General features: G+C 60.9%; 50 protein-coding genes and 1 pseudogene (1 of these 51 only partly in view). 31 read left to right on the top strand and 20 right to left on the bottom strand.

Annotated elements, in window-relative coordinates; genetic code table 11:
• The first annotated feature begins 260 nt into the window (after nt 1-260).
• The 4 genes from CKW21_RS28365 (at nt 261) to CKW21_RS28350 (ending at nt 3,259) form a co-directional block, all read left to right on the top strand.
• Nucleotides 261-1,586: an APC family permease gene (locus CKW21_RS28365; protein ID WP_095197159.1), complete on the top strand. Its 1,326-nt coding sequence runs from the start codon at nt 261-263 to the stop codon at nt 1,584-1,586.
• A 77-nt stretch (nt 1,587-1,663) separates the two neighbouring features.
• Entirely contained in the window at nt 1,664-2,098 is a 435-nt protein-coding gene (locus CKW21_RS28360; protein WP_095197158.1) for an NUDIX domain-containing protein, read from the top strand.
• A gap of 22 nt (nt 2,099-2,120) precedes the next feature.
• Nucleotides 2,121-2,759 carry a LysE family translocator gene (locus CKW21_RS28355; RefSeq protein ID WP_095197157.1) on the top strand — a complete coding sequence of 213 codons (639 nt, stop codon included), beginning with the start codon at nt 2,121-2,123 and terminating at the stop codon, nt 2,757-2,759.
• A gap of 2 nt (nt 2,760-2,761) precedes the next feature.
• Nucleotides 2,762-3,259: a GNAT family N-acetyltransferase gene (locus CKW21_RS28350; protein WP_095197156.1), complete on the top strand. Its 498-nt coding sequence runs from the start codon at nt 2,762-2,764 to the stop codon at nt 3,257-3,259.
• A 122-nt stretch (nt 3,260-3,381) separates the two neighbouring features.
• On the opposite strand, the gene metR is transcribed toward CKW21_RS28350, so the two are convergent.
• Complete coding sequence (metR, locus tag CKW21_RS28345; protein ID WP_095197155.1) at nt 3,382-4,299, bottom strand: transcriptional regulator MetR; 918 nt, start codon at nt 4,297-4,299, stop codon at nt 3,382-3,384.
• A 110-nt stretch (nt 4,300-4,409) separates the two neighbouring features.
• Between metR and metE the strand changes: the two genes are divergently transcribed.
• The 5 genes from metE to CKW21_RS28320 all read left to right on the top strand — a co-directional run bounded on the left by metE (nt 4,410) and on the right by CKW21_RS28320 (nt 10,509).
• Nucleotides 4,410-6,722, top strand: a complete 2,313-nt coding sequence (gene metE / locus CKW21_RS28340; protein WP_095197154.1) for a 5-methyltetrahydropteroyltriglutamate--homocysteine S-methyltransferase — start codon at nt 4,410-4,412, stop codon at nt 6,720-6,722.
• Between the two features lie 211 nt (nt 6,723-6,933).
• The gene (locus tag CKW21_RS28335; protein ID WP_095197153.1) at nt 6,934-7,965 is read left to right on the top strand and encodes an alpha/beta fold hydrolase; all 1,032 of its coding nucleotides are present in this window, start codon (nt 6,934-6,936) and stop codon (nt 7,963-7,965) included.
• 180 nt (nt 7,966-8,145) lie between these two features.
• A complete protein-coding gene (locus tag CKW21_RS28330; protein ID WP_095197152.1) occupies nt 8,146-8,811 on the top strand; it encodes a DsbA family oxidoreductase in 666 nt (221 codons plus the stop codon).
• 97 nt (nt 8,812-8,908) lie between these two features.
• Complete coding sequence (locus CKW21_RS28325) at nt 8,909-9,604, top strand: hypothetical protein (protein ID WP_095197151.1); 696 nt, start codon at nt 8,909-8,911, stop codon at nt 9,602-9,604.
• Nucleotides 9,601-10,509, top strand: coding sequence for a hypothetical protein (locus tag CKW21_RS28320; RefSeq protein WP_095197150.1), 909 nt, complete (start codon nt 9,601-9,603; stop codon nt 10,507-10,509). Before CKW21_RS28325 ends, CKW21_RS28320 begins: the two co-directional genes overlap by 4 nt.
• A gap of 131 nt (nt 10,510-10,640) precedes the next feature.
• Here CKW21_RS28320 and CKW21_RS28315 read toward each other — a convergent pair whose 3' ends face one another.
• From CKW21_RS28315 to CKW21_RS28280, 8 genes are all read right to left on the bottom strand, one after another.
• Entirely contained in the window at nt 10,641-10,970 is a 330-nt protein-coding gene (locus tag CKW21_RS28315; protein ID WP_170948759.1) for a GlpM family protein, read from the bottom strand.
• Between the two features lie 8 nt (nt 10,971-10,978).
• Nucleotides 10,979-12,307: a sigma-54 dependent transcriptional regulator gene (locus CKW21_RS28310; RefSeq protein ID WP_095197148.1), complete on the bottom strand. Its 1,329-nt coding sequence runs from the start codon at nt 12,305-12,307 to the stop codon at nt 10,979-10,981.
• Entirely contained in the window at nt 12,304-14,205 is a 1,902-nt protein-coding gene (locus tag CKW21_RS28305) for a sensor histidine kinase (protein ID WP_095197147.1), read from the bottom strand. The genes CKW21_RS28310 and CKW21_RS28305 overlap by 4 nt, the downstream gene beginning before the upstream one ends.
• A 217-nt stretch (nt 14,206-14,422) precedes the next feature.
• Nucleotides 14,423-15,157 (bottom strand): amino acid ABC transporter ATP-binding protein, encoded by a 735-nt coding sequence (locus CKW21_RS28300; protein ID WP_095197146.1) that lies wholly within the window; start codon nt 15,155-15,157, stop codon nt 14,423-14,425.
• Complete coding sequence (locus tag CKW21_RS28295; RefSeq protein ID WP_095197145.1) at nt 15,154-15,825, bottom strand: amino acid ABC transporter permease; 672 nt, start codon at nt 15,823-15,825, stop codon at nt 15,154-15,156. The genes CKW21_RS28300 and CKW21_RS28295 overlap by 4 nt, the downstream gene beginning before the upstream one ends.
• A complete protein-coding gene (locus CKW21_RS28290) occupies nt 15,825-16,571 on the bottom strand; it encodes an amino acid ABC transporter permease (RefSeq protein ID WP_095197144.1) in 747 nt (248 codons plus the stop codon). The genes CKW21_RS28295 and CKW21_RS28290 overlap by 1 nt, the downstream gene beginning before the upstream one ends.
• A gap of 188 nt (nt 16,572-16,759) precedes the next feature.
• Nucleotides 16,760-17,674, bottom strand: a complete 915-nt coding sequence (locus tag CKW21_RS28285) for a glutamate/aspartate ABC transporter substrate-binding protein (protein ID WP_095197163.1) — start codon at nt 17,672-17,674, stop codon at nt 16,760-16,762.
• A gap of 276 nt (nt 17,675-17,950) precedes the next feature.
• Nucleotides 17,951-19,576: a glucan biosynthesis protein D gene (locus tag CKW21_RS28280; protein WP_095197143.1), complete on the bottom strand. Its 1,626-nt coding sequence runs from the start codon at nt 19,574-19,576 to the stop codon at nt 17,951-17,953.
• Nucleotides 19,577-19,990: 414 nt separating this feature from the next.
• Between CKW21_RS28280 and CKW21_RS28275 the strand changes: the two genes are divergently transcribed.
• Complete coding sequence (locus tag CKW21_RS28275; protein ID WP_090453315.1) at nt 19,991-20,176, top strand: hypothetical protein; 186 nt, start codon at nt 19,991-19,993, stop codon at nt 20,174-20,176.
• A 169-nt stretch (nt 20,177-20,345) separates the two neighbouring features.
• Here CKW21_RS28275 and CKW21_RS28265 read toward each other — a convergent pair.
• The 8 genes and pseudogenes from CKW21_RS28265 to CKW21_RS28230 all read right to left on the bottom strand — a co-directional run.
• Nucleotides 20,346-20,525 (bottom strand): annotated as a pseudogene (locus CKW21_RS28265) (amino acid permease); the annotation flags it as partial.
• 214 nt (nt 20,526-20,739) lie between these two features.
• A complete protein-coding gene (locus CKW21_RS28260) occupies nt 20,740-22,164 on the bottom strand; it encodes a gamma-aminobutyraldehyde dehydrogenase (protein WP_095197142.1) in 1,425 nt (474 codons plus the stop codon).
• A 148-nt stretch (nt 22,165-22,312) separates the two neighbouring features.
• Nucleotides 22,313-23,122, bottom strand: a complete 810-nt coding sequence (locus CKW21_RS28255) for an ABC transporter permease (RefSeq protein WP_095197141.1) — start codon at nt 23,120-23,122, stop codon at nt 22,313-22,315.
• Nucleotides 23,112-24,059, bottom strand: coding sequence for an ABC transporter permease (locus CKW21_RS28250; RefSeq protein ID WP_095197140.1), 948 nt, complete (start codon nt 24,057-24,059; stop codon nt 23,112-23,114). Before CKW21_RS28250 ends, CKW21_RS28255 begins: the two co-directional genes overlap by 11 nt.
• A 1-nt stretch (nt 24,060) precedes the next feature.
• Nucleotides 24,061-25,098, bottom strand: coding sequence for an ABC transporter ATP-binding protein (locus tag CKW21_RS28245; protein ID WP_095197139.1), 1,038 nt, complete (start codon nt 25,096-25,098; stop codon nt 24,061-24,063).
• A 216-nt stretch (nt 25,099-25,314) separates the two neighbouring features.
• On the bottom strand, nt 25,315-26,466 hold the full coding sequence (ydcS, locus tag CKW21_RS28240; RefSeq protein WP_095197138.1) for a putative ABC transporter substrate-binding protein YdcS: 1,152 nt from the start codon (nt 26,464-26,466) through the stop codon (nt 25,315-25,317).
• Between the two features lie 82 nt (nt 26,467-26,548).
• Nucleotides 26,549-28,036: a gamma-aminobutyraldehyde dehydrogenase gene (locus tag CKW21_RS28235; protein WP_095197137.1), complete on the bottom strand. Its 1,488-nt coding sequence runs from the start codon at nt 28,034-28,036 to the stop codon at nt 26,549-26,551.
• A gap of 102 nt (nt 28,037-28,138) precedes the next feature.
• Complete coding sequence (locus CKW21_RS28230) at nt 28,139-29,053, bottom strand: LysR family transcriptional regulator (RefSeq protein WP_020799666.1); 915 nt, start codon at nt 29,051-29,053, stop codon at nt 28,139-28,141.
• A 207-nt stretch (nt 29,054-29,260) separates the two neighbouring features.
• Here CKW21_RS28230 and CKW21_RS28225 point away from each other — a divergent pair, with 207 nt between their 5' ends.
• The 15 genes from CKW21_RS28225 to CKW21_RS28155 all read left to right on the top strand — a co-directional run bounded on the left by CKW21_RS28225 (nt 29,261) and on the right by CKW21_RS28155 (nt 45,898).
• Nucleotides 29,261-29,980: a tellurite resistance TerB family protein gene (locus tag CKW21_RS28225; RefSeq protein WP_095197136.1), complete on the top strand. Its 720-nt coding sequence runs from the start codon at nt 29,261-29,263 to the stop codon at nt 29,978-29,980.
• A 296-nt stretch (nt 29,981-30,276) separates the two neighbouring features.
• Nucleotides 30,277-31,899, top strand: coding sequence for a methyl-accepting chemotaxis protein (locus CKW21_RS28220; protein WP_095197135.1), 1,623 nt, complete (start codon nt 30,277-30,279; stop codon nt 31,897-31,899).
• The gene (locus CKW21_RS28215) at nt 31,899-32,435 is read left to right on the top strand and encodes a chemotaxis protein CheW (protein ID WP_095197134.1); all 537 of its coding nucleotides are present in this window, start codon (nt 31,899-31,901) and stop codon (nt 32,433-32,435) included. Before CKW21_RS28220 ends, CKW21_RS28215 begins: the two co-directional genes overlap by 1 nt.
• Entirely contained in the window at nt 32,432-33,727 is a 1,296-nt protein-coding gene (locus CKW21_RS28210; RefSeq protein ID WP_095197133.1) for a protein-glutamate O-methyltransferase CheR, read from the top strand. The genes CKW21_RS28215 and CKW21_RS28210 overlap by 4 nt, the downstream gene beginning before the upstream one ends.
• A complete protein-coding gene (locus tag CKW21_RS28205) occupies nt 33,724-34,407 on the top strand; it encodes a chemotaxis protein CheW (RefSeq protein ID WP_095197132.1) in 684 nt (227 codons plus the stop codon). Before CKW21_RS28210 ends, CKW21_RS28205 begins: the two co-directional genes overlap by 4 nt.
• Nucleotides 34,404-36,701 (top strand): hybrid sensor histidine kinase/response regulator, encoded by a 2,298-nt coding sequence (locus tag CKW21_RS28200; RefSeq protein WP_095197131.1) that lies wholly within the window; start codon nt 34,404-34,406, stop codon nt 36,699-36,701. Before CKW21_RS28205 ends, CKW21_RS28200 begins: the two co-directional genes overlap by 4 nt.
• Nucleotides 36,698-37,708, top strand: coding sequence for a chemotaxis response regulator protein-glutamate methylesterase (locus CKW21_RS28195; RefSeq protein WP_095197130.1), 1,011 nt, complete (start codon nt 36,698-36,700; stop codon nt 37,706-37,708). The genes CKW21_RS28200 and CKW21_RS28195 overlap by 4 nt, the downstream gene beginning before the upstream one ends.
• Nucleotides 37,709-37,756: 48 nt before the next feature.
• A complete protein-coding gene (locus tag CKW21_RS28190) occupies nt 37,757-38,758 on the top strand; it encodes a PleD family two-component system response regulator (RefSeq protein ID WP_095197129.1) in 1,002 nt (333 codons plus the stop codon).
• A gap of 237 nt (nt 38,759-38,995) precedes the next feature.
• A protein-coding gene (gene prfB, locus CKW21_RS28185; RefSeq protein WP_141233041.1) for a peptide chain release factor 2 occupies nt 38,996-40,091 on the top strand; the annotation gives its coding sequence in 2 pieces (ribosomal slippage) (nt 38,996-39,067 and nt 39,069-40,091; 1,095 coding nt in all).
• A gap of 70 nt (nt 40,092-40,161) precedes the next feature.
• Entirely contained in the window at nt 40,162-41,664 is a 1,503-nt protein-coding gene (gene lysS / locus CKW21_RS28180; RefSeq protein ID WP_095197128.1) for a lysine--tRNA ligase, read from the top strand.
• A 117-nt stretch (nt 41,665-41,781) separates the two neighbouring features.
• On the top strand, nt 41,782-42,486 hold the full coding sequence (locus tag CKW21_RS28175) for a TetR/AcrR family transcriptional regulator (protein WP_256590339.1): 705 nt from the start codon (nt 41,782-41,784) through the stop codon (nt 42,484-42,486).
• A 158-nt stretch (nt 42,487-42,644) separates the two neighbouring features.
• Nucleotides 42,645-43,199: a hypothetical protein gene (locus CKW21_RS28170; protein WP_095197126.1), complete on the top strand. Its 555-nt coding sequence runs from the start codon at nt 42,645-42,647 to the stop codon at nt 43,197-43,199.
• A gap of 33 nt (nt 43,200-43,232) precedes the next feature.
• Entirely contained in the window at nt 43,233-44,510 is a 1,278-nt protein-coding gene (locus CKW21_RS28165; protein WP_095197125.1) for a flavohemoglobin expression-modulating QEGLA motif protein, read from the top strand.
• Between the two features lie 147 nt (nt 44,511-44,657).
• Nucleotides 44,658-45,572 (top strand): alpha/beta hydrolase, encoded by a 915-nt coding sequence (locus tag CKW21_RS28160; RefSeq protein WP_095197124.1) that lies wholly within the window; start codon nt 44,658-44,660, stop codon nt 45,570-45,572.
• Nucleotides 45,569-45,898 (top strand): hypothetical protein, encoded by a 330-nt coding sequence (locus tag CKW21_RS28155; protein WP_095197123.1) that lies wholly within the window; start codon nt 45,569-45,571, stop codon nt 45,896-45,898. Before CKW21_RS28160 ends, CKW21_RS28155 begins: the two co-directional genes overlap by 4 nt.
• 139 nt (nt 45,899-46,037) lie before the next feature.
• Here the strand turns inward: CKW21_RS28155 and CKW21_RS28150 are convergent, their stop codons facing one another.
• From CKW21_RS28150 to CKW21_RS28140, 3 genes are all read right to left on the bottom strand, one after another.
• Nucleotides 46,038-46,835 (bottom strand): OmpA family protein, encoded by a 798-nt coding sequence (locus CKW21_RS28150; protein WP_095197162.1) that lies wholly within the window; start codon nt 46,833-46,835, stop codon nt 46,038-46,040.
• Nucleotides 46,836-46,884: 49 nt separating this feature from the next.
• Entirely contained in the window at nt 46,885-47,298 is a 414-nt protein-coding gene (locus tag CKW21_RS28145) for a DUF4398 domain-containing protein (protein WP_095197122.1), read from the bottom strand.
• 319 nt (nt 47,299-47,617) lie between these two features.
• Entirely contained in the window at nt 47,618-47,962 is a 345-nt protein-coding gene (locus tag CKW21_RS28140) for a pilin assembly protein (RefSeq protein ID WP_095197121.1), read from the bottom strand.
• Between the two features lie 213 nt (nt 47,963-48,175).
• Between CKW21_RS28140 and ppc the strand changes: the two genes are divergently transcribed.
• The 6 genes from ppc to CKW21_RS28110 all read left to right on the top strand — a co-directional run.
• Nucleotides 48,176-50,806, top strand: a complete 2,631-nt coding sequence (gene ppc, locus CKW21_RS28135; protein ID WP_095197161.1) for a phosphoenolpyruvate carboxylase — start codon at nt 48,176-48,178, stop codon at nt 50,804-50,806.
• 288 nt (nt 50,807-51,094) lie between these two features.
• A complete protein-coding gene (gene adk, locus CKW21_RS28130; RefSeq protein WP_093214773.1) occupies nt 51,095-51,742 on the top strand; it encodes an adenylate kinase in 648 nt (215 codons plus the stop codon).
• A gap of 109 nt (nt 51,743-51,851) precedes the next feature.
• Entirely contained in the window at nt 51,852-52,526 is a 675-nt protein-coding gene (gene tsaB / locus CKW21_RS28125; protein WP_095197120.1) for a tRNA (adenosine(37)-N6)-threonylcarbamoyltransferase complex dimerization subunit type 1 TsaB, read from the top strand.
• Nucleotides 52,527-52,759: 233 nt separating this feature from the next.
• Nucleotides 52,760-53,062: a hypothetical protein gene (locus tag CKW21_RS28120; protein WP_095197119.1), complete on the top strand. Its 303-nt coding sequence runs from the start codon at nt 52,760-52,762 to the stop codon at nt 53,060-53,062.
• On the top strand, nt 53,059-53,919 hold the full coding sequence (locus CKW21_RS28115; RefSeq protein ID WP_095197118.1) for a DUF72 domain-containing protein: 861 nt from the start codon (nt 53,059-53,061) through the stop codon (nt 53,917-53,919). Before CKW21_RS28120 ends, CKW21_RS28115 begins: the two co-directional genes overlap by 4 nt.
• Nucleotides 53,920-53,954: 35 nt before the next feature.
• Nucleotides 53,955-54,150, top strand: the beginning of a protein-coding gene (locus tag CKW21_RS28110; protein WP_095197117.1) for an oxaloacetate decarboxylase. It continues 626 nt past the right edge of the window; the window shows 196 of its 822 coding nt (coding positions 1-196); the start codon lies at nt 53,955-53,957; the stop codon falls past the right edge of the window.

Raw genomic sequence — 54,150 nt, 5'->3', positions numbered from 1 at the left:
GGCTTATGGGCCAGAGTGGAAAGGTGGATGACAGCTCTGCTCCCACTCGTGCTTTGAGCACCGCGGACTTACAGCTTGTCATCCACCCCTCTCACCCCAGAGTTTATCCCTAGGCCTAGACACAAGCTGGCTTGCCAGCGATGAGGCCCTGACAGGCAATACACCTGTTTGATCTATCCAAGAACAACAAAGCAACACCCGAAAACCCTGCGCCGAACTCGGCTCTGCCATAAATCCAATAACATCCGGAGTAGTCGCTCATGGCTCGTTTGCAACGCACCCTGTCATTAGGGTCGGTGGTGCTGTTCGGCATCGCCTACATGACGCCGATCATTGTGCTCGGCACTTTTGGCATTCTCGCTCAATCCACCGCCGGCATGGTGCCCGCCGCTTATCTCGCGGCGCTGGTGGCGATGTTCTTCACCGCCATGAGCTACGGACGCATGGCCTCGGCCTTCCCGGTCGCCGGTTCCGCCTACAGCTATGTGCGCAAGGCCATCAGCCCGAAACTGGGCTTCATCGCCGGTTGGGCAGTGCTGCTCGATTACCTGTTTTTGCCCATGGCGATCTGGCTGATCGGTGCCGCTTACCTGAACTCCGCTTTCCCGGCGGTGCCGCAGTGGGTCTGGGTGCTGGCGTTCATCGGCATCACCAGCGCCATCAACATCGTCGGCCTGAAACTGGCCAACGGCATCAACGCCTTGCTGATGCTGGTGCAGTTCCTGGTGCTGGTGGCCTTCGTTGCGCTATGCGTGCATTACGTCGGTGGCGATGCGAGCACGCCGCTGTGGTCGATCAAACCGTTCTTCAACGGCGACATGCAAATGCCGTTGATCATGAGCGGCGCGGCCATCGCCTGTTATTCGTTCCTCGGCTTCGACGCGGTCAGCACCTTGACCGAAGAAACCCGCGACCCACGTCGCACCATTCCCCGGGCGATCATGCTGATCACCTTGATCGGCGGGCTGATTTTCGTCTGCGTCTCGTACTTCGTGCAGGTCGCCCATCCGTCGTTCCAGTTCGACAGCGTTGATTCGGCGGCCTATGAAATTGCCCGCAACATCGGCGGCGACCTGTTCGTCTCGATCTTCCTGATCGGCCTGATCGTCGGCCAGTTCGCCTCGGGTTTGTCGGCCCAGGCCAGCGGTTCGCGTTTGCTGTACGCCATGGGCCGTGACGGCGTGCTGCCGAAATCGTTTTTCGGCACTCTGCACGAACGTTTCGGCACGCCGATCAACAGCATCCTGCTCTGCGCCGTGGTGGCCTTGCTTGCACTGAAACTCGACGTCACCACCTCGACCTCGTTCATCAACTTCGGCGCCTTCCTGGCCTTCAGCCTGGTGAACCTGTCGGTGATCTTCCATTACTGGATCGGTGGCGAGAAAAAAGGCCTGCGCGAGCTGGTGCTGTTCCTGATTTTCCCCTTCATCGGCCTGGTGGCGGACCTGTGGTTGATGGTCAGCCTTGACCACCTGGCGATCTACCTCGGCTTGAGCTGGCTGGCGATCGGCGTGGTGTATCTGGCGGTGTTGACCGGCGGTTTCCGTCGGCAGCCACCGGAGATGGATTTCCAGGAGGCTGCGTAAGTACTGGTGCAGGAGGCCTTTGCTCACCAGCGGAGGACATGTGATCCTTGCCGCTTTTGAGTCAAAGGCCTTTGTTCATGTCGACGTTTGCTGCCCAACCCGCCGGAATTATCCACATTGCCGCCGCCCTGTTGATCGGCCCGGACGGTCGAACGTTGCTGGTGCGCAAGCGCGGCACCGAGGCCTTCATGCAACCGGGCGGCAAGATCGAAGCCCATGAACAACCGGCCAACGCTTTGGCCCGTGAACTGGAAGAAGAGCTGGGGCTGGTCATCGATCCGGCGCACGCCACCTTCCTCGGCCAGTTCTCGGCACCCGCCGCCAATGAGCCGGGTTATGTGGTGAAAGCCGAGATTTTTCTGCTGGGCATTGATTCCGACGTCACCCCGGCTGCCGAGATCGAAGAGGTGATCTGGATCGATCCGGCCACCGACGGCGACGTCACGCTGGCACCCTTGACAAGGGACCTGATCCTGCCGTTTTATCGGGCTTCGCTGATCGCGACTGCCTGATCATTCAAGCAAAGGACCCGCCATGATCCCGCTTCAAGACTTGCTGATTTTCGCCGCCGCCGCGTTGCTGATGGTACTGACGCCGGGGCCGAACATGATCTACCTGATCTCTCGTTCGATCTGCCAGGGCCGCAAGGCCGGCGTGACTTCGTTGCTGGGGGTGGTCGCCGGGTTTTTCGTGCATCTGTTCGCCGCCGCTGCCGGTTTGACTGCTGTGTTCCTGGCGGTGCCGATGGCTTATGAAGTGCTGAAGTGGGCGGGTGCGTTGTACCTGCTATGGCTGGCCTGGCAGGCGGTCAAACCCGGTGCGCGTTCGCCGTTCGAAGCGCAACAGTTGCCGCCGGATTCGTCGCGCAAATTGATCACCATGGGCTTCCTCACCAGCGCCCTGAACCCCAAGATCGCGGTGTTTTACCTGTCGGTGTTTCCTCAGTTCATCACCCCTGAACACGGTTCGGTGTTCACCCAAAGCATCCTGCTGGGCCTGACCCAGATCAGCGTCAGTTTCAGCGTCAATCTGCTGATCGCCCTGTTTGCCGCGGGCATTGCTTCGTGGTTTGTCAACAACCCGACCTGGCTGGCGATGCAGCGTTATTTCATGGGTTTTGTGCTGTCGGCGCTGGCGCTGCGGCTGATGCTTGAACAACGCCGGATGGCCTGACCGTGTGGATTCAGCGACTGGACGCCAGCCATGCCCTGGACTACCGGGCGCTGATGCTTGAGGCCTATGACCGGCATCCGCAGGCATTCACCTCCAGCGTGCGCGAGCGTGCCTCAATGCCGCTCGGTTGGTGGGAATCGCGCCTGACCGGCAAGCTCGATGTAGTGCTCGGCGCCTTCGAGGAAGGGCGGCTGGCGGGCATCGCCGGGCTGGCCTTCGAGCCTCGGGAGAAGGCCCGGCACAAGGCGACGCTGTTTGGCATGTACGTGTCCGCCAACGTGCGCCAGCGGGGGCTAGGCCACCAACTGGTGCAGGCGGTTTTGGCCGAAGCGCGAACCCATCAGGGATTGCGACTGATCAAGCTGACCGTCACCGCCGGCAACGATGCCGCCTTCAACCTGTACCGACGCAATGGATTTATCCAGTTCGGCCTGGAACCGATGGCGGTGCGGGTGGGCGAGGAATACTTCGACAAAATCCACATGTGGCGCGAGCTCTAACCATCACCGAAATCCCAATGTGGGAGCGAGCCTGCTCGCGAAGGCGGTGTGTCAGTCAATATTGATGTGTCTGACACGCCCTCTTCGCGAGCAGGCTCGCTCCCACAGGGATATGTGTGTTTTCAACGGACGGCGCTCACCCCATCCAACGTAGAAAACGACGTGTCCTTGGCCGTCAGCAAAAAGTCGCGCATGTACGGGGCGTCCAGCATGTCAGCCCGGATCGCTGCGTACAGCGTGGCAAACAATCCTTTCTCGCCCAGGCGCTTGGCCTTCACGTAGCCCCGTGAGCTGTATTCATGCAGCGCCCAATGGGGCATGCCGCATACGCCGCGTCCGCTGGCCACCAGTTGCATCATCATTACCGTCAGTTCCGAGGTGCGGACCTGGGCCGGTTCGACGTCGGCGGGTTCCAGGAAGCGGGTGAAGATGTCCAGTCGATCACGCTCAACCGGGTAGGTGATCAAGGTCTCGGTGAGCAAGTCTTCCGGAACGATGTACGCCTTGCTCGCCAATCGGTGCTGATTGGCCACGGCGAGCATCGCTTCATAGGTGAACAGCGGTACATAGGTAATGCCGACCAGATCCACCGGATCGGACGTCACCACCAGGTCCAGATCGCCCCGGGCCAAGGCCGGCAGAGGCGCGAAGGAGAACCCCGAGGCCAGGTCCAGTTCGACCTCCGGCCAGGCGTCGCGGAACTGGTCGATGGTCGGCATCAGCCACTGGAAGCAACTGTGGCATTCGATGGCCATATGCAAGCGCCCGGCCGTACCGCCGGCCAGACGACTGATGTCGCGTTCGGCGGCACGCAGCAGCGGCAGGGTGGCGTCGGCCAGTTGCAGCAGGCGCAAACCGGCACTGGTGAAACGCACCGGTTTGGTCTTGCGCACGAACAACGGCATCCCCATGCGCTCCTCCAGTTCCTTGAACTGGTGGGACAGCGCCGACTGGGTCAGGTGCAGGCGGTCGGCCGCATCCACCAGGCTATCGGCTTCGCGCAAGGCATGCAGGGTCTTCAGGTGACGGATTTCAAGCACCGCGGGGCTCCATGAGGAAAACTTGTGATCAACACGAAAAGGTTGAGTTTGTCTCATGTTGCCCTGGCTGTCGACAATAGCGCCATCTTTTACACAGGAGCACATTCGACATGGCCGTGGCACACACCCTGGGTTTTCCGCGCATTGGCGCCGACCGCGAACTGAAAAAAGCCCTTGAATCCTATTGGAAGGGCGACCTCGACCAGAGCGCACTGAAGAGCGTCGGCCGCCAATTGCGCGCCACCCACTGGCAATTGCAGAAAGACGCCGGCATCGACTTGCTGCCGGTCGGCGACTTCGCCTGGTACGACCAGGTGCTGACTCACTCCCTGGCCTTCGGCGTGATCCCCGAGCGTTTCGACAGCACCCGTGACGAGCGCGGCCTGCCGACCCTCGACACCCTGTTCGCCATGGCCCGTGGCGCCACGGCGAGCTGCTGCGGCGGCGAACATGGCCAGGCGCAATACGCCCAGGAACTGACCAAGTGGTTCGACACCAACTACCATTATCTGGTCCCGGAATTCACCGCTGACCAGCAGTTCAAGCTGAGCTGGGAACAGCTGTTCGATGAAGTTGAAGAAGCCAAGGCCCTCGGCCACAGCATCAAACCCGTCATCATCGGTCCACTGACTTACCTGTGGTTGGGCAAGGCGAAAGGCAACGATTTCGACAAGCTCGACCTGCTGGAGCGCCTGCTGCCGATCTACGGCGAAATCCTCGGTCGCCTCGCCGCCCAAGGCGTGGAATGGGTGCAGATCGATGAGCCGATCCTGACCCTCGACCTGCCGCAGGAATGGAAAAACGCCTTCGAACGCGCGTACCACATCCTGCAGTACTCGCCGCTGAAAAAACTGGTGGCCACTTACTTCAGCGGCCTGCAAGACAACCTCGGCCTGGCTGTCGGCCTGCCGGTGCAAGGTTTGCACATCGACGCCGTGCGGGCGCCGGATCAACTGTTGCACGTGTTGGACCGCTTGCCGATCTACAAGATTCTCTCGGTCGGCCTGGTCAATGGTCGCAACGTCTGGCGCTGCGAGCTGGAGCCCGTGCTTGAACAACTGCGATTTGCCCAGGAGCGTTTTGGCGACAACCTGTGGGTCAGCAGTTCCTGCTCACTGCTGCACAGCCCGGTGGACCTGGAACGCGAAGACAAACTCGATCCGGAGCTGAAAAGCTGGCTGGCGTTCGCCGTACAAAAGTGTGGCGAAATCGCTGTACTGCGCGATGCCCTCAACGATCCGCAAGCACCGAAAGTACAAGCTGCGCTCGCCGAAAGCCGCGTCATCGCTGCCAGTCGTACGCAATCGCCGCGCATTCATAAAGCTGAGGTGCAGGCACGCATCAACGCCATCGACGCAACCGACAGCCAACGCCAATCACCGTTCGCCAAACGCATCGAGCAACAGCGTGCACGGCTGAAACTGCCGGCGTTCCCGACCACCACCATCGGTTCGTTTCCGCAGACCGGTTCGATTCGTCTGGCGCGCCAGGCCTTCAAGCAGGGCAAGCTGTCGGCCAACGATTACACCGACGCCATGCACCACGAAATCCGCCATGCCGTACAAGTCCAGGAACGCCTGGGTCTGGACGTGCTGGTGCACGGTGAAGCCGAGCGCAATGACATGGTCGAGTACTTTGCCGAGCAGCTTGAGGGTTATGCCTTCACCCGTTTCGGCTGGGTGCAAAGCTACGGGTCGCGCTGTGTGAAACCGGCGATCATCTACGGCGACCTGAGCCGCCCGAAAGCCATGACGGTGGACTGGATCACCTATGCCCAGAGCCAGACCGACAAGGTCATGAAAGGTATGCTCACCGGTCCGGTGACCATGTTGATGTGGTCGTTCCCCCGCGAAGACGTATCGCGCAAGGTCCAGGCGCAGCAGTTGGCGCTGGCGTTGCGTGACGAAGTGGTGGACCTGGAAGCCGCCGGCATCAAGATCGTGCAGATCGACGAAGCCGCGTTTCGCGAAGGCCTGCCGCTGCGCCGGGCGCAATGGCAGGAATACCTGGACTGGGCGGTGGAAGCGTTCCGCTTGAGCGCCAGCGGTGTGCGCGATGAAACCCAGATTCACACCCATATGTGCTACAGCGAATTCAATGACGTGATCGAAGCCATTGCGGCGATGGACGCCGATGTGATCACCATTGAGACCTCGCGTTCGGACATGGAATTGCTGGAGGCTTTCAAGGCGTTCGATTACCCGAACGACATTGGTCCGGGCGTTTATGACATTCATTCGCCACGGGTGCCGGACACGGCCGAGATGGTCAAGTTGATGAGCAAAGCGGTGAAGCGCATCCCGGCCGAACGTCTATGGGTCAACCCCGATTGCGGCTTGAAAACCCGGGCGTGGCCGGAGACCGAGGCAGCGCTGGTGAACATGGTGGCGGCGGCTCGGCAGTTGCGCAGTCAGTTGGCCTGAGGACGCCTTCGCGAGCAGGCTCGCTCCCACAATGGATCGGTGTCGCACACAAATCCTGTGGGAGCGAGCCTGCTCGCGAAGAACGATAACGCGGTCTGGAAAATGACCGTTCAGCAACCTTCATCAAACTGTCACGCAACTGTGGCAGCGCGCTTGAACAAACTTCATCAGACTCGCGCTCTACTGGGGTTCTGCGTTTTGGTGTTTTGTCATGCGTGCTTTGTTTTTTTCAGCGGCGATTTTTCTGTCCGCATTGTTCAGCCTGTCGTCCCTGGCAGCTTCTCGTTGTGATGTGAATGTTCCGACCGAACATGTCGATCTGGCACAGGTGAGCCTGGCGTACCAGAGCATCGGCCGTGCCTCGGACCCGGCGTTGCTGCTGGTGATGGGGCTGGGCGGGCAGTTGATCCACTGGCCGGACGAGGTGGTGGTCGCCCTGTGTCAGCAAGGCTTTCGAGTGATTCGCTACGACAATCGCGATGTCGGCCTGTCGACCTGGAGGCAAGCGCCGATGGAGGCCAACCTGACTTTCGAGGTGTTGCGCTACAAGTTGGGGCTGCCGGTGTCGGCGCCGTACTCACTGACGGACATGGCCGATGATGGCCTGGGCCTGATGGATGCGTTGCACATCGAGCAATTCCACGTGCTGGGCGCGAGCATGGGCGGGATGATCGCCCAGCACATGGCAGCCATGGCGCCACAACGGGTCGAGAGTCTGACGTTGATCATGACCACTTCCGGGGCCGAGGGCTTGCCCGCGCCGAGCGCGGCGCTGGTGCAGTTGCTCGCCCGCCGTGGCGCGCCGAATCGTGAGGTGGCGCTGGAGCAACAGGCCGATCTGCTTGCCGCGTTGGGCAGCCCGACCGTGAGCGATGATCGGCAGGCGCTGCTGCATCAGGCGGCGCAGTCCTATGACCGGGCGTTCAATCCAGAAGGCGTGAAACGGCAGATCATGGCGATCCTGGCCGAGCCCAGCCGGGTGGCGTTGCTCAATCAATTGCGGGTGCCGGCGCTGGTGGTGCATGGCACGGCCGATCCGCTGTTGCCGGTGATGCATGGCGTGCATCTGGCGGCGCATCTGCGTGGCAGTCAGTTGAAGTTGATTCCGGGATTGGCCCATCGTTTTCAGGAAGCGTTCAAGGCACCGTTGCTGGCGGCGGTATTGCCGTATTTGCGTGAGCACCGGGAGGACACTTCGCATTGGGCGCAGATCGAGCCGGTGGCTGAACATAACCTCCTCTGACACTTGAGTTCCCTGTGGGAGCGAGCCTGCTCGCGAAGGCGTCGTGTCAGTCGACATCAATATTGAATGATCACCTGCTTTCGCGAGCAGGCTCGCTCCCACAAGGGATCTGCTGCGCATTCAAGTCTGCCGGGTGTATCGTTCGAACTTTCCGGTGCATGCCAGCCAGCGAGGTGAATGATGAGTTCCCCCTTGAAAATCGATTTCGTCAGCGACGTGTCTTGCCCCTGGTGCGTCGTCGGCCTGTACGGCCTGACCCGGGCCTTGGAGTTATTGCGCGATGAAGTCCGCGCCGAGATCCGTTTCCAGCCATTCGAACTGAACCCGAAGATGGGCCCCGAAGGGCAGAACATCACCGAGCACATCACCGAGAAGTACGGCTCGACACCGGAGCAGTCGCAAAAGAATCGCGAGATGATCCGCGCGCGAGGCGCCGAGGTCGGGTTTGCGTTTCGTACCGATGGTAGTAGTCGCATCTACAACACCTTCGATGCCCACCGCTTGTTGCACTGGGCGGGTCTGGAAGGGCGGCAACTGCAATTGAAGGAAGCGTTGTTCAAGGCGTATTTCACCGATGGCGGCAACCCGTCAGACCCCGCTCAACTGGCGCAGATCGCTGAAGATGTCGGACTGGATCGGCAGCGGGCCGAGTCGATTCTGGGGTCGGATGAATTTGCCGAGCAGGTCCGCCAGGAGGAACAACTGTGGCTATCGCGCGGGGTCAGTTCGGTACCGACCGTGGTTTTCAACGGCCAGTACGCGGTCACGGGCGGACAACCGGTGGAAGCTTTTGTCGGGGCGATTCGCCAGATCATGAGTGAGTCGAAGGGCGGAACTGTTAGCTGAAATGCTTGATGTCAAAAAGGCATCAATATGCCACTATTGTTTTGACCGTTGCTGCCGATACGGGCAGTGATGATTTCAAACCATAGGGACATGATCCATGACTTTCCGCGCTCTACGCACCTGGGCGGTGCTGACTCTGTTGGCCTGCCTGACCCTCACCGGCTGTGCCCACGTTCAACCTCCCGTACCACTGGACAAGCAGTTCTGGGATGCCAAGGAGCCGACCATCGGCGTGGCGATCACGGTGGTGCCACCACCGGTGCTGGCTTTGACCGGCAACCAGGGGCTGCTCGATTACGCCATCAACAAGGGCGTCAACAGCAAACTCAGCAGTAACGTCGAACAATGGCAAGTGCGCGACCTCACCACCTTGCCGGACGTGATCGTCGCCAAGTTGCAGGCCAAGGGTTACAAGGTCAAGCGCATCGACGAACCGGTCGACCTGAAGGTTTACAAGGAAGTCTCGTTCCGCGAAGGCTACATGACCCGCGACCTGACGCCGGTCAAGGCGGCCCATGGCGTCGACCGTCTGCTGTTGGTGAATGTGTACGCCACCGGGGCCACGCGCAGCTACTACGGGTTCGTACCGACCAGCGTGCCGATGGCGCAAGTGGGCGGGCAGGGCATGGTGGTCGACCTGGCCGATAACAAATTGTTGTGGTTCAAGCCTTTTGTCGTGACGCAAGCCGCTCAGGGCGAGTGGGACGAGCCGACCTACACCAACCTGTCCAATGCGTTCTATCAGGCTGTGGATAACAGCCGTCAGCAAATGATCACCCCGTTCGCCCAATGAAGCGTCCATTCGCAGTGGCCGGCGCGCTGGCCCTGCTGATGTTGGCGGGCTGCGCGCAGAAACCGGCTCCCGAGGCCGGCTTCAAAGACCAGAGCGCCTTGCCCTACGTTCAGGCCCACGGGCTCAAGGTCGACGTGCAGTTGCCGCAGGCGTTTGTCGGTGCCAGCACGGTGATTGATTCCGAGCAGGCCCTGAAGGCCGCATCGTCCAGCCACAACCTGATAGCGAGCTCGGGCAATACCGCCGGGCTTGCCGGGATCTTGCTGGCCAGTTTGATCAACACCCAGATGGGCAGCGCCACTTTGCAGCGCGATGCGGAAAAAGCCGCGCTCAAAGAGTCGCGACCGATGGCTGATCTGCTCGCCGGGGTGCCGCTGCAGGAAAGTTTGCAACAACGCTTTCAGCAGGCTTCGAAAACGGCCGGGCTCAAGCAGGGCGAGGGCCAGGTTACCGCGCGTTTGCTAATAGAGCCCAAACTGATGCTGACCCCGGATCGCGGCAGTTTTATCCTGGTCAATCAGGTGCAGGTTCAGGACATCGCCGGTTCAGCGCTGTACCGCATGCGGATCGAGGTGGCCAGCCAGCCGGTTCGTCGCTGCGGCAAGCAATGTATCGACGACGGCAGGCTTGAACTGGCGACAGTCACCGCCGTGCTCGATGAGTGCATCGATGAGTCCATGCGGGTGTTGGCCACCGATCTGATGCAACCGCCACCCCCGGCGGCGGCTCAGGAAACCTTGCGTTATGTGCTAGATGGCCAGCGGGTGGTCGAGCGCGGATATCAATTGGCCAACAACGGCACTTACTGGCGCTATCGCAACCTTTACGGAGCGGTGAAGTCGGTGCCGGTGCCGTTTGAAGATGCATTGACCCAGACGCAGTTGCAGCAGGTTTACGCGCACTAAAACGATGGAACCTGTGGGAGCGAGCCTGCTCGCGAAGAGGGCGTGTCAGTTGGCATTAATGTTGGTTGACACTCCGCTTTCGTCGGAACGCCGCCCGGAGCAGGCTCGCTCCCACAGGGGATTGGTGGTGTTCAGGCTTGCAAACGCACCCATACGCTGACCAACACCGTCGCCGCCATCAACCACGCCACCGCCGCCACCGCCAGGGACGCCTCCAGGCGCATCCGGTCGACCATCAGGTACAAGGTCGCCAGGTAGATGAAGTAGGGAATGATCGACCACATGCCAAACACGATGGTGGTTTTCAGGTCGTCAATCGAGCGCCCCTTGCCGACGATGTAATGAGCAATCAGCGCAAAGGTCGGAAACAGCGGCACCAGCCCGGCGATGTAATAGTTTCTGGTCTTGGCCAGGGCGGCGAGGATCACCACCACCGCTGCACCCAGGGTTGCCTTGAGAATCAGATCCATCAGTGGCTCAGTCCGTACTTCTTCACTTTGTCGAACAGCGTGGTCTTGGCCATGCCCAGTTCCTGGCTGGCCTGGGTCAGGTTGCCGCCACTGCGCTGCAAGGCATCGCTCAGCAGGTTGCGTTCGAAGGCTTCCACCGCTTCGGCGAAAGCCAGGCCTTGGGCGCTGCCGCCCGCACCGGTTTTTTTGAAGGCAGGCAGACCGAGGGCAAAGCGTTCGGCGACGTTGCGCAGCTCGCGCACGTTGCCCGGCCAGTCGTGGCTCATCAGGTTCGACAGGGTCTGGTTATCCAGTTCCGGCGCGATGCGGTCGAAGCGCAGGGACGACTGCTGCAAGAAGTATTCAAACAGTTGCAGGATGTCTTCGCGGCGTTCGCGCAGCGGCGGCAGTTCCAGGGTCACCACGTTGAGGCGGTAATACAGGTCGCTGCGAAACTCGCCGGCCTTGCTCGATTCGTCCAGATCGGACTTGGTCGCGGCAATCACCCGGCAATCCACCGCCACGCTCTGGTTCGAGCCGAGGCGTTCGAGGGTGCGTTCCTGCAACACCCGCAGCAGTTTGATCTGCAGAGGCAGGGGCATGCTTTCCACTTCATCGAGGAACAGCGTGCCGCCGTCGGCATGCTCGATCTTGCCGATCCGTCGTTTGCCGGCACCGGTGAACGCGTTGGCCTCATGACCGAAGATTTCGCTCTCGAACAGGTTCTCCGGCAGGCCGCCGCAGTTCAACGCCACGAATTGCCGGGTGTGGCGGCGACTGAAGTCGTGCAGGCAGCGCGCGACCAGCTCCTTGCCGGTGCCGGTTTCGCCTTCGATCAGCACGTTGGCCGAGGTGTCGGCGACGTTGGCAATCAGTTCGCGCAGGTTCTGCATGGCCGGCGAACGGCCGATGATCCGGCCTTCGAGGGAGTCCCGCTCCGCCAGTTGCCGGCGCAACGACGAGACTTCACGCGCCAGGCTGCGTTGCTCCAGCGCGCGGCGGGCCACATCCACCAGACGCTCCGGGGAGAAGGGTTTTTCCATGAAGTCGTAGGCGCCTTTCTGCATCGCGCCCACGGCCATGGATATGTCCCCGTGCCCGGTAATCAGCACCACCGGCAGGCTGCGGTCTCGGGCCTTGAGGCGGGTCAGCAGTTCCAGGCCATCGATGCCTGGCAGGCGGATGTCGCTGATGACGATGCCGGCAAAGTTATCGCCAACGCGCTCCAGGGCTTCTTCGGCACTGCCAACGCCGATGCAGGGAATGTCTTCCAGGGTCAGGGCCTGCTGGCAGCCGAGCAGCACATGGGGGTCGTCTTCGACGATCAATACACTAAGGTCGTTGTTCATATTGGCTCGGCGGGAATGGGGCTTACCAACGGTAAACTGAGGACGAATGCGGTGCCACCGCTGGCCGGGTGCTCGACACCCAGGTGACCGCCGGTAGCGGCGGCCAGGCTCGCGGAAAGGGTCAGGCCCAGGCCCAGGCCCTGTTCGCCGGGTTTGGTGGTGAAAAAAGGCTCGAACAGATGCTTGCGCGCTTCGGCATCGATGCCGTGGCCATTGTCCCGAACCCGCAATCGATACTTGCCATCGCCGGTGTCGCCTTCGAGCCACAACTCAGGCTGCGGTTGCGCCTGCATGGCATCGAGGGCGTTACCGATGAGGTTGACCAGAATCTGTTCCAGTCGGGTCTGGTCGATCTGCACCTGCACCTCTTCGAACTGACGGTGCAGTTGCAGATGGGCGTTTTCGACGCGGCTGCCCAGCAGTTGCAGTGCCGCGTCCACGGCTTTGCCGAGGCAGGCCTGACCCTTGTCATCACCGCGCCGGGCGAAGGATCGCAGGCTGGCGGTGATCCGGCCCATGCGGTCGATCAATTCGTTGATGGTCTTGAGGTTGGTGCTGGCCACGTCCAGTTGACCGCGCTCGAGAAAGCGCACGGTATTGCCGGACAGGGTGCGCAACGCTGCCAGCGGCTGGTTCAATTCGTGGGCAATGCTGGTGGACATCTGGCCGATCGCCGCGAGTTTTCCGGCCTGCACCAGTTCATCCTGGGCACGACGCAAGGTCTCTTCGGCGTGACGCCGTTCGCGGATCTGGCCCTTGAGTCGTTCGTTGCTCGCGCGCAGGTCGACGGTGCGTTCGGTAATCCGACGCTCCAATTGATTGTTGGCTTCCTGCAAGGCTTCCCGGGCGGCGAGGCGGGTCGCGATCACCTTGCGTCGTTCGTTCCAGGCAATCAGCAGGAACGCCACGAGAGCGAAAGCCACCGCCACCAGAATCCCCTGATTGATCGCCTCTCGGCGCAAATCCTGCAACGGCGTGAGCAGGGTGAAATTCCACGGTGTATCGCTCAAATTGCGGGTTTGCGACAGATAGCTGATGTTTTCTTCGTCGGACACCAGTTCGCTGTTGGCCGGAAAGGTCAGTTTTTCCACGCCTTCGGACAGGGTTTCCCGGGCCAGCGGTTGCAGTTCGTTGAGCGGGAACCAGTAATACTGAAGGCTGCGGGCGAGTTTTTCCTTGGTCTCGTCGCTCAGGGGAATCACGGATTTCAAGCGCCGCGCCGGATCGCTGGACAGAATGATGATGCCGTTCTCGTCACTGACGAAGGCTTCCAGGCGCGCCCGCTGCCAGCGTTCTTCCATGGCTTCCAGGCGCACCTTGACCACCGCGACGCCGATGATCTTGCCGTGTTCCTCCAGGCCATGGGCCAGGTAGTAGCCGGGTTCGCCGTTGGTGCTGCCGATGCCGTAGAAGCGCCCCGGCTGACCGCGCACGGCGTTCTGGAAGTAGGCGCGGAAGGACAGGTCTTCACCCAGGTAACTGTCGACATCGCGCCAGTTACTGGTGGCCATGACGCGACCGGTGGTGTCCATCACATAAATAGCCCGACTGCGGCTGCGCCGGTTCAGGCCTTCGAGGTAATCATTGACCGTTTGCCGGTGTTCCGGGGTCGGGTCGGCCAGCAGCTTCGACACACTGGTTTCGAGTTCCAGCAGGCTGGGCAGGTAGGTGTATTTGCTTATTTCGCTTTCGACGGCGCGGGCGTGCAGTTCCAGCTGGCGCTGGCCGCTTTCGCTCAGGCTGCGCACGCCATAGTGCTCACTGACCCAGAAGCCGGCATAACCCAGTCCGATCATCAGCGCGATGATCAGCGGCGGCAGGAACAGATGGCGAATCAGGCGGGGTTTCACGGCGAGTGATGGCGACGTGGCGCGATAGAGAGTGGGGTCGCATTTCATCACAGATGCCTTGGGTCAACCAGCGTGGCAACAGGCTAGCTCTGGTTTCCAGTTGAACGCGGAACCTGTGGCGAGGGAGCTTGCTCCCGCTCGGCTGCGAAGCAGTCGTAAAACCGGTAAATGCGGTGGTCAATCAAAATGCATTTGCTGGTTTTGGGGCCGCTGCGCGACCCAGCGGGAGCAAGCTCCCTCGCCACAAGGGCAAGTCAGTACCGTATTAGTGCTGCAGAATCTTGTTGAGGAAGTGCTGCGTACGCTCGGCGCGGTGGCTGATGTCGCCGAAGAACTCCTCTTTCTTGCAGTCTTCGATGATTTTGCCCTGGTCCATGAAGATCACGCGGTCGGCCACTTTACGGGCGAAGCCCATTTCGTGGGTCACGCACATCATGGTCATGCCTTCGTGGGCCAGTTGCACCATCACGTCCAGCACTTCGTTGACCATTTCCGGGTCCAGTGCCGAGGTCGGTTCGTCGAACAGCATGACAATCGGGTCCATCGCCAGCGCACGGGCAATCGCCACACGCTGCTGCTGGCCACCGGACAGTTGGCCCGGGTGCTTGTGGGCGTGAGCCGAGAGGCCGACACGTTCCAGCAGTTGCAGGCCTTTCTTGGTGGCTTCTTCCTTGCTGCGGCCCAGCACCTTGATCTGCGCGATGGTCAGGTTTTCGGTGATGGTCAGGTGCGGGAACAGTTCGAAATGCTGGAACACCATGCCCACGCGCGAGCGCAGCTTCGGCAGGTTGGTCTTCGGGTCGGCAATGGAGGTGCCATCGACCACGATGTCGCCTTTCTGGAACGGTTCCAGAGCGTTGACGCATTTGATCAGGGTCGATTTGCCGGAACCGGACGGCCCGCACACCACGATCACTTCGCCTTTTTTGACCTCGGTGCTGCAATCAGTCAGCACCTGGAAGTCCCCATACCACTTGTTGATGTTTTTGATAGAGATCATACGGCGAACCTTTTTTGCAGACGCTTGACCAGCTGCGAGGCGGCAAAGCTGATGATGAAGTACACGAGACCTGCGAAGATCAGGAACTCATTGGAGCGGCCAATGATGTCGCCACTGGCGCGCGAAGCATTGAGGAAGTCCACCAGGCCGACGGCGTAGACCAGCGAGGTGTCCTGAAACAGGATGATGCTCTGTTGCAGCAACAGCGGGGTCATCTTGCGGAACGCTTGCGGCAGGATGATCAGGCGCATCATCTGGCCATAGTTCATGCCCAGCGCCTGGGCGGCACCCATCTGCCCCTTGGGAATCGACTGCACGCCAGCGCGGACGATTTCGCAGAAGTACGCCGCTTCGAACATCATGAAGGCCACGATGCAGGAGGCAAATGCGCCGATCGGGGTGTCTTCGCCGGTGATCCAGCGCAGCACGAACGGCACCGCCAGGTAAAACCAGGTGATGACCAGCAGCAACGGAATCGAACGGAAATAGTTGACGTAGGCGCCGGCGATGTTCGACAGCAGTTTGTTGTGGGACAGGCGCATCAGGGCCAGGAGGGTGCCGAGAATGATCCCGCCGACCACGCCCAGGGCCATCAGCTTGAGGGTCATGATCATGCCGTTCCACAAGCCCGGCAGGGACGGGATGATGCCCGAGAAATCGAATTCCATCATTTACCCCCTACGGAAATCAGGCCCGGTACGGCGACTTTCTTCTCGACCATGCGCATCAGCAGCATCAGGCTCATGTTCAGGGTGAAGTAGATCAGCGTGGCCAGGGTGAACGCTTCGAACAGGTTGGCCGAGAACTCCGCGGTCTGTTTGGTCTGCGCTAGCAGCTCCATCAGGCCGATCAGCGAAGCCACGGACGAGTTCTTGAAGACGTTGAGAAACTCCGAGGTAAGCGGCGGAATGATGATCCGGTAAGCCTGGGGCAGCAGCACGTTCCAGTAGATCTGCGGCAGTTTGAAGCCCATGGCGCGGGCGGCGGATTCCTGGCCTTTTGGCAGCGCCTGGATGCCGGTGCGCACTTGCTCACAAACGCGGGCTGCGGTGAACAGGCCCAGGCACACGACGACGCTGAGGAAGGCCGAGGTGGTCGGGTTCAGGTCCTGCTTGTACCACTCTTGCAAATCCGGCGGCAGCAGGTCGGGCACCAGGAAGTACCAGATGAACAGCTGAACCAGCAGCGGCACGTTACGGAAGAGTTCGACGTAGCAGGTGGCGATGCCCGATACGATGCGGTTCGGCACGGTGCGCATGACACCCAGGACCGAACCCAGTATCAGGGCGATGATCCAGGCCGCGATGGCGATGCCGATGGTCCAGCCCAGCCCGGAGATGAACCAGTCGAGATAAGTCTCGCTGCCCACGCCGGTGGACTTGAAGAACACGCCCCAGTCCCAGTTGTAATTCATTAGGGTCTCCCCTTGAGATCAATCGATGTACCCGCTTGGGGGAAGCTCCGTTCCCGCCTGCTCTTGAAGGGCAGGCACACACGATCGGCTCGACAGCCACCGGTCCGAGTGTTTCCAAAAATGCCAGCAGGGAGTGACAACCTCCCAAGAGGGCACAGGCCCTCTTGGGAGATAAGGTTAGTCAGAAATCAGGATTTCTTGTCGTCAGCCGCTTTATCGGTCGGATTGGCGATCAGGGCCTTGAGCTCGTCGCTCATCGGGAAGTTCAGGTTCAGGTTCTTCGGCGGAATTGGCTGCATGAACCATTTTTCGTAGATCTTGTTGATCTCGCCCGATGCGTAGGTCGCCTTGATGGCGTCGTCTACAGCCTTTTTGAACGGCTCGTCGCCTTTACGCACCATGCAGCCGTAGATTTCGTAGGACTGTGGAGTACCGGTCACGGCCCAGTCACTTGCCTTCTTGGCCTTGGCGGCTTCACCGGCCAACAGGGCGTCGTCCATCATGAACGCAACGGCACGGCCGGTTTCCAGCATCTGGAAGGACTCGCCGTGGTCTTTGGCGGAGATGACGTTCATGCCCATCTGCTTGTCGGCGTTCATCGCCTTGAGGATGCGCTCGGAGGTGGTGCCGGCGGTGGTCACGACGTTCTTGCCGGCCAGATCCGGGAAATCCTTGTACTTGGAATCTGCTTTGGACAGCAGGCGGGTACCGATTTCGAAGATGCCGACGGAGAAGTCAACTTGCTGCTGACGCTCGACGTTGTTGGTGGTGGAGCCGCACTCCAGGTCCACGGTGCCGTTCTGCACCAGCGGGATACGGGTTTGCGAGGTGACCAGGTTGTACTTGACCTGCAGGTTCGGCATGTCCAGGTCTTTTTTCAGGGCTTCGACGACTTTCAGCTGGATGTCGTGGGAGTAGCCGACCGGCTTGCCGGAAGCGTCCGCGATGTAGGAGAAAGGAATGGAAGCGTCACGATGCCCGAGGGTGATAACACCGGACTCTTTGATTTTCTTCAGGGTGCCGGTGAGTTCGGCGGCGAAAACTGGCGTGCTGATCAGAGCGGCAGCAATGGCTGCGCCCAGGATATGGGGAACGATGCGCATCAAATTTTCCTCGACATTGTTTTTTTTATGGAGCCAGTTCATCGGCCCTTTTGTGCTGCGAATGCCTGATGGCTCCTGAAGTGTTGGCACAACAGGCATTCATCGAAGAAGTGTAGAGCATGACCCGTGCCAGGCCAGGATGAATGAATCAACTAATTGATTTATAAGGAAATTAATTATTTGTGGCGGGGTTTTTAACGCTGAATGATCCGGTTAACCGAACCGACCGACAGGTCGCGTTCGGAAAACCGAATGCTGAATGGGCGCAACCCTGGATCAGGGGTATTTGCGCTTGTCCGGAGCCGGCGGGAAATACTGGTACAACCAGGTTTCACTGAGCGTGCGGTCGTTGGTGCGGATGAACAGGCGCAGTTCGACGGGTTCTACGCTGTCATTGGTCGGGTACCAGTCGAACAGGATGCGATAGCCCTTGATGTCATCGAGCACCAGCACGCTGAAATCCTTGACCTCTCCGTTCGAACAGGTGACCACCGGTTCAATGCCGGCACCCTCGGGCAAGCGATCCAGGCCTCCGCCTGAAAAGTCCACGGCAAACCGGCGAGCCCAGACTGGCGGGTAATGTTCGCCCGGCGCCCAGCCTTCGGTGAAGCCGCCCATCCCGGAGCGGGTCGCGTGGACTCGCGCCAGCGGCGTGCCGACCGGTGGCAGTGCGCTCCAGTACAGCTTGTAGCCGTAGTTCAGCGAATCGCCGGCCGCCACCGGTTTCTTCGGCGTCCAGAAGGCGACGATGTTGTCCATGGTTTCGCCGGTGGTAGGGATCTCCAGCAGATCGACCGAGCCTTCGCCCCACGCCGTCGTAGGTTCGACCCACAGGCTTGGGCGCCGGCTGTACCAGTCGACGGTGTCCTGATAACTGGCGAACTCGTGGTCGGTCTGCACCAGGCCGAAACCTTTCGGGTCCTTGTCGGCGAAGGCGTTGAACTGCAGTTTGGCCGGGTTGTTCAGCGGACGGCAGATCCACTCGCCATTGCCGCGCCACATCGCCAGGCGATCGGAGTCGTGGATCTGCGGGTGAATGGTGTCGCACATCCGCCGTTCGTGGGTGCCGCAGCTGAACATGCTGGTCATCGGTGCAATGCCCAGTTGATCGATGGCGGTGCGGGCGTTGACGTGTGCGTCCACCTCCATCACCACGCGCTCGGCCTGGCAATCGATGTCAAAACGGTAGGCACCGGTGGCACTTGGCGAGTCGAGCAGGGCGTAGACCACGAAGCGGGTGCTGTCCTTGTCCGGGGTTTCGAACCAGAACTTGGTGAAGTCGGGGAATTCTTCGCGCTTCTTGGCGTAGGTGTCGATCGCCAGACCGCGGGCCGACAAGCCGTACTGGCCGGTGGCATCCACTGCGCGGAAGTAGCTGGCGCCGAGGAAAGACACCACGTCGTGCTTGTCCAGTTCCGGGGCCTTGAACAGTTTGAAACCGGAAAACCCCAGGTCGCCGGTGAGCTGCTTGGTGTCGACCGTGGTGTTTTCATAGTTGAACAGCGACGGGCGGAAATGCACCTCGCGGGCCATGCGGGTCTTGGGATCGACGCTGTACATGCGCACCGGCTGCTTGAAGCCCATGCCGACGTGGAAAAACTGCACATCCAGCTGCCCCTTGTTTTCTTTCCACAGCGAATGGGCGCCGTCGTAGCGGATCGCGTTGAAGTTCTGCGGGGTCATGGTCGCCAGGGTCGGTGGCAATACCTGCTTGGTGTCCTGGTAGCGATTGCTGGCGAGCTGCTTGGCCTGGATCTTCAAGGCTTCGAAGTCGAACGACCGGGCTTCGCCATCGGCGGCCCCGGTGGCGGCCCAGGCGCGGGCGGCGAGCAGGCCGGTGGCGGACAAACCGGTGTAAGCCGCAATGGCCATGGAGGCTTTGAGCAAATTCCTGCGGTGCATAAATTCAACCTGTCGTGAACAATCCCGCGCCGTTCCTGGCACGTGCTGGATCAGAAATAACGGTTCGGACATGCCTTCGGCCAAACGCATCGGACTTTAAACAGATGTCGGATAGCTTAAACCGTTCGATGGCAGATCAAAATTGATTGATGGCACGGCGCTAGCGCATGAGTGAAACAAGACATGTCGGGAAACAATTCCGACAGCGACTTCTGATTTGCAGGGCATTTCTGCTTTTTTCGATTAATTACTCTAAAAACCGCTTTTCAGCGCCCGGAATATTTCTATTCTGTGCTCATGACCGGTTTATGCCCTTCGGGCCGGTGCAGTTCAGTTGGCACAAGGAGCTGCTGAAAAAAGAATAGGGCGATGCGGTTTCTGAAGTTTTCTTTGACGTAGAGAAGGACATCGTCCATGTCGAAAGTACAAGGCATCACCGAAATATTGGGAATCTTTCCGTGCCTATCCACTGGCCGGCGAAGACGTCGACTGAACTCCGAGGAAATGAAACTGGTGGAACGTTATCGCGAACTGTCGGAGAGCGACCGGATTGCGATGCGGTATCTGGTGGATGCGATGAGGAGTGTTTCAAGGTTTTGAGTGGGCCTCTGTAGGAGCGAGCTTGCTCGCGATGGTCGTGAACGATTACGCGTGCTTACTGGTTGTACGCGGCGCTCTTGAATCCATCGCGAGCAAGCTCGCTCCTACAGGTTCCCTTTTTTATCCGCTCGATTTGTCCGGTCAGCTACAAGCACCAACGATTGGGAAAGGCGAGGCACAGGCCGAAGAGGGTAAAAACCCCTACGACCGGCGAGAGATACGTGAAGCCCAGGGCGAAGTTTTCCCACAGGCTCATGCTGCGATTGAAGTTGGAGGTGTAGCCCAGTTTGCGTAGTTGCTCGGCATCGCTGTCGGCAACGACTGCAGTGAGATCGGATGATGAACTCATGTGTTTGCGCCGGAAAATCGGCAGATTTCGGATGGCCGATGCCGTGGCGGGGCCTTGGGGCGCGGCCCGGATCGGTGGTTATTGTTGTGTTTGAAACCTGGTGGTGCGTAATCCCGGTCGACCTTGAAACCGAGGTGACGCAATCGCTGGCAAGCCAGCTCCCACAGGTTCAGTGGTGACCCTTGTGGGAGCTGGCTTGCCAGCGATGCTTTTTTTAGTGCTTGAACATCACATGCCGCACAACGGTGTAATCCTCCAAGCCATACATCGACATGTCCTTCCCGTAGCCGGACAGTTTCTGACCGCCATGGGGCATTTCGCTGACGAGCATGAAGTGGGTGTTGACCCAGGTGCAGCCGTACTGCAGCCGCGCCGACAGGCGATGGGCGCGGCCGACGTCGGCGGTCCACACCGAGGACGCCAGGCCGTAGTCGGAGTCGTTGGCCCAACCCAGCACCTGGGCTTCATCGGTGAACCTGGTCACCGACACCACCGGCCCGAACACTTCGCGGCGGACGATTTCGTCATCCTGCTGAGCGTCGGCCAGCACCGTCGGCTCGAAGAAGAAGCCGTTGCCATCCACCGTTTTGCCGCCAGTGATCAGGCGGATGTGCGGCTGGGCTATGGCACGCTCGACGAAACCGGCCACGCGGTCGCGGTGTTGCGCGGTGATCAGCGGGCCCAGTTCGGTGGCCGGGTCATCCTGCAAGCCGTACTTGATGCGGCTGACCGCGGCGCCGAGCTTCTCGACGAATTTCTCGTAGATGCCTTCCTGCGCATAAATCCGGCAGGCAGCGGTGCAGTCCTGGCCGGCATTGTAGAAACCGAAGGTACGGATGCCTTCCACGGCGGCGTCGATGTCAGCGTCGTCGAAGATGATCACCGGAGCCTTGCCACCCAGTTCCATGTGCATGCGTTTGACGCTGTCGGCGGTGCTGGAAATGATGTTCGAACCGGTGGCGATCGAGCCGGTCAACGACACCATGCGCACTTTCGGGTGAGTGACCAGTGGGCTACCCACGGTAGGACCACGGCCGAACACCAGGTTGAGCACTCCGGCCGGGAAAATCTCCGACGCCAGTTCGGCCAGACGCAACGCCGTCAGCGGGGTCTGTTCCGACGGCTTGAGTACCACGGTATTACCGGCGGCGAGGGCAGGGGCGATTTTCCAGGCGACCATCATCAGCGGGTAGTTCCATGGCGCGATGGAGGCGATCACGCCCACCGGGTCGCGACGGATCATCGAGGTGTGGCCGGGCAGGTATTCACCACCGGCCGAACCGCTCATGCAGCGGCTGGCGCCGGCGAAGAAGCGGAACACGTCGGCAATCGCCGGGATCTCGTCGTTCAGCGCGGCACTGTAGGGCTTGCCGCAGTTGTCAGATTCCAGTTTGGCCAGCTCTTCGCCGTGGGCTTCGATGACGTCGGCGAGTTTGAGCAGCAGCAGCGAACGTTCTTTCGGCGGCGTGTGCGACCAGTTGGCGAACGCGGCATCGGCGGCGCGCACGGCGGCGTCGACCTGGGATTCGCTGGCTTCGTTGATTTCTACCAGCACGCGGCCCAGTGCCGGGTTGAACACCGGTTGGGCGGGGCCTTCGCCGTTGACCAGTTGGCCGTTGATCAAGAGTTGGGTTTGCATGGCATTGTCCTCTTCGAAGCAGTTCTTGTTTTTGTGGGAGCGAGCCTGCTCGCGAAGGCGGCCTGGCAGTCGACATCTGTGTTGAATGTCATACCGCTTTCGCGAGCAGGCTCGCTCCCACAGGGGATATTCGCTGTCTGTTTCTGATTTATTTCCCGCCACTCCCCGCCACGCTCTCCCCGCCACGGGTCAGGTAATAGGCACCGAGAATCGGCAGCATGGTCACGATCATCACCAGCATCGCGACGACGTTGGTCACCGGCACGTCCCGAGGGCGGCTGAGCTGGTTGAGCAGCCACAGCGGCAACGTACGTTCATGGCCGGCGGTGAAGGTGGTGACGATGATTTCGTCGAACGACAGCGCGAACGCGAGCATGCCGCCGGCCAGCAACGCCGAGCCGAGGTTGGGCAGGATGATGTAGCGGAAGGTCTGCCAACCGTCGGCGCCGAGGTCCATCGAGGCCTCGATCAGGCTGTGGGAGGTGCGACGCAAGCGGGCGATGACGTTGTTGTAGACGATCACCACGCAGAAGGTCGCGTGGCCGACGATGATGGTGAACATCCCAGGCTCGATGCCCAGCGTCTTGAAGGTTGCCAGCAGCGCGATCCCGGTGATGATCCCCGGCAGGGCGATCGGCAGGATCAGCATCAGCGAGATCCCTTGCTTGCCGAAGAAGTCCCGGCGATACAGCGCCGCTGAAGCCAGGGTGCCCAGGACCAATGCAATCAAGGTCGCGACGGCGGCAATCTGCAGCGACAGCTTGATGGCTTCCAGCACGTCCGGTCGCGAGAACGCCACGCCGATCCACTTCAGGGTGAAGCCCTTGGGCGGAAAGCTGAACGCCGCGTCTTCGGTGTTGAAGGCGTACAGGAAGATGATCAGGATCGGGAAGTGCAGGAACACCAGCCCGCCCCAGGCTGCGATTTTCAGGCCGAGTGAAGCTTTCTCAGAGTGCATCGAAGGCCCCCAGTCGTTTGACGATGGACAGGTAGATGGCGATCAGCACGATCGGCACCAGGGTGAAGGCGGCGGCCATCGGCATGTTGCCAATCGCACCTTGCTGGGCATACACCATGCTGCCCACGAAGTACCCCGGTGGGCCCACCAGTTGCGGCACGATGAAATCGCCGAGGGTCAGCGAAAACGTGAAGATGGAACCGGCGGCAATGCCGGGAATCGACAGCGGCAGAATCACCTGCATGAAGGTCTGGCGCGGCTTGGCGCCCAGGTCTGCCGAGGCTTGCAGCAGCGAAGGCGGCAGGCGTTCCAGCGAAGCCTGGATCGGCAGGATCATGAACGGCAGCCAGATGTAGACGAACACCATGAAGCGCCCCAGGTGCGAGGTCGACAAGGTGCTGCCGCCGACACCGGGAATGCCCAGCACGAACTGCAACAACGGTTCCAGCCCCAGGTTCTGCACGAACCACTGTGCCACACCACCCTTGGCCAGCAGCAGGGTCCAGGCATAGGCCTTGACGATGTAACTGGCCCACATCGGCATCATCACCGCGATGTAGAAAAACGCTTTGGTCTTGCCGGTGGTGTAGCGCGCCATGTAATAGGCAATCGGGAACGCGACAATGGCGCTGGCGATGGACACTACGATAGCCATGCTCAGGGTGCGCAGGATGATGTCGAAGTTCGATGGCTGGAACAGCGCGGCGAAGTTCGCCAGGGTCAGGTCAGGTGTAACCGCCATGGTGAAGTCGTCGAAGGTGTAGAAACCTTGCCACAGCAACGTCAGTAACGAGCCCAGGTAGATGGCGCCGAACCACAACAGCGGTGGCACCAACAGCATCGACAGGTAAAGGTTCGGCCGGCGGTAGAGCAGGTTGGAAAACCTGCGTAGCGGCGAGCCGCCGGACGGGGTTTGCGAGATGGCCAGGGTGCTCATGTCACACCCCGCCTGCAACGGTGTCGAACAGCGGGACCATGGCTTCACGGGCCCACCGTGCGCTGAGGCGTTGCCCGGTCTGGTGCTGGGCGCTGACATCCAGCCACTGATTGTTGGCCTGGCTGATGTTCAGGGTCTGGCCGTTTTCCAGCTTCAGTTCATAGCGGGTGGCGCTGCCCTGGTACTGAATGTCGTGCAGCAGACCGCTGACTTCAATTTCATGGCTGGCCAGTGGGCCTTCGGCGAAACGCACGTGTTCGGGGCGAATCGAAAACGGTTGTGGATTACCGCTCAACTGCTTCGCCAGGTCGCCGCGAATCACGTTGGAGGTGCCGACGAACTCGGCGACGAAGGTAGTCGAAGGTTTCATGTACAGGTTGCGTGGCGAATCGACCTGTTCGATGCGGCCCTTGTTGAACACGGCGACGCGGTCGGACATCGACAGTGCTTCGGTCTGGTCGTGAGTGACGAAAATGAAGGTGATGCCGAGTTGGCGTTGCAGCTTCTTGAGTTCGCCTTGCATCTGCTCGCGCAGCTTCAGGTCCAGCGCACCGAGGGGTTCGTCGAGCAGCAGCACCCGTGGCCGATTGACCAGCGCACGGGCCAGGGCCACGCGCTGGCGCTGGCCACCGGAGAGCTGCACCGGTTTGCGCTCGCCGTAGCCACCGAGGGCGACCATGTCGAGGGCTTCTTCGGCGCGTTTCAAGCGTTCGGCTTTGCCGACGCCTTTGACTTTCAAACCGTAGGCGACGTTGTCGCGAACGTTCATGTGCGGGAACAGCGCGTAATCCTGGAATACGGTGTTCACGTCACGCTGATACGGCGGTAGCCCGGCGGCTTCCTCGCCATGAATCCGGATCGAGCCCGCGCTCGGTTGTTCGAAACCGGCGATCAGGCGCAGACAAGTGGTTTTGCCCGAGCCGGAAGGCCCCAGCATGGAGAAAAACTCGCCGTCCTGAATGTCGATGGAAACCCGGTCAACGGCTTTCACTTCGCCGAACTGACGGGAAACGTTGGTGAACTGGACTGCAAGCGTCATGGTGCGGTGCTCCGAAAAGGCGAGAGCCGTCGCAGCGGCCCTGCCTGGACTTCTGAAAAAACGACATCTTTTATCTGTTGGCCGCGCGCAGTAGCGGCACGGCGGTGATCCAATGTGGGAGCGAGCCTGCTCGCGAAGGCGGTGAATCAGTCAGCAGTTGATTTGACTGTGATGCCCTCTTCGCGAGCAGGCTCGCTCCCACAAGGGGCGGTCGGATTAGCGACCGCCCATGATCGCGATGTAGTCCTGGGTCCAGCGGCTGTAGGGCACGAATTTGCCGCCTTCAGCTTGTGGGGTTTTCCAGAAGGCGATCTTGTCGAAGTTGTCGAAACCGTTGTTCTTGCAGCCCTCGGCGCCCAGCAACTCGCTTTCCTTGCACGCCGCCGGTACTGCTGGCAACGAGCCGAACCACGCAGCCAGATCACCCTGGACTTTCGGTTGCAGCGACCAGTCCATCCACTTGTAGGCGCAGTTGGGGTGCTTGGCGTCGACGTGCAGCATCGTGGTGTCGGCCCAGCCTGTTGCACCTTCTTTTGGAATGACCGAGGCCACCGGCTGTTTGTCAGCCACCAGGCCGTTGACCATGTAGCCCCACGTACTGGACGCTGCCACGCCTTCGTTCTTGACGTCACTCATCTGTACGGTCGCGTCATGCCAGTAGCGGTGGATCAAAGGCTGTTGCTTGCGAAGCAGGTCCAGCGCCGCTTTGTACTGCGCTTCATTGAGTTCGTACGGGTCCTTGATGCCCAGTTCCGGCTGTTTTGCCTTGAGGTACAGCGCCGCATCGGCGATGTAGATCGGGCCGTCGTAAGCCTGAACCCGACCCTTGTTGGACTTGCCGTCCGGAAAGGTTTGCTCTTCGAACACCACACTCCAGCTGTCCGGCGCTGTCTTGAATACGTTGGTGTTGTACATCAGCACGTTCGGCCCCCACTGATACGGAGTGCCGTAGGTTTGTTTATTGACGACGTACCAAGGGCCGTCCTTGAGACGCGGGTCGAGGTTCTTCCAGTTCGGGATCAACGCGGTGTTGATCGGCTGCACACGCTTGCCGACGATCAGGCGCAGGGACGCGTCGCCGGACGCCGTCACCAGGTCGTAGCCCCCCTTGGCCATCAGGCTGACCATCTCATCGGATGTGGCAGCGGTTTTCACATTGACCTTGCAGCCGGTTTCCTTCTCGAAACCGGTCACCCAGTCGTAGGCCTTGTCGCTTTCGCCACGTTCGATGTAACCGGGCCATGCCACGATATCCAGCTGACCTTCGCCGGCGCCGACAGCCTTGAGCGGCTCGGCGGCCTGGAGGGTGGCGCTCGCCAGCAGCGCGGTGGTGATTGCACTGAGCAGTGCGGTCTTGTGCACGAACATGGAATTTCCCTCTTCTTTAATTATGGTCGGGGCAGTTGTGAACGTGGTGAAGCATGCCGTTGGCGGCTTGTTATTAGCGTAGTCAGAGATGTTGTCCGTGGCGCGCCATGATGTGCCGCACCACGCTGTAGTCCTGGAGTGAGTCGCTGGACAGGTCTTTGCCGTAGCCCGAACGCTTGAGCCCACCGTGGGGCATTTCACTGACCAGCATGAAATGGCTGTTGATCCAGGTGCAGCCGTACTGCAAGCGCGCGGCGACTTGCATCGCCTTGTCGAGGTTCTGGGTCCAGACCGAGGACGCCAGGCCGTATTCCGAATCGTTGGCCCAGTCCACTGCTTGTTCCAGTTCATCGAAACGGGTCACGGTCACCACCGGCCCGAACACTTCGCGCTGGACGATTTCGTCGCCCTGCTTGCAGCCGGCCAGCAAGGTCGGCTGGTAATAGAAACCGGCGCCGGAATGCACCGCTGCGCCGGTTACCCGTTCGATGTGCGGCTGGCCGAGGGCACGTTCGACGAAGCTGGCCACGCGGTCGCGTTGGCGGGTGCTGATCAGCGGGCCGATTTCATTGTCGGCATCGCGCTTGCCGGCGAAACGCAGGCTGCTGACCGCCGCGCCGAGTTCGGCCACCAGGCGGTCGTGAATCCCGGCCTGTGCATAAATCCGGCACGCCGCCGTGCAGTCCTGGCCAGCGTTGTAGTAGCCATAGGTACGCACGCCGTCGACCACGGCCTGAATGTCGGCGTCGTTGCAGACGATCACCGGGGCTTTGCCGCCCAGTTCAAGGTGAGTGCGCTTGAGGGTTTTGGCTGCGGCCTGAAGGATTTTCTGGCCGGTGACGATATCGCCGGTCAGCGACACCATGCGCACCTTGGGATGGCTGACCAAGTGGCTGCCAACCCCTTCGCCGCCACCGCAGATAATGTTGATCACACCGCGTGGCAGGATCTCGGCCAGCACCGGGGCGAGGGCCAGGATCGACAGGGGGGTGTGCTCCGATGGCTTGAACACTAAAGTGTTGCCGGCGGCCAGGGCCGGGGCGATTTTCCACGCGGCCATCATGATCGGGTAGTTCCATGGCGCAATCGACGCCACCACGCCAATCGGATCGCGGCGCACCATGCTGGTGTACCCCGGCAGGTATTCACCGCTGAGCTGGCCGGTCTGGCAACGCACGGCACCGGCGAAGAAGCGGAATACGTCGACGGTGGCGCTCAAATCGTCCTGACGGGCCAGGTGTAACGGCTTGCCGCAGTTCAGGGCTTCGAGGCGGGCGAGCAAATCGGCGTTTTTTTCGATGGCATCGGCGATGCCCAGCAGCAGGTTCGAGCGCTGCTGCGGTGTGGTGCGCGACCAACTGGCGAAGGCGCGGTGAGCGGCCAGGATGGCGGCCTCGACCTGTTCGGTGCTGGCTTCAGCGATCTGCGTCAGGATTTCGCCGGTAGCCGGATTGAGGATCGGTTCGACAAAACCCTGGCCCGCGACCAATTCGCCATCGATCAACAACGCGGTGAACAACGGGGTCTGCGCGCCAGCCATTTTTCGGGTTCTCTTTTCTTGTGTGGCCATGCTGCTCCCTGTGACTGGGGCCCGACCGTCTTATATAGATGGATCAAGACTAGTGCGCGGACCCGAGGTCGACAAATACTAAATACTGAAGGTGCCGTTCGATTAAATAGATGGCTTGCGTCCGCCGTGGGGCTGCTCGCGGGCAACCGTCAGGAAGGGGTCCACCAACGCTGGGCGGGCGGTGCCGCGACGCCAGGCCAGGCCGACGTCGAGGGTCTGGCTCAGGTCGGCAATGGGCCGCGCTTCAATGATGTCGCCCTCCAGTGACCAAGGGCGGTAGGTCATGTCCGGCTGGATCGACACCCCCAGCCCGGCGGCCACCAGGCTTCGCACTGCCTCGGTCGAGGCGGTACGCAAGGTGATGCGAGGCTGCAGCGAGGCGGCCGTCCACATGCGCTGGGCGTTGCGATCCATTTCATCGACGTTCAGCTGGATCAACGGCTCGCGGGCCACGTCGGCGAGGTTGATGCTGTCGTGTTCCAGCAATGGATGCTGGGCCGGCAACCAGAGTCGGTGGGGTGAATGGGTCAACACCTCGGTCTGCAAGGCGTGGCGGTCTTCGAGATTGGAAAGAATCAGTACGCCGACATCGATCTCGCCGCTGACCAGCAAATGCTCGATGTAAGGGCGTTCGTCCTCCATCACGCGGATTTCGACGTTGGGGTAGGCGCGCTGGAAACGGGTGAGCAAATCCGCCAGGTAATAACCGGCCACCAGGCTGGTCACCCCGACGATCAACTGCCCGGCGACCTGGTCAGTGCTCTGTTGCAGGCTGCGTTTGGCGTTGTCGACCGTGGCGAGTATCAGGTGTGCCTGGCGCAGGAACTGATGACCCTGGTGGGTCAGGGTCATGCCCTTGGCGTGTCGGTTGAACAGGCCGACGCCGATTTCCTGCTCCAGCTGCTGGATCGCCAGGGTCAGGGTGGACTGGGAAATAAAAGCGGTTTGCGCAGCGGCGGAGATCGAGCCGGTCTCGGCCACGGCAATGAAATGACGGATCTGACGCAAGGTCATCATGGAGAGCGTACCCGGTGGGCGGTTTTTTCGATTTATTCGAGTGTATATCTAAATTTCTGAAAGCAGCTGCAAGCCGCACGTCTCACGCGGCAAGTTGAAAAACGGGCGGAGCAACATCTGGAAGCACTCTCGTGGGCAGACTTTGGGCACTTTCGAACTAGGCTGGTGGCCTCAAGGTTCGGTAAAACCTTTTAGTGGAGGCAGAAAATGAACACCCGTGGATTGCTCGATCAGCTGCTCAAGTCGGGCCAGGACATGTTGCAGAACAAGGCCGGTGGGGCGCAGAACAAGGCGTCTGGTGGGTTGGGCGGGTTGCTTGGTGGTAACGGCGGTTCGGGCGGGCTTGGCAGTTTGCTGTCGGGCGCCGGCGGCGGTGCACTGGCGGCCGGTGCCATGGGGTTGCTGCTGGGCAGCAAGAAAGCGCGAAAAGTGGGCGGCAAAGTCGCGGTCTATGGCGGCCTCGCCGCATTGGGCGTGCTGGCCTACAAAGCCTATGGAAACTGGCAGGCCCAGCAGGGCGGCGCATCGAAGGCAGAGCCGCAGACGCTCGACCGCTTGCCCGCTGCGCAAGTCGAGCAGCACAGCCAGGCGATTCTCAAAGCCCTGGTGGCCGCGGCCAAGGCTGACGGTCACATCGACGAACGTGAGCGCGAGCTGATCGAGGGTGAGTTCACCAAACTCGACAACGATCAGGAGCTGCACAACTGGCTGCACGCCGAACTCAACAAACCACTGGACCCCAGCGATGTCGCCCGCGCCGCCCGCACCCCGGAAATGGCCGCCGAGATGTACATCGCCAGCGTGATGCTGGTGGACGAGGAGAGCTTCATGGAGAAATCCTACCTCGACGAACTGGCGCGTCAGCTCAAGCTGGAGCCGGGGTTGAAGGCTGAGCTGGAGAAACAGGTACGGCTGGCTGCGGTGTAAACCTTCAGGCCGACTTCGCGGGCAAGCCTCGCTCCTGCAATGGATTGATGTGCACAAGACCACTGTGGGAGCGAGCCTGCTCGCGAAAGCGTATTGCGCCACGCCATCTCCTCCATGACCGAACCACGGCCCCATTCTGCCAAATCACCACTGGCACACCTCCCGCGGACAGTCCCCTCCAGAGCCAATCCTGCCTTTTTCCGGCAGGATGAGAGGTGGTGCGCACCCGTCTTATAAATGAAACACCGCCCTCGGCTATACTCCCCCGCATTTCGAATTACCCCCGAGGACAGCCTGTGAAGAACTGGACGTTGCGCCAACGCATTTTGGCGAGTTTTGCAGTCATCATCGCCATCATGTTGCTGATGGTGGTCGTTTCCTACTCGCGGCTGTTGAAGATCGAAACCAGCGAAGCGAGCGTGCGCGAGGATGCGCTGCCGGGGTTGTTTTACAGTTCGATGATTCGCGGCGCCTGGTCCGACAGTTATCTGCGGATACAAGCCAAGCTCGGCCTTGAAGAAGGGCAGGGCTTCAACAATGAGGATGCCGCGGACTTCAAGGGGTATTCCGCGCGCCTGCAAGAGCAGATGGAGCTTTATCGCCAGACCATCACCGACGATGAAGACCGGACCGAGTACGCCGCGTTCCAGAAACTCCACGAGGAATACCACCGGATTCTGGCCGCCGTGATTGAGTTGCATAAACGCAATCAGGATGCCGATGCCATCAAGCTGTTCAGAGAACAGCTGACGCCGGCCTGGACGGCGGGTCGAATGAAGGTCAATGACATCCTGCTGCATAACAAGTCCGTGGCCGACATGGATATTGCGGCCATCGACGATGCAGTACTTACCGCCAAAGTCATCATGGGCATTTCCCTGTTGATCGCGGTACTGGCCGCCGGCCTCTGCGGTCTGCTGCTGATGCGCGCGATCATGGCGCCGATGAACCGTATCGTGCAGATCCTCGAGGTGATGCGTACCGGCGATCTGAGCCGTCGCCTGAATCTGGAGCGCAAGGACGAATTCGGCGCCGTGGAAACCGGCTTCAACGACATGATGACCGAGCTGACCTCGCTGGTGTCCCAGGCCCAGCGCTCGTCGGTGCAGGTCACCACGTCGGTTACCGAGATTGCCGCGACCTCCAAGCAACAGCAGGCCACCGCCACCGAAACCGCCGCCACCACCACCGAGATCGGTGCGACATCCCGGGAAATCGCCGCCACCTCGCGGGACCTGGTGCGGACCATGACCGAAGTCTCCACCGCTGCCGATCAGGCGTCGGTCGCCGCTGGTTCCGGGCAACAGGGCTTGGCGCGCATGGAAGAAACCATGCACTCGGTGATGGGCGCAGCCGACCTGGTCAACGCCAAACTGGCGATCCTCAACGAGAAGGCCGGCAACATCAACCAAGTGGTAGTGACCATCGTCAAGGTCGCCGACCAGACCAACCTGCTGTCGCTTAACGCCGCCATCGAGGCCGAGAAGGCCGGTGAGTACGGCCGCGGTTTTGCCGTGGTCGCCACCGAAGTGCGGCGCCTGGCGGACCAGACCGCCGTCGCCACCTATGACATCGAACAGATGGTGCGCGAGATCCAGTCGGCGGTGTCGGCCGGGGTAATGGGCATGGACAAGTTCTCCGAAGAAGTGCGCCGCGGCATGTCCGAAGTGCAGCAGGTCGGTGAGCAGTTGTCGCAGATCATCCATCAGGTCCAGGCGTTGGCACCACGGGTGTTGATGGTCAACGAGGGCATGCAGGCCCAGGCCACCGGTGCCGAGCAGATTAACCACGCGCTGGTGCAGTTGGGCGACGCCAGCAGCCAGACCGTCGAATCCCTGCGCCAGGCCAGTTTCGCCATCGACGAACTGAGCCAGGTGGCCGTCGGGCTGCGCAGCGGCGTTTCGCGATTCAAAGTCTGATGAGCGAACTCACCGCCAAACGCCCTGCCGTGAAGCAAGCGTTGCATGCGTTGTTCCTGGTGTTCCGCATCGGCAGCGAGCGCTATGCCTTGCAAGCCATCGAAGTGGCGGAAGTGCTGCCGCGCCTGCCCTTGAAGCCGATTGCCCATGCGCCGCACTGGGTGGCGGGGGTGTTCGCCTGGCGTGGCGCGGTGGTGCCGGTGATCGATCTCAGCGCGCTGACCTTTGGCACGCCGGCCCGGGCGCGCACCAGCACTCGGCTGGTGCTGGTGCATTACCGTGCGGATGAACGTACGCAGGCGCAATTGCTCGGGCTGATCCTGGAACAGGCCACCGACACGTTGCGCTGCAACCCTGCGGACTTTCAGCCCTACGGGCTGGACAATCCCCGGGCACCCTACCTCGGGCCTGTTCGTGAAGATGCGCAAGGACTGCTGCAATGGGTGCGGGTCGCCGATCTTCTGGACGATCAGGTGCGTGCATTGCTGTTTCCGTCACCACCGTTTGATCCGGCGCTGATAGAGGAATTGTCATGAGCAGCGATCAGCGGTTTTTCGACTTTCTCAAGGAACGTATCGGCCTCGACGTGACGTCGGTCGGCCCGGCAATCATCGAGCGCGCGGTGCGCCAGCGCAGCACCGCGTCCCAGGTGCAAACGGCCGACGAATACTGGCGCACCTTGCAGGGCTCCCGCGACGAGCAACAAGCGCTGATCGAGGCGGTGATTGTCCCGGAGACCTGGTTTTTCCGTTACCCGGAATCCTTCGCGACCTTGGCGAAGCTGGCGACCAGGCGCCTGGCCGACATCAACAACATGCGTGCCCTGCGAATTCTCAGCTTGCCGTGTTCCACCGGCGAAGAGCCGTACTCGATTGCCATGGCGCTGCTGGATGCCGGGTTCAAGCCGCACCAGTTCAAGGTCGAAGGCATGGATGTCAGCCCGATGTCGGTGGAAAAGGCCCGGTGTGCGCTCTACGGCAAGAACTCGTTTCGCGGCCAGGACATCGCTTATCGCGACCGCTATTTCACTGCCGAAAACGACGGCTATCGCCTTAGTGCTCGGGTGGTGGAGCAAGTACGTTTGCAGGTCGGCAATCTGCTTGACCCAGGCCTGCTCGCCAATGAATCGCCCTATGACTTTGTGTTCTGTCGCAATCTGCTGATCTACTTCGACCTGCCGACGCAAAAACAGGTGTTCGAAGTCCTCAAGCGTCTGACCCATCTCGATGGCGTGCTATTTATCGGCCCGGCCGAAGGCAGTCTGCTGGGTCGTCTGGGCATGCGCTCGATCGGCATCCCGCAATCTTTTGCCTTCAGTCGCCAGAGTGCCGTGGACCCAGAGCCTGGGCCGGCATTCGCTGCTACGCACATGTCTACACCGAGACCGGTGCCCTTGCCGGTGCCGCAACCAGTGCGCAACGGTGTGCCGCCACCGGTCGCCAGGCGCCCGTTTGCGAACATTGCGCGGCCCGCGCCTGCGGCGCAACCGGGTGGTTCCGATGCCGCCGCACTGCTGGCGAATATCGCCGCGCTGGCCAACGAAGGCAAAAGTGCCGAGGCCCGTGCCGCTTGCGAGATATACCTGCGCAGCCATGAGCCCGTGGCCCAGGTGTTTTACTGGCTGGGGTTGCTCAGCGATGTCGCCGGCAGTGCCCTGGAGGCCCAAGGCTTTTATCGCAAGGCGTTGTACCTCGAACCACAACACCCCGACGCGTTGATGCATCTGGCCGCCTTGCTGCAATCCCAGGGCGACACCGTGGGTGCCAGACGATTGCAGGACCGCGCCGCCCGCAGCGAGCGTGCCGCCGACAGTGAGCGTAAACGATGATCGCCTCCGACACCTTTAGCGTCACCCATGAAGATGCCCAGGCCATCGACGATTGCTGGAACCGCATTGGTATCCGTGGCGACAAGTCCTGCCCGCTGTTGATCGAACACATTCATTGCCGCAATTGCGCGGTGTACTCGGCCGCCGCGACGCGCTTGCTGGATCGTTACGCGTTGCAGCAGGAAGATCGCGCGCACCTGTCCGCGTCGGTGGAAAGCGAGGTGAAAACCCGCTCGTTGCTGATGTTCCGCCTCGGCGAAGAATGGCTGGGGCTGGCCACACGCACGCTGGTGGAAGTGGCGCCGCAGCAGGCTATTCACTCGCTGCCGCACCAGCGATCCCGGGCCTTGCTCGGGGTTGCGAACGTACGGGGGGCGCTGGTGGCGTGCCTGTCGCTGGTGGAGTTGCTGGGGCTCGACGGCGCCAGCAAAGTGCCCTCCGGCACGCGGATTATGCCGCGCATGTTGATCATCGCCGCCAATGGAGGGCCGGTGGTGGTGCCGGTGGACGAAGTGGACGGGATTCACGCTATCGATGAGCGCACCCTCGAGGCGGCGTCGCGCTCCGGCACCCAGGCCAGTGCCAGATACACCCGTGGCGTGCTGCCCTTCAAAGGTCGCAGCCTGCGTTGGCTGGATGAAGAACAGTTGTTGTCCGCCGTGACCCGGAGCCTGTCATGACCCCCGAACAAATGCGCGATGCCTCTTTGCTGGAACTGTTCAGCCTGGAAGCCGAAGCCCAGACCCAGGTGCTGAGCGCGGGCCTGCTGGCGCTGGAGCGCGACCCGACCCAGGCCGATCAGCTCGAATCGTGCATGCGGGCGGCGCACTCACTCAAGGGCGCGGCGCGGATCGTCGGTGTCGATGCCGGGGTCAGTGTTGCCCATGTCATGGAGGATTGCCTGGTCAGCGCTCAGGAAGGGCGGCTGTACCTGCGTCCCGAACACATCGATGCGTTGCTGCAAGGCACCGATCTGCTGATGCGCATCGCGACACCGAACAACGCGCCGGAGCCTGCGGTCATCGAAGCGTATGTTGCCCTGATGGCGCGCTTGCTCGATCCGGCTGCCGCTGCCATGCCCACCATCGCAGCGGCCACGCCGCTGATGGCTGAGCGGCAACTGGAAGCGCCCGCGCCAAACGTTGAAGAGCCCGTCGCGGTCGTCGAGCCGCTGCCTGGCGAGTCGGTGGCCGCGCCGAAAAAGACTCGACGCACCGCCGAAAACGGCGAACGCGTGCTGCGGGTGACGGCCGAGCGGTTGAACAGCCTGCTCGATCTGTCGAGCAAATCCCTGGTGGAAACCCTGCGGCTCAAACCGCACCTGGCCACCATGCAGCGTCTCAAGCGCATGCAAAACAATGGGCTGCGGGCGCTGGAAAACCTCAACGTCCACCTCAAGGATCATGCCCTGAGCCTCGAAGCCCGGGAAGCCCTCGATGACGCGCGCCGGTTACTGGCCGAATCCCAGCAATTGCTGGTGGAGAAAAACGCCGAACTGGACGAATTCGCCTGGCAGGCCGGCCAGCGCGCACAAGTACTGTATGACACGGCCCTGGCCTGTCGCATGCGGCCGTTCGCCGATGTGTTGACCGGACAGGTGCGGATGGTTCGTGACCTGGGCCGCAGCCTCGGTAAACAGGTGCGGCTGGAGATCGAGGGCGAGAAGACCCAGGTCGACCGCGACGTGTTGGAAAAGCTTGAGGCTCCATTGACGCACCTGCTGCGCAATGCAGTCGATCATGGCATTGAAACCCCGCAGCAGCGGCTGTTGGCCGGCAAACCGGAAGAAGGGCTGATCCGCTTGCGCGCCTCCCATCAGGCCGGGTTGCTGGTGCTGGAACTCAGCGATGACGGCAATGGCGTCGATCTGGAAAAGGTCCGCCGCAGCATCATCGAACGCCAGTTGTCGCCGCCCGAGACTGCCGCGCAGTTGAGCGAAGAAGAGCTGCTGACCTTCCTGTTCCTGCCGGGTTTCAGCCTGCGCGATACCGTCACCGAAGTCTCCGGACGCGGTGTCGGCCTGGACGCGGTGCAGCACATGGTCCGTCAGTTACGCGGTGCGGTGGTGCTGGAGCAGACGGCGGGCGAGGGCAGTCGTTTTCACCTCGAAGTGCCGCTGACCCTGTCGGTAGTGCGCAGCCTGGTGGTGGAAGTCGGCGACGAGGCCTATGCCTTCCCGTTGGCCCACATCGAACGCATGTGCGATCTGGAACCGGCGGATATCGTGCAGGTCGAGGGGCGCCAGCATTTCTGGCATGAAGGCCGCCACGTCGGGCTGGTCGCCGCCAGCCAGTTGTTGCAACGCCCGGCGAGCCAGGGCAGCCAGCAGACCCTGAAAGTCGTGGTGATTCGCGAGCGTGATGCGATCTATGGCGTGGCGGTCGAGCGCTTTATCGGTGAGAGGACCCTGGTGGTGCTGCCGCTGGACGAGCGACTGGGCAAGGTCCAGGATATTTCCGCCGGGGCCCTGCTCGACGACGGTTCGGTGGTGTTGATCGTCGATGTCGAGGACATGCTGCACTCGGTGGACAAACTGCTCAACACCGGGCGTCTGGAGCGCATTGCCCGGCACGGTAACCAAGCCGCTGAAGCAGCCCGCAAGCGGGTTCTGGTGGTGGACGATTCCCTGACCGTGCGCGAATTGCAGCGCAAGTTGTTGCTCAACCGCGGCTACGACGTGGCCGTGGCGGTCGATGGCATGGATGGCTGGAATGCCCTGCGTTCGGAGGATTTCGATCTGCTGATCACCGACATTGACATGCCGCGCATGGACGGTATCGAACTGGTGTCATTGCTGCGTCGGGACAACCGCCTGCAATCGCTGCCGGTGATGGTGGTGTCCTACAAGGATCGTGAAGAGGACCGCCGTCGTGGACTGGACGCCGGAGCCGACTATTATCTAGCCAAAGCCAGTTTTCATGACGACGCCCTGCTCGATGCAGTGGTTGAGCTCATAGGAGGAGCGCGGGCATGAAAATCGCAATCGTCAACGACATGCCCATGGCCGTGGAGGCCTTGCGTCGCGCACTGGCGTTCGAGCCGGCGCATGAAGTGATCTGGGTCGCCGGCAACGGCAAGGAGGCGGTGCAGAAATGCGCCGAGCAGACACCGGACCTGATCCTGATGGACCTGATCATGCCGGTGATGGACGGAGTGGAGGCAACTCGGCGGATCATGGCCGAAACGCCCTGCGCCATCGTCATCGTCACGGTTGATCGCCAGCAGAACGTGCACCGGGTCTTCGAAGCCATGGGCCACGGCGCCCTGGATGTGGTCGACACCCCGGCCCTCGGTGCGGGCAATGCCCAGGAAGCGGCGGCACCGTTGTTGCGCAAGATCATGAACATCGGCTGGCTGATCGGCGATAAGGGCAAGCAGGCCCCCAGCGCACCGAGCCCGCTGCGCAGTTCGGCTTCGCGCCAGCGGCTGATCGCCATCGGCTCCTCCGCGGGCGGGCCGGCGGCGCTGGAGGTCTTGCTCAAGGGCCTGCCACGGGATTTTTCCGCCGCCATTGTGCTGGTGCAGCATGTCGACCAGGTGTTTGCCGCCGGCATGGCCGAATGGCTCGGCAGCGCCAGTGGCCTGAACGTACGCCTGGCCAAAGAAGGTGAAATGCCGCAAAGCGGCACCGTGTTGCTGGCCGGCACCAATCACCACATTCGATTATTGAAAAACGGCACGCTGGCTTACACCGCCGAGCCGGTCAACGAAATCTACCGGCCCTCGATCGATGTGTTTTTCGAGAGCGTGGCCAGTCACTGGAACGGCGATGCGGTCGGCGTTTTGCTCACCGGCATGGGGCGCGATGGCGCGCAGGGGCTTAAACTCATGCGCCAGCAGGGCTACCTGACCATTGCACAAGACCAAAACAGCAGTGCGGTGTATGGCATGCCAAAGGCGGCTGCGGCCATCGACGCCGCCGTGGAAATACGCCCGCTGGAAAAGATAGCGCCACGATTGCTGGAGATCTTTCCAAAATGACCACTCTTGGCAGCAATCCTGGCACAGGCAGTTCTCAGGTGAACGCACATGAATGAATTACAGCTCGACGACTTCAAGACTGACGAAAATGCCGCCATGGTGTTGTTGGTGGACGATCAGGCGATGATCGGCGAGGCAGTACGGCGTGGGTTATCGAACGAAGAAAACATCGACTTCCACTTTTGCGCCGATCCGCACCAGGCCATTGCCCACGCGGTCCGCATCAAGCCGACGGTGATCCTGCAGGACCTGGTCATGCCCGGTCTTGACGGTCTGAGCCTGGTGCGCGAATACCGCAATCATCCGGCGACCAAGGACATTCCGATCATTGTCCTGTCGACCAAGGAAGACCCGCTGGTCAAGAGCGCGGCGTTCGCGGCCGGGGCCAATGATTACCTGGTAAAACTGCCGGACAACATCGAACTGGTGGCGCGCATTCGCTATCACTCACGCTCCTACATGACGTTGTTGCAGCGTGATGCGGCATACCGCGCGTTGCGGGTCAGCCAGCAGCAGTTGCTCGATACCAATCTGGTGTTGCAACGGCTGATGAACTCCGATGGCCTGACCGGGCTGTCCAATCGCCGGCATTTCGACGAGTACCTGGAGCTGGAGTGGCGCCGCTCGCTGCGTGAGCAGAGCCAGTTGTCGCTGCTGATGATCGATGTAGATTACTTCAAGACCTACAACGACAGCTTCGGCCACCTGGAAGGTGACGAAGCCCTGCGCAAGGTCGCTGCAACGATCCGTGACGCCTGTGCCCGACCATCGGACCTGCCGGCCCGTTACGGCGGCGAAGAGTTCGCCCTGGTCTTGCCCAATACCTCCCAGGGGGGAGCGCGGCTGGTGGCGGAAAAACTGCGAATGACCGTGGAGGCATTGCAGGTTCCGCACATTTCCCCGACCGAAGGTTCAAACCTGACCATCAGCATCGGCCTGGCGACTATCACGCCGAAAGCGGGCAGCCATTGCCGGGAATTGATTTCGGCGGCGGACAAGGGGCTGTACCTGGCCAAGAACAATGGGCGCAATCAGGTGGGGATCGGTTGATCCCCATAGCCTGAACGGCGACGCAGAACCTAATGTGGGAGCGAGCCTGCTCGCGAATGCGGTACATCAATCAACAGAGAGGTTGAATGTGCTGCCCTCTTCGCGAGCAGGCTCGCTCCCACGGTTGATCTGCGTTGTTGCTGAAGCCCGGCTTTTCAGCCAAGCGGACTGCCGTTCGCGGCTGTTTACCGTTATACTCGCCGGCTTTCAAAAGTTCGCCTACGAGTGCTGCCCGCCATGGAAATCAACCCGATCCTGAACACCATCAAGGACCTGTCCGAGCGCTCCGAAACTATTCGGGGGTATCTTTGACTACGATCAAAAGCATGAGCGTCTGATCGAAGTCAATCGCGAGCTTGAAGATCCGGGTGTCTGGAACAAGCCTGAATACGCCCAGGAGCTGGGCCGCGAGCGTGCTGCGCTGGCGCAGATCGTCGAGACCCTGGACGAGTTGTCCGGTGGCCTGGCAGATTGCCGCGACCTGCTGGACATGGCTGTCGAAGAGAACGACGAAGGCGCAGTGGGCGATGTGGTCGCCGAACTGACCCGCCTCGAAGAGAACCTTGCCAAGCTGGAATTCCGTCGCATGTTCAGCGGCGAAATGGATCCGAACAACGCCTACCTGGACATCCAGGCCGGCTCCGGCGGTACCGAGGCCCAGGACTGGGCCAACATCCTGCTGCGCATGTACCTGCGCTGGGCCGACAAACGCGGTTTCGACGCGACCATCATGGAGCTGTCGGCCGGTGAAGTCGCCGGGATCAAGGGTGCCACCGTACACATCAAGGGCGAGTACGCCTTTGGCTGGCTGCGTACCGAGATCGGCGTGCACCGTCTGGTGCGCAAGAGCCCGTTCGACTCCGGCAACCGTCGCCACACCTCGTTCTCCGCTGTTTTCGTCTCGCCGGAAATCGACGACAAGGTGGAAATCGAGATCAACCCGGCGGACCTGCGGATCGATACCTATCGTTCCTCCGGTGCCGGTGGTCAGCACGTAAACACCACCGACTCGGCCGTACGTATCACCCACGTACCGACCAACACCGTGGTCAGCTGCCAGAACGAACGTTCCCAGCACGCCAACAAGGACACCGCCATGAAAATGCTGCGGGCCAAGTTGTACGAGCAGGAAATGCAGAAGCGCAACGCCGCTTCCCAGGCGCTGGAAGACACCAAGTCGGATATCGGCTGGGGTCACCAAATCCGTTCGTACGTGCTCGATGCGTCGCGAATCAAGGATCTGCGCACCAACATCGAACGCAGCGACTGCGACAAGGTGCTCGACGGCGACATCGACGAATACCTGGTGGCCAGCCTGAAATCAGGGCTCTAAGCCGTCAGTCCGACCTCAAGTCCCCTGCCATCGGTGGGGGCAACGAACCTGTGATGGAATATTTAAAGACATGAGCGACCTACAACTCGACCCGCAAGCCCTGCAACAGGAAGAAAACTCCCTGATCGCCCTGCGCAAGGAAAAGCTTGCTGCCGAGCGCGCCAAGGGCAATGCCTTCCCCAACGACTTCCGTCGCGAAAACTACTGCGATGCACTGCAGAAACAGTACGCGGACAAGACCAAGGAAGAGCTGGCAGAGGCGGCGATCCCGGTCAAGGTTGCAGGTCGCATCATGCTCAACCGTGGCTCGTTCATGGTGATCCAGGACATGACCGGGCGCATCCAGGTCTACGTCAACCGCAAGACCCTGTCCGAAGAAACCCTGGCCGCGGTGAAAACCTGGGACATGGGCGACATCATTGCCGCCGAAGGCACCCTGGCCCGTTCCGGCAAGGGCGACCTGTATGTGGAAATGACCAGCGTGCGCCTGCTGACCAAGTCCCTGCGCCCACTGCCGGATAAGCACCACGGCCTGACCGATACCGAGCAGCGCTACCGTCAGCGTTACGTTGACCTGATCGTCAACGAAGACGTGCGCCAGACGTTCCGCGTGCGTTCGCAAGTCATCGCCCATATCCGCAGCTTCCTGATGAAGCGTGACTTCCTGGAAGTGGAAACGCCGATGCTGCAAACCATTCCGGGCGGCGCGGCAGCCAAGCCATTCGAAACCCACCACAATGCGCTGGACATGGAAATGTTCCTGCGTATCGCCCCTGAGCTGTACCTCAAGCGTCTGGTGGTTGGCGGTTTCGAGAAAGTGTTCGAGATCAACCGCAACTTCCGTAACGAAGGCGTTTCGACCCGTCACAACCCTGAATTCACCATGTTGGAGTTCTACCAGGCTTACGCCGATTACGAAGACAACATGGACCTGACCGAAGAGCTGTTCCGTGAACTGGCGCAGCTGGTTCTGGGCAGCACCGACGTGCCGTACGGCGACAAGGTGTTCCACTTCGGCGAGCCGTTCGTGCGCCTGTCGGTGTTCGACTCGATCCTCAAGTACAACCCGGAGTTGACCGCTGACGACCTGAACGACATCGACAAGGCTCGTGACATCGCCAAGAAGGCCGGTGCCAAGGTGCTGGGCTTCGAAGGCCTGGGCAAGCTGCAAGTGATGATTTTCGAAGAACTGGTCGAGCACAAGCTGGAGCAGCCGCACTTCATCACCCAGTACCCGTTCGAAGTCTCGCCGCTGGCCCGCCGCAACGACGAGAACCCGAACGTCACCGACCGTTTCGAACTGTTCATCGGTGGTCGTGAAATCGCCAACGCCTACTCCGAGTTGAACGACGCGGAAGACCAGGCCGAGCGTTTCATGGCGCAGGTGGCCGACAAGGACGCCGGCGACGATGAAGCCATGCACTACGACGCCGACTTCGTTCGTGCGCTGGAATACGGCATGCCGCCGACAGCCGGTGAAGGGATCGGCATCGACCGCCTGGTGATGTTGCTGACCAACTCACCGTCGATCCGCGACGTGATCCTGTTCCCGCACATGCGGCCGCAAGCGTAAGTGTTTCAAATTAAAAAAACCGCCTGAAATGGGCGGTTTTTTATTGCCTGTCTGGTACAAACGTATCAAATGGTTACTTTTGAAGTAGAGAGAGGAATTCCCGTCGTGAAGCATGCATTGGCTCAAGAAGGTGCAGCGGGTATCGCCACTGCGGTCGCTGAAAGTGTTCAGTACCAGGGTCGCAAGGCCAGCCGGCAGGGCAGCGAGCAGCGTCGACAGGAGATTCTCGATGCCGCGATGCGCATTGTCGTGCGCGACGGCGTGCGTGCCGTGCGTCACCGGGCGGTGGCCGCCGAGGCTGGCGTCCCGCTGTCGGCCACCACCTACTACTTCAAGGACATCGATGACCTGCTCACCGATACCTTCGCCCAGTATGTGGAACGCAGCGCGGCCTATATGGCCAAGTTGTGGGTGAACAACGAAGGCCTGCTGCGGGACATGATCGCCAGCGGCGATGGCAGTGCGCAGGCGCGTTCGAAGCTGGCCGACGACATTGCGCGTCTGATGACCGACTATGTTCACCGACAACTGGTCACCCGTCGCGAACACTTGATGGCCGAGCAGGCGTTCCGCCAGGAGGCGCTGCTGAACCCGCGCCTGGCCGAGTTGGTGCGTTCGCATCAGCAAATCCTCCTGCAGGGCTCCTGCCAGCTTTTTCAGGTATTGGGCTCGCGCGAGCCACAACAGGATGCCAAAGTGTTGACGGCTATAATCGGACGGATGGAATATCAGGGCCTGCTCAACGACGCCGAGCCGGCCGCCGAAGAGGAAATGCTCGGCATACTTACGCGTTATATGCATTTGGTGCTGGCTTCGGTTTAATCCCGATGTGGAGGCTACCCTCTGTGGGAGCGAGCCTGCTCGCGAATACGGTCTGACATTCAACATCTCGTTGCCTGACACTCCGCTTTCGCGAGCAGGCTCGCTCCCACAGGATAAGTGGCCACTTCAGGTGGGTGTCTGTTCAAAGGGAGTGTTGAATGAAAGCCTGGCGTGTCGTAGTGATCGCCTTGTCGTGCCTGCTGCTCAGTGGCTGCCTGGTGACTTTCAAGGAGCCGCTGCCCACGAGCGAGCCGGCGCCCAAAGGGTTGCTCGGCAAATGGACCAGCACCAATGCCTGGGGCGAACCGCTCAACCTGGAACTGACCCGCGTCGGCGTCAATCGCTATCAGGCGGTCAGCTACTTCCGGGCCAAACCCAGGGAACGCGAAGCCTATCCCTTCACGGTGTCACGCCATGGCAGCCGCTGGTATCTGTCGGCGAAGGTGCCGGCGCAGTTTGGCGGGCATTACACCATTGCCGGGTTTGAACTCACCGACAAGCATGAACTGGTGGTGTACAACCTCGACCTCGACCAGATCAGGCAGGCCCTCGGGCAAGAAGCGCTCAGTGGCGAAGGTTTTCAGACCGACGATGGCGATGGCGTGCTGATCGACAGCCATATGGATCATGTCTCCGCTTACCTCGACGACCCGGCCAATTCCGATGTGTTCGTCGAAGCGGTACGCTATCAGCGTCAGGCCAAGGCCAAATAATCCAGCACATTAGGGTTTCAACAGGAGTTTCGGGTGGACGATTACCAGCAGTCGATACGCATTTTGTCCGATCGCATTGTGCTGGCGCAGACGCCGATCCGCGTCCTCGATGCGGTCAAGTGGGACGACAATATCCGCAAGGGTTTCCTCAAGGCCAAGGGCAAGGAAATGCCGGCGGTGGACCGTGATTATTACCTCAACCGGCCACTGTCGTTCGACTCCAGCAAAGTGAAGCTGGAGTTCCAGAACATCGAGCGCGACATCACCCGCCAGCTCGGCCAGTTCAACCCGGTCGGCCAGATCATGCGTCGCATGTGCAAGGAATACCGGATGGTGGTGCGCATGCTCGAAGCGCGCGGCACCGAGGATTTCGGCCTGATTTCCCAGGAATTGTATGGCGCCGCCTCCGACGCGTTCCACGCCGGTGACCCGACGCTGTCCGACCTGGGCCTGATGCTGTCCGATTACCTGAACAACATCGACGGTCGTGGCGACCTCAAGGATGAACCGAAAATCCTCACCGCCAAGGATGCCGTCAGCATGCTGCAACACCGGTTGAGCAAGGTGTTTGGCGAGGCCGAGGAAACCATTCGGGTGTTCGAGTCCGACGGGATCGTTGCCGATGCGGCGGCCGGTGCCGACTACATCAAGATCCGCACCGATGCGATGTTCAACGAGCGTGACGTGCGCGCCCTGGAAGTCCATGAAGGGCTGGTGCATGTCGGCACAACACTCAACGGCCTGAACCAGCCGATCTGCACTTTCCTGTCCAAGGGGCCGCCCTCGTCGACGGTGACTCAGGAAGGCCTGGCGATCCTGATGGAAATCATCACCTTCGCCTCTTACCCCAGTCGCCTGCGCAAGCTGACCAACCGCACCCGCGCCATCCACATGGTGGAGGAGGGGGCCGACTTCCTGCAGGTGTTCGAGTTCTTCCGCGAACAGGGTTTCGAAATGCCCGAGAGCTACAGCAACACCAGTCGCGTCTTCCGCGGTTCGGTGCCGACAGGTCTGCCATTTACCAAAGACTTGTCCTACCTCAAGGGCTTTATCATGATTTACAACTACATTCAGTTGGCCGTGCGCAAAGGCAAGCTGGAGCAGATACCGCTGCTGTTTTGCGGCAAGACCACCCTGGAAGACATGCGTACCTTGCGCCAGTTGGTGGATGAAGGCCTGGTAGTGCCACCCAAGTACCTGCCGGAACAGTTCCGCGACATGAACGCGCTGTCGGCGTGGATGTGCTTCTCCAACTTCCTCAACCACCTGAGCCTGGACCGGATCGAGGCGGACTACTCCAACATCCTTTAATAGCGACGAGATCCCCTGTGGGAGCGAGCCTGCTCGCGAATGCGGTGTACCAGTCAACATCAATGCTGAATGACACACCGCTTTCGCGAGCAGGCTCGCTCCCACAGGGTTTTGTGTTTACCCCTTTGTTTCGCGAGGTTTCAACGGATGAGAATCCTCGGCATCCTCTGCATTCTCCTGGCCTTGAACGGTTGCAGCTCGCTGCTGTTCTACCCCGAACCCGGCCAACTGTTCACCCCGGAAAAAGCCAAGCTCGAATACCGCGACGTCACCCTGACCACCGCCGACGGCCTCAAGCTGCATGGCTGGTGGTTGCCGGCGAAAAAAGGCGTCGAGGTCAAAGGCACGGTATTGCACCTGCACGGCAACGGCGGCAATTTGCCGATGCATCTGGGCGGGAGTTGGTGGCTGCCCAAGCAGGGCTATCAAGTGCTGCTGGTGGATTATCGCGGTTACGGCTTGTCCGAAGGCGAACCGAGCCTGCCGGCGATTTATCAGGACATCGACGCCGCGTTCAAATGGCTCGACCAGGCGCCCGAGGTCAAAGGCAAGCCGCTGATCCTGCTCGGCCAAAGCCTCGGCGGCTCGATGGCCGTTCACTACCTGGTTCAACACCCCGAGCGGCAGAAACAACTCAAGGCGGTTGTGCTCGATGGCGTGCCCGCCAGTTACCGCAGCGTCGGCCGCTATGCGCTGAGTAACTCCTGGGTGTTCTGGGCATTTCAGGTGCCCCTGTCATGGCTGGTGCCGGACGGCGACAGCGCCATCAACTCCATGGCTCGGCTCAACGGTGTGCCGAAACTGATCTACCACAGCATCGACGATCCGATCGTGCCCCTTTCCAACGGCATCCGTCTGTATCAAGCTGCGCCGCCGCCGCGCGTGCTGCAACTGACCCGAGGCGGTCATGTGCAGACGTTTGCCGACCCGGTCTGGCGCAAAGTCATGCTGCGCTATCTTGAAGACCCGCAGCATTTCGACGGTCTGCGCCGCCTGGGTGAAATCCCCAACTATCCGGCAACCAAAAATTCTGAAGATGAACCACCAGAGAGTCCGCAATGAGTGAAGAACGTAACGCCATCCCGCTGATCATCACCGGTATCTGCAGCATCCTCGGCACCGTCGGTGCCCTGTGGTGGTACGGCTACCTGCACTTCGCCAAGCCTGAGGATGCGTTGCTGCTCAACGAATTCACCATGCTCAAGACCGTACCGGGCGAAGACTACAAAGTCTCCCTGGAACCGGCGGCGCAAGTGGCGCAGTGCATTGACGGGGTGCTGGTGCTGTTTGATACCGAGCAGAAAGGCCTGACTGGCGTGCTGATCAACGACCGCAAGAAAGCTGTGCGTTGCATGGGGCAGGAGACGCCGCAGAAGCTTGAGCAATAAACCGATTTGCACAGGCAACACAGAGCCAATGTGGGAGCCAGCCTGCTGGCGATAGCGATTAAGCATTCAACATTGATGTTGACTGATGCCCCGCTATCGCCAGCAGGCTGGCTCCCACAGGTTTTTGTGTGATAACGACTTATTGGGTGTAAGAACTCACCGCCGACCGCGGCATAACCGGCTGATTATCATTGGAAATGGTCACTTCCACCCGGCGGTTCTGCGCTCGGCCCGACACGCTGGTGTTATCCGCTACCGGGTATTCCTTGCCGTACCCCTGGGCAACGATGCGCGCCGGATCGACGCCCATCTTCACCAGTGCCGTGCGTACGGAGCTGGCGCGGCGTTCCGAGAGTGACTGGTTGTGCGACGCCGTACCGGTGCTGTCGGTATAGCCTTCGACGATCGCTTTGCGGTCGGGGTTTTCCTGGAGGTACTGCGCCAGTTTGTTGATGTTCATCAGACCGTTGGATTTCAGCTCGGCCTTGTCGGTGGCGAACAGCACGTCACCGAAGGTTACCAGCGTGCCGCGATCGGTCTGCTTGGCATTCAGGCTGTCTTGCAGTTGTTTGATCTGCTGGTCACGAGCATCCAGCCGCGCCTGTGCCCGTTGCGCCGAAGCGTTTTTCAGGTTGGCTTCCGCAGTGCGCAGGGCGATGGTCTGTTTTGCCACTTCCACACGCTGGTTAGTCAAATACGCAAGCTGGTCGACCTTGGCCTGATCTTCTTTATCCAGATAAGCCTTGTCGGCCTTGTCCAGGTAATCGCTGGCTTCCTTGGTTTCCAGTGCCGCGACTTTGCTCGCCTGGGGGTTGGCTTGCAGGCCGCTGTAGTTGCTGCGGGCCTGTTCCAGGTTGGCGTTGGGTGGCGTGGAACAGGCCGCCAAAGCAACACTGGCGGCCAGCAGGGCAGGGATCATCAAATGCTTAGTGTTCATCATGGTTTCGTCCTTTTAAGTCGAGTAAGAAATACGTCGTGCCGCGCCGTTATTGAACGGTGCGCTGGCTTTCCTGACGCAGTTCCTGCACCCCCTTCTGGGAGTCCTTGACAGCCTGTTCGGCTTTCATCGCCTGGGCCTTGCGCTCGGCGACCCGTGCGTCCCACTCAGCCTGTTCGGCGAGAGTTTTCGCTTGCGCGTACTGTTTGTCGTGCATGGCGATTTCGGCTTGCTTCAACTTGTCCTGGGCCGCCTTCATTTCCACCGCGGCGAATTCTGTGCCACCAGCGCTCACGGCGTTGTTGACCGCTGACTCGGTCACGGCGAATTGTTCGGTGGGAGGGTTGCCGGCACAACCGGCCAGCACAAGACTGCCGCCGAGCGCCAGGGCAGCCATTTTCAGGCCATGCAGCGGGGTGAACGAGGATTTGCCAGTGCGGGTTTTCATGGTTTTCAACTCCATTGGGCTAACTCCTGAACAACTAAAAAATCCATCCTGGGCAAGGAGCCGCAACCTTCATTTTCGGGGCATTTTGAAACGGCCGTCCCAGGCGTGGTTACTGGGTTGACCCGGGGCGTTTTTTAAAAGTTCAGAGAAATTGGCCGGGCGTCGAAAAACTACTGACTGAATCGGCAGGGCTCTAGAGCGAGGATTCGACCATTGTGGGAGCGAGCCTGCTCGCGAAGGCGTACTGTCAGTCAACATTGATATTGACTGATACAACGCCTTCGCGAGCAGGCTCGCTCCCACAGAGGATCACAGGGGATCGCTGGAGGGGGACTTAGTGTTTCTGCTTGTCGTGACCGGCCGACAAATCATGCAGATGACGACGGGACAAGGCGAGAAAGCGCGGGGTCGGACCGATGTCTTCGTACAGTGGATCGCCTTCTTCGTCAGTGGCCACCACCGTCGTTCCCTTTACATACGGAAAGCTCTTTTCCAGTTCTTCGAGGGCGGCGCCAATCAGTTCGCCGAGCAGTTCTTCGGGTTGCCGTTTAGGGTACATCTCAATGATCGCCGCCAGCCTGGCAGCTGCTTCGACATCCAGGTGAATCGAGTAGCCGGTGTCGGTCAGGCGACCCTTGGCGTTTTCTTCCCAATGATGGGCAAGCTCGCGAATTTTCATAATGACCTCATGACGCGCCTGCTCATGGCAGGCCGGAAATATCCGGCATTGGCCGGCGAAAGCCGTTGTACGGCCTACTGTTCAGACTAGCTTCTGCCTTGGCGCTTTAAAGACCCTTCGTCGTCTGGGTTGTAAGAAGCGGCCTGGAGCGGCACTCTCTAGCTCAAGAGCATGAATTTCTTGGCCGCCCGGATTTTTGCTGGAGAATTGCTGATGACCGATATTGATGCACGCTTGCGCGAGGACGTTCACCTGTTGGGTGAGCTGTTGGGCAACACCATTCGTGAACAGTACGGGGACGATTTCCTCGACAAGATCGAGCAGATCCGCAAGGGCGCCAAGGCTGACCGGCGCGGCTCCATGGACGCCGAGCTGAGCGCCAGCCTCAACCAGTTGACTGAAGACGAATTGCTGCCGGTGGCCCGGGCGTTCAACCAGTTCCTCAACCTGGCCAACATCGCCGAGCAGTACCAGTTGATTCACCGCCGGGAAGAATCCCAAGGCGCGCCGTTCGAAGCGCGGGTGCTGCCGGAGCTGCTCGCCCGACTACGCGCCGAAGGTCATGGCGCCGAGTCCCTGGCGCGGCAACTGGGGCGGCTGGAGATCGAGCTTGTTCTCACGGCTCACCCGACCGAAGTTGCGCGCCGCACGCTGATCCAGAAGTACGACGCTATCGCCGCGCAACTGGCGGCCCAGGACCACCGCGACCTGACCACTGCCGAGCGCGAGCAGATCAAGTCGACGCTCCAGCGCCTGATCGCCGAAGCCTGGCACACCGAAGAAATCCGCCGCACCCGCCCGACCCCCGTCGACGAAGCCAAATGGGGCTTTGCGGTGATCGAACACTCGCTGTGGCAAGCCATCCCCAATTACCTGCGCAAGGCCGACCAGGCCTTGCACGCCGCCACCGGCCTGCGCTTGCCGCTCGAAGCCGCGCCGATTCGCTTTGCCTCGTGGATGGGCGGTGACCGCGACGGCAACCCCAACGTGACGGCGTCCGTGACCCGCGAGGTGTTGCTGTTGGCGCGCTGGATGGCCGCCGATTTGTACCTGCGCGATGTCGATCACCTTGCGGCTGATTTGTCGATGCAGCAGGCCAGTGAAGAACTCAGGGCCAAGGCCGGCGACAGTGCCGAACCCTATCGTGCGGTACTCAAGCAACTGCGCGAGCGCCTGCGCGCCACGCGCAACTGGGCGCACACCGCGTTGACGACACCGACGCCTGCCACCGTCGACGTACTGCAAGACGACCGCGACCTGCTCAATCCGCTGGAGCTGTGCTACCACTCGCTGCATGAATGCGGCATGGGCGTGATTGCCGATGGTCCGTTGCTCGATTGTCTGCGTCGGGCAGTGACGTTTGGCCTGTTCCTGGTGCGTCTGGATGTGCGTCAGGACTCGTCGCGACACAGCGCGGCCATGACTGAAATCACCGATTACCTTGGCCTTGGTCGTTATGAGGACTGGAGCGAAGATGAACGCATTGATTTCCTGACGCGCGAACTGAACAACCGTCGGCCGCTGCTGCCGACCCACTACAAGCCGTCGGCCGACACTGCCGAAGTCTTGGCCACCTGCCGGGAAATCGCTGCTGCACCGGGGGCGTCCCTCGGTTCGTATGTGATCTCCATGGCCGGTGCTGCTTCCGATGTGCTGGCGGTGCAACTGCTGCTCAAAGAGTCGGGTGTGTTGCGGCCGATGCGTGTGGTTCCGCTGTTCGAAACCCTCGCCGACCTCGACAACGCGGGACCTGTGATCGAAAAACTGTTGCTGTTGCCGGGCTATCGCTCGCGCCTGCAAGGGCCGCAGGAAGTGATGATCGGCTACTCCGACTCGGCCAAGGACGCCGGCACCACGGCGGCGGCCTGGGCGCAGTATCGGGCGCAGGAGCGTCTGGTGGACATCTGCCGTGAGCAACAGGTGGAGCTGCTGTTGTTCCACGGTCGCGGCGGCACCGTGGGCCGTGGTGGCGGCCCGGCGCACGCGGCGATTCTGTCGCAGCCGCCCGGTTCGGTGGCGGGGCGTTTCCGCACCACCGAGCAGGGGGAAATGATTCGATTCAAATTTGGCTTGCCGGACATCGCCGAGCAAAACCTCAATCTGTATCTGGCGGCGGTACTCGAAGCGACCCTGTTGCCACCGCCGCCGCCCACGCCCGAGTGGCGGCATCTGATGGACGAATTGGCCGCCGATGGTGTCAGCGCTTACCGCGCCGTGGTGCGGGAAAATCCCCAGTTCGTCGAGTACTTCCGCCAGTCGACCCCGGAACAGGAACTCGGGCGCCTGCCGCTGGGCAGCCGTCCGGCCAAGCGTCGCGCCGGCGGCATCGAAAGCCTGCGGGCGATCCCGTGGATCTTCGGCTGGACCCAAACCCGCTTGATGCTGCCGGCCTGGCTCGGCTGGGAAGCCGCCTTGAGCAAGGCGCTGGAGCGGGGCGAGGGTGAGTTGCTGGGGCAGATGCGAGAGCAATGGCCATTCTTCCGCACGCGCATCGATATGCTGGAAATGGTGCTGGCCAAGGCCGATGCGGACATCGCCCGGTCCTACGACGAGCGTCTGGTCGAGCCGGACTTGCTTCCTTTGGGTGCGCACTTACGCGACCTATTGTCGCAGGCGTGCTCGATCGTCCTGGGGATGACCGGTCAGTCGCAGCTACTGGCACATAGCCCAGATACCCTGGAATTCATCCGCTTGCGCAACACCTACCTCGACCCTCTACATCTATTACAGGCGGAGTTGCTGGCCCGTTCGCGGCAACAGGATCAAGCGCAGGGCAGCCCGGTGGAACAGGCGCTGCTGGTGTCTGTGGCGGGGATTGCCGCCGGATTGCGAAATACCGGCTAAGGTTTTTGCCGTGGGGGCAGGCGTGCGATGCGTACGTCGGACGCCGATGACTGGCCGCTATAAAAGTGCGGCCAGGCGACAGTTAATGATGGGGTTGCGACTTGGGAAACCGCGCCGGATGGTCACCGGAAGGGGCGGTTTCTCCGACTTTTGGCGGCTTGTGTGGGCGCAGCCTGCTGTGTATCTTGATCAGCCTTTGGCCGTTTGGGCGGCCACGACCCTATTTTTTGAGATTGGCCCCACGAGGCGAATCCGACGTTATCCATATAAAAATTGAGGAGCACATCGATGCGCGTCATTCTGCTGGGAGCTCCCGGGGCCGGTAAAGGTACTCAGGCTAAGTTCATCACTGAAAAATTCGGCATTCCGCAAATCTCCACCGGCGACATGCTGCGTGCGGCGGTCAAGGCCGGCACCGAGCTGGGCATCAAGGCCAAGAGCATCATGGATGCCGGCGGCCTGGTCTCCGATGACCTGATCATCGCCCTGGTCAAGGACCGCATCGCACAGTCCGACTGCGCCAACGGTTTTCTGTTCGACGGTTTTCCGCGCACCATTCCTCAGGCTGAAGCCCTGGTGACGGCCGGCGTGGAGCTGGATGCAGTGGTCGAGATCGCTGTGGAAGACGAAGAGATCGTGCAACGCATCGCCGGTCGCCGTGTTCACGAGGCCAGCGGCCGCGTGTACCACATCGTCTACAACCCGCCGAAAATCGCTGGCAAAGACGACATCACCGGTGAAGAACTGGTGCAGCGCAAGGACGACACTGAAGAAACCGTGCGTCATCGCCTGTCGGTCTACCACTCGCAGACCAAGCCGCTGGTGGATTTCTACCAGAAGTTGTCGGCTGCCAACGGCAAGCCGAAGTACAGCCACATCGAAGGTGTCGGTTCGGTTGAAGCGATCACCGCCAAGGTGCTTGCAGCCCTGAGCTGAAAAACCTGATTCGCTGCATCATCCACGGCCCGCTTGCGGGCCGTAGTTGTTTATACTGACGCACTTTTTTCTGATCCCTCTTTTTACCACCCATCTTACGGAAACATCGATGAGCACCTTGCTGGCCCTGGACACCGCGACTGAAGCTTGCTCCGTTGCCTTGCTGCATGACGGCAAAGTGACGAGCCATTACGAGGTGATCCCGCGCCTGCATGCGCAGAAGCTGCTGCCGATGATCCAGCAATTGCTGGCCGACGCCGGGACCACGTTGCAGGCGGTCGATGCCATTGCGTTCGGTCGCGGGCCGGGTGCATTCACGGGCGTGCGCATCGCCATCGGCGTGGTGCAGGGCCTGGCGTTTGCCCTGGATCGTCCGGTGCTGCCGGTGTCGAACCTCGCCGTATTGGCCCAGCGCGCTTATCGCGAACACGGTGCAAGCCAGGTGGCTGCCGCCATTGATGCGCGCATGGACGAGGTGTATTGGGGCTGCTACCGCGAGACAGCGGGGGAGATGCGGCTCGTCGGCCACGAAGCGGTGCTGCCACCCGAGTCGGCTGCATTGCCGGCCGATGCCAGCGGCGAATGGTTCGGCGCGGGCACCGGTTGGGGCTACGGCGAACGCATCGCCGTCAGCTTGAGCGGCCAGGACGCGGGCATGTTGCCTCACGCCGAAGACTTGCTGACGCTGGCACGGTTTGCCTGGGAGCGCGGTGAGGCGATCGTCGCCGATGAGGCGCAGCCGGTTTATCTACGCGATAAAGTGGCGACGCCCAAAGCGCGTTAGTTTTGCAGAATTGAGTTGGTTCAATCGCGGGCAAGCCCGCTCCCACAGGGTTATCGGTGATCCTGTGGGAGCGGGCTTGCCCGCGATAGCTATTTAAAGGCAAACACCAATCGTCGTTTTCTAACCCCCGCTTTTAAACCTTTTGTCTTTTATGTGTTCTAGTTATCACTCGGCGGTTTGCGAAGTGGGTTGTGCGCCACTAAACTGCCATCACTGATACCGAGCATGCAATTATGCGTATAGACGGCGTTTCCTCTCAGTCCTACCCCATCAAACGCAAGCCGCGCAAAGGCCACGTGGTGGAAGACGAGTCCGTCGATATCGAGGGCGAGGTGGAGTTTCCCTCCGAAGAACAACTGGCCGCCCGCGCCAAAGCGTCCGCGCAACGCCTGAGCAATCTGCCTGCCCGTCAGCAAGACATGCTTTACCACCGCGCCATGAGCAAAAGTGTGGCGATGGCCTTGGCCAGCTATCTCAGCACCGCCGGTTTCGTTGACTGGGATGCGGAAGTCATGGGTCTCGACCTGTACATCTGATGCTGCCTTACTACCTCGGCTGTCCGTCCTGGAGTGAAAACGCCTGGCGCGATTACCTGTATCCGCCAGACGCCAAACCCGCCGAGTTTCTCGATCTCTATTCACAAGTATTCAACGCCGTGGAAGGCAACACGACCTTCTACGCGAGCCCGGCTGCCGGCACCGTGCAGCGCTGGGCCGACACCATGCCCGAGCACTTTCGCTTCACCGCCAAATTCCCCGGCGACATCAGCCACGGCGGTGACTTGCGTGAACAGCTGACGGCAGCCGAAACCTTCACCCAATTGCTCAGCCCACTCGGTGAGCGGGTTTCGCCGCTGTGGTTGCAGCTGTCGAAAAGTTTCACGCCGCAGCGCTTGCACGAGCTGGCTGGATTTATCGATGCCTTGCAGCGACCCTTGGCGGTAGAAGTGCGGCATGACGATTTCTTCGCCAAGGGCGACAGCGAGCGGATGCTCAATCGCCTGTTGCTGGATCGCGGCGTCGAGCGCATTTGCCTCGATCCGCGCGCGCTGTTCAGTTGTACGTCCACCGATCCTTCGGTACTGCACGCCCAATCGAAAAAGCCCAGGGTCCCACCGCGTCCAGCGGCGTTTACCCAGTTCCCGCAAGTGCGCTTCATCGGCCACCCACAGCTGGAAGCCAACGATCCGTTTCTGCTGCCGTGGGTGGAGAAAATCGCCCTGTGGATTGAAGAGGGGCGCACGCCCTATATCTTCCTGCACACCGCCGACAACGTGCTGGCGGCGAAACTGGCGCAACGTTTCCACGCCCGGTTGATGCTGCGGTTACCTGGCTTGCCGGCGCTGCCTGAGCTATACAGAGAGCCCGCCGCCGAGCAACTTGGCCTGCTCTGAAGGCGGATTCGTTCGTCTTTTTCAGGAGCCTGCCAATGGATGCGCAAACCCTTCGAGCCCATGCGTTCAAAGCCTTGCACGAACGTGATGGGGTTTTTGTGATCCCCAATCCCTGGGATGCCGGCTCGGCAAAAATGCTCGCCAGCCTGGGTTTCGAGGCGCTGGCGACCACCAGCGCCGGTTACGCTTTTTCCCGGGGCCGCCCCGATGGCGGGTTGACCCTGGACGACA

Origin of the sequence: Pseudomonas sp. Irchel 3A7 (genome assembly GCF_900187565.1) — a bacterium.
GTDB lineage: Bacteria > Pseudomonadota > Gammaproteobacteria > Pseudomonadales > Pseudomonadaceae > Aquipseudomonas.
Note: the sequence above shows the minus strand (reverse complement) of the source record. Positions and strands in the feature narration are given on the sequence as shown.

What these genes read in the sequence shown, in the direction of transcription:
- CKW21_RS28310 (WP_095197148.1), bottom strand. Translation starts at nt 12,307, where the DNA reads ATGAACAACGACCTTAGTGTATTGATCGTCGAAGACGACCCCCATGTG.
- CKW21_RS28255 (WP_095197141.1), bottom strand. Translation starts at nt 23,122, where the DNA reads ATGCACTCTGAGAAAGCTTCACTCGGCCTGAAAATCGCAGCCTGGGGC.
- CKW21_RS28295 (WP_095197145.1), bottom strand. Translation starts at nt 15,825, where the DNA reads ATGGAATTCGATTTCTCGGGCATCATCCCGTCCCTGCCGGGCTTGTGG.
- CKW21_RS28305 (WP_095197147.1), bottom strand. Translation starts at nt 14,205, where the DNA reads ATGAAATGCGACCCCACTCTCTATCGCGCCACGTCGCCATCACTCGCC.
- CKW21_RS28335 (WP_095197153.1), top strand. Translation starts at nt 6,934, where the DNA reads ATGCGTGCTTTGTTTTTTTCAGCGGCGATTTTTCTGTCCGCATTGTTC.
- CKW21_RS28235 (WP_095197137.1), bottom strand. Translation starts at nt 28,036, where the DNA reads ATGGCCACACAAGAAAAGAGAACCCGAAAAATGGCTGGCGCGCAGACC.
- CKW21_RS28230 (WP_020799666.1), bottom strand. Translation starts at nt 29,053, where the DNA reads ATGATGACCTTGCGTCAGATCCGTCATTTCATTGCCGTGGCCGAGACC.
- CKW21_RS28275 (WP_090453315.1), top strand. Translation starts at nt 19,991, where the DNA reads ATGTCGAAAGTACAAGGCATCACCGAAATATTGGGAATCTTTCCGTGC.
- CKW21_RS28210 (WP_095197133.1), top strand. Translation starts at nt 32,432, where the DNA reads ATGAGCAGCGATCAGCGGTTTTTCGACTTTCTCAAGGAACGTATCGGC.
- ydcS (WP_095197138.1), bottom strand. Translation starts at nt 26,466, where the DNA reads ATGTTCGTGCACAAGACCGCACTGCTCAGTGCAATCACCACCGCGCTG.
- CKW21_RS28280 (WP_095197143.1), bottom strand. Translation starts at nt 19,576, where the DNA reads ATGCACCGCAGGAATTTGCTCAAAGCCTCCATGGCCATTGCGGCTTAC.
- CKW21_RS28190 (WP_095197129.1), top strand. Translation starts at nt 37,757, where the DNA reads ATGAATGAATTACAGCTCGACGACTTCAAGACTGACGAAAATGCCGCC.
- CKW21_RS28205 (WP_095197132.1), top strand. Translation starts at nt 33,724, where the DNA reads ATGATCGCCTCCGACACCTTTAGCGTCACCCATGAAGATGCCCAGGCC.
- metE (WP_095197154.1), top strand. Translation starts at nt 4,410, where the DNA reads ATGGCCGTGGCACACACCCTGGGTTTTCCGCGCATTGGCGCCGACCGC.
- tsaB (WP_095197120.1), top strand. Translation starts at nt 51,852, where the DNA reads ATGAGCACCTTGCTGGCCCTGGACACCGCGACTGAAGCTTGCTCCGTT.
- CKW21_RS28155 (WP_095197123.1), top strand. Translation starts at nt 45,569, where the DNA reads ATGAGTGAAGAACGTAACGCCATCCCGCTGATCATCACCGGTATCTGC.
- CKW21_RS28355 (WP_095197157.1), top strand. Translation starts at nt 2,121, where the DNA reads ATGATCCCGCTTCAAGACTTGCTGATTTTCGCCGCCGCCGCGTTGCTG.
- CKW21_RS28325 (WP_095197151.1), top strand. Translation starts at nt 8,909, where the DNA reads ATGACTTTCCGCGCTCTACGCACCTGGGCGGTGCTGACTCTGTTGGCC.
- CKW21_RS28330 (WP_095197152.1), top strand. Translation starts at nt 8,146, where the DNA reads ATGAGTTCCCCCTTGAAAATCGATTTCGTCAGCGACGTGTCTTGCCCC.
- CKW21_RS28170 (WP_095197126.1), top strand. Translation starts at nt 42,645, where the DNA reads ATGAAAGCCTGGCGTGTCGTAGTGATCGCCTTGTCGTGCCTGCTGCTC.
- CKW21_RS28320 (WP_095197150.1), top strand. Translation starts at nt 9,601, where the DNA reads ATGAAGCGTCCATTCGCAGTGGCCGGCGCGCTGGCCCTGCTGATGTTG.
- CKW21_RS28120 (WP_095197119.1), top strand. Translation starts at nt 52,760, where the DNA reads ATGCGTATAGACGGCGTTTCCTCTCAGTCCTACCCCATCAAACGCAAG.
- CKW21_RS28245 (WP_095197139.1), bottom strand. Translation starts at nt 25,098, where the DNA reads ATGACGCTTGCAGTCCAGTTCACCAACGTTTCCCGTCAGTTCGGCGAA.
- CKW21_RS28150 (WP_095197162.1), bottom strand. Translation starts at nt 46,835, where the DNA reads ATGAACACTAAGCATTTGATGATCCCTGCCCTGCTGGCCGCCAGTGTT.
- CKW21_RS28195 (WP_095197130.1), top strand. Translation starts at nt 36,698, where the DNA reads ATGAAAATCGCAATCGTCAACGACATGCCCATGGCCGTGGAGGCCTTG.
- CKW21_RS28160 (WP_095197124.1), top strand. Translation starts at nt 44,658, where the DNA reads ATGAGAATCCTCGGCATCCTCTGCATTCTCCTGGCCTTGAACGGTTGC.
- CKW21_RS28360 (WP_095197158.1), top strand. Translation starts at nt 1,664, where the DNA reads ATGTCGACGTTTGCTGCCCAACCCGCCGGAATTATCCACATTGCCGCC.
- CKW21_RS28225 (WP_095197136.1), top strand. Translation starts at nt 29,261, where the DNA reads ATGAACACCCGTGGATTGCTCGATCAGCTGCTCAAGTCGGGCCAGGAC.
- CKW21_RS28290 (WP_095197144.1), bottom strand. Translation starts at nt 16,571, where the DNA reads ATGAATTACAACTGGGACTGGGGCGTGTTCTTCAAGTCCACCGGCGTG.
- CKW21_RS28145 (WP_095197122.1), bottom strand. Translation starts at nt 47,298, where the DNA reads ATGGAGTTGAAAACCATGAAAACCCGCACTGGCAAATCCTCGTTCACC.
- adk (WP_093214773.1), top strand. Translation starts at nt 51,095, where the DNA reads ATGCGCGTCATTCTGCTGGGAGCTCCCGGGGCCGGTAAAGGTACTCAG.
- lysS (WP_095197128.1), top strand. Translation starts at nt 40,162, where the DNA reads ATGAGCGACCTACAACTCGACCCGCAAGCCCTGCAACAGGAAGAAAAC.
- CKW21_RS28285 (WP_095197163.1), bottom strand. Translation starts at nt 17,674, where the DNA reads ATGCGCATCGTTCCCCATATCCTGGGCGCAGCCATTGCTGCCGCTCTG.
- CKW21_RS28365 (WP_095197159.1), top strand. Translation starts at nt 261, where the DNA reads ATGGCTCGTTTGCAACGCACCCTGTCATTAGGGTCGGTGGTGCTGTTC.
- ppc (WP_095197161.1), top strand. Translation starts at nt 48,176, where the DNA reads ATGACCGATATTGATGCACGCTTGCGCGAGGACGTTCACCTGTTGGGT.
- CKW21_RS28140 (WP_095197121.1), bottom strand. Translation starts at nt 47,962, where the DNA reads ATGAAAATTCGCGAGCTTGCCCATCATTGGGAAGAAAACGCCAAGGGT.
- CKW21_RS28260 (WP_095197142.1), bottom strand. Translation starts at nt 22,164, where the DNA reads ATGCAAACCCAACTCTTGATCAACGGCCAACTGGTCAACGGCGAAGGC.
- CKW21_RS28200 (WP_095197131.1), top strand. Translation starts at nt 34,404, where the DNA reads ATGACCCCCGAACAAATGCGCGATGCCTCTTTGCTGGAACTGTTCAGC.
- CKW21_RS28250 (WP_095197140.1), bottom strand. Translation starts at nt 24,059, where the DNA reads ATGAGCACCCTGGCCATCTCGCAAACCCCGTCCGGCGGCTCGCCGCTA.
- CKW21_RS28215 (WP_095197134.1), top strand. Translation starts at nt 31,899, where the DNA reads ATGAGCGAACTCACCGCCAAACGCCCTGCCGTGAAGCAAGCGTTGCAT.
- CKW21_RS28300 (WP_095197146.1), bottom strand. Translation starts at nt 15,157, where the DNA reads ATGATCTCTATCAAAAACATCAACAAGTGGTATGGGGACTTCCAGGTG.